Source organism: Streptomyces sp. NPDC050439 (genome assembly GCF_040655335.1).
Classification (GTDB): Bacteria; Actinomycetota; Actinomycetes; order Streptomycetales; family Streptomycetaceae; genus Streptomyces.
The window spans coordinates 1-46,356 of the sequence record NZ_JBFAJT010000018.1; the positions used below are offsets into that span (position 1 = coordinate 1).

The 46,356-nt window shown below is 70.3% G+C and carries 47 protein-coding genes, 1 rRNA gene and 1 riboswitch; of the genes, 32 read left to right on the forward strand and 16 right to left on the reverse strand.

The window, feature by feature from the left end; all coding sequences use genetic code 11:
* From rrf to AB0I66_RS42485, 11 genes are all read left to right on the forward strand, one after another.
* Window positions 1-94 (forward strand): 5S ribosomal RNA (gene rrf / locus AB0I66_RS42435); the annotation flags it as partial.
* Window positions 95-255: 161 nt separating this feature from the next.
* On the forward strand, window positions 256-864 hold the full coding sequence (locus AB0I66_RS42440; protein ID WP_363213459.1) for a CDP-alcohol phosphatidyltransferase family protein: 609 nt from the start codon (window positions 256-258) through the stop codon (window positions 862-864).
* Between the two features lie 113 nt (window positions 865-977).
* Window positions 978-3,473 carry a mannose-1-phosphate guanyltransferase gene (locus AB0I66_RS42445; protein WP_363213460.1) on the forward strand — a complete coding sequence of 832 codons (2,496 nt, stop codon included), beginning with the start codon at window positions 978-980 and terminating at the stop codon, window positions 3,471-3,473.
* Window positions 3,474-3,562: 89 nt separating this feature from the next.
* On the forward strand, window positions 3,563-4,462 hold the full coding sequence (locus tag AB0I66_RS42450; RefSeq protein ID WP_363213461.1) for a DUF881 domain-containing protein: 900 nt from the start codon (window positions 3,563-3,565) through the stop codon (window positions 4,460-4,462).
* Complete coding sequence (locus AB0I66_RS42455; RefSeq protein ID WP_003988855.1) at window positions 4,459-4,791, forward strand: small basic family protein; 333 nt, start codon at window positions 4,459-4,461, stop codon at window positions 4,789-4,791. The genes AB0I66_RS42450 and AB0I66_RS42455 overlap by 4 nt, the downstream gene beginning before the upstream one ends.
* Window positions 4,792-4,796: 5 nt before the next feature.
* A complete protein-coding gene (locus tag AB0I66_RS42460; RefSeq protein WP_363213462.1) occupies window positions 4,797-5,675 on the forward strand; it encodes a DUF881 domain-containing protein in 879 nt (292 codons plus the stop codon).
* Window positions 5,676-5,757: 82 nt separating this feature from the next.
* The gene (locus tag AB0I66_RS42465) at window positions 5,758-6,726 is read left to right on the forward strand and encodes an FHA domain-containing protein (protein ID WP_160510116.1); all 969 of its coding nucleotides are present in this window, start codon (window positions 5,758-5,760) and stop codon (window positions 6,724-6,726) included.
* A 15-nt stretch (window positions 6,727-6,741) separates the two neighbouring features.
* Entirely contained in the window at window positions 6,742-7,485 is a 744-nt protein-coding gene (locus AB0I66_RS42470; RefSeq protein WP_363213463.1) for a MerR family transcriptional regulator, read from the forward strand.
* Window positions 7,486-7,538: 53 nt separating this feature from the next.
* The gene (locus tag AB0I66_RS42475) at window positions 7,539-8,012 is read left to right on the forward strand and encodes a bifunctional nuclease family protein (RefSeq protein WP_006123076.1); all 474 of its coding nucleotides are present in this window, start codon (window positions 7,539-7,541) and stop codon (window positions 8,010-8,012) included.
* 169 nt (window positions 8,013-8,181) lie between these two features.
* The gene (locus tag AB0I66_RS42480; RefSeq protein WP_363213464.1) at window positions 8,182-8,817 is read left to right on the forward strand and encodes a MerR family transcriptional regulator; all 636 of its coding nucleotides are present in this window, start codon (window positions 8,182-8,184) and stop codon (window positions 8,815-8,817) included.
* 37 nt (window positions 8,818-8,854) lie between these two features.
* Window positions 8,855-10,276, forward strand: coding sequence for a DNA polymerase IV (locus AB0I66_RS42485; protein WP_363213465.1), 1,422 nt, complete (start codon window positions 8,855-8,857; stop codon window positions 10,274-10,276).
* Between the two features lie 22 nt (window positions 10,277-10,298).
* Here the strand turns inward: AB0I66_RS42485 and AB0I66_RS42490 are convergent, their stop codons facing one another.
* Window positions 10,299-10,679: a PRC-barrel domain-containing protein gene (locus AB0I66_RS42490; protein WP_363213466.1), complete on the reverse strand. Its 381-nt coding sequence runs from the start codon at window positions 10,677-10,679 to the stop codon at window positions 10,299-10,301.
* A gap of 144 nt (window positions 10,680-10,823) precedes the next feature.
* Window positions 10,824-10,921, forward strand: a riboswitch (glycine riboswitch).
* Window positions 10,922-11,118: 197 nt separating this feature from the next.
* Between AB0I66_RS42490 and gcvP the strand changes: the two genes are divergently transcribed.
* On the forward strand, window positions 11,119-14,004 hold the full coding sequence (gene gcvP, locus AB0I66_RS42495) for an aminomethyl-transferring glycine dehydrogenase (protein ID WP_363213467.1): 2,886 nt from the start codon (window positions 11,119-11,121) through the stop codon (window positions 14,002-14,004).
* Window positions 14,005-14,102: 98 nt separating this feature from the next.
* On the opposite strand, the gene AB0I66_RS42500 is transcribed toward gcvP, so the two are convergent.
* Both AB0I66_RS42500 and AB0I66_RS42505 read right to left on the reverse strand, forming a co-directional pair.
* Window positions 14,103-14,294, reverse strand: a complete 192-nt coding sequence (locus tag AB0I66_RS42500; protein WP_363213468.1) for a DUF5999 family protein — start codon at window positions 14,292-14,294, stop codon at window positions 14,103-14,105.
* 305 nt (window positions 14,295-14,599) lie between these two features.
* Window positions 14,600-15,184 carry a hypothetical protein gene (locus AB0I66_RS42505; RefSeq protein ID WP_363213469.1) on the reverse strand — a complete coding sequence of 195 codons (585 nt, stop codon included), beginning with the start codon at window positions 15,182-15,184 and terminating at the stop codon, window positions 14,600-14,602.
* 483 nt (window positions 15,185-15,667) lie between these two features.
* On the opposite strand from AB0I66_RS42505, the gene AB0I66_RS42510 reads away from it, so the two are divergent.
* Entirely contained in the window at window positions 15,668-17,185 is a 1,518-nt protein-coding gene (locus AB0I66_RS42510) for a glutamate--cysteine ligase (RefSeq protein ID WP_363213470.1), read from the forward strand.
* A 17-nt stretch (window positions 17,186-17,202) separates the two neighbouring features.
* Here AB0I66_RS42510 and AB0I66_RS42515 read toward each other — a convergent pair whose 3' ends face one another.
* On the reverse strand, window positions 17,203-18,975 hold the full coding sequence (locus AB0I66_RS42515) for a substrate-binding and VWA domain-containing protein (RefSeq protein WP_363213471.1): 1,773 nt from the start codon (window positions 18,973-18,975) through the stop codon (window positions 17,203-17,205).
* Between the two features lie 166 nt (window positions 18,976-19,141).
* On the opposite strand from AB0I66_RS42515, the gene AB0I66_RS42520 reads away from it, so the two are divergent.
* Window positions 19,142-19,942 carry a type II CAAX endopeptidase family protein gene (locus AB0I66_RS42520; protein WP_363213472.1) on the forward strand — a complete coding sequence of 267 codons (801 nt, stop codon included), beginning with the start codon at window positions 19,142-19,144 and terminating at the stop codon, window positions 19,940-19,942.
* An 81-nt stretch (window positions 19,943-20,023) separates the two neighbouring features.
* Here the strand turns inward: AB0I66_RS42520 and AB0I66_RS42525 are convergent, their stop codons facing one another.
* Window positions 20,024-20,845 carry a PhzF family phenazine biosynthesis protein gene (locus tag AB0I66_RS42525; protein ID WP_363213473.1) on the reverse strand — a complete coding sequence of 274 codons (822 nt, stop codon included), beginning with the start codon at window positions 20,843-20,845 and terminating at the stop codon, window positions 20,024-20,026.
* Between the two features lie 109 nt (window positions 20,846-20,954).
* Window positions 20,955-21,350 carry a dihydrofolate reductase family protein gene (locus AB0I66_RS42530; RefSeq protein WP_363213474.1) on the reverse strand — a complete coding sequence of 132 codons (396 nt, stop codon included), beginning with the start codon at window positions 21,348-21,350 and terminating at the stop codon, window positions 20,955-20,957.
* Between the two features lie 165 nt (window positions 21,351-21,515).
* On the opposite strand from AB0I66_RS42530, the gene AB0I66_RS42535 reads away from it, so the two are divergent.
* Entirely contained in the window at window positions 21,516-22,136 is a 621-nt protein-coding gene (locus tag AB0I66_RS42535; RefSeq protein WP_363213475.1) for a PadR family transcriptional regulator, read from the forward strand.
* A 109-nt stretch (window positions 22,137-22,245) separates the two neighbouring features.
* Here AB0I66_RS42535 and AB0I66_RS42540 read toward each other — a convergent pair whose 3' ends face one another.
* Window positions 22,246-22,674: an SRPBCC family protein gene (locus AB0I66_RS42540; RefSeq protein ID WP_363213476.1), complete on the reverse strand. Its 429-nt coding sequence runs from the start codon at window positions 22,672-22,674 to the stop codon at window positions 22,246-22,248.
* A gap of 343 nt (window positions 22,675-23,017) precedes the next feature.
* On the opposite strand from AB0I66_RS42540, the gene AB0I66_RS42545 reads away from it, so the two are divergent.
* Entirely contained in the window at window positions 23,018-23,797 is a 780-nt protein-coding gene (locus AB0I66_RS42545) for a putative protein N(5)-glutamine methyltransferase (protein ID WP_363213499.1), read from the forward strand.
* A 32-nt stretch (window positions 23,798-23,829) separates the two neighbouring features.
* Here the strand turns inward: AB0I66_RS42545 and AB0I66_RS42550 are convergent, their stop codons facing one another.
* Entirely contained in the window at window positions 23,830-24,018 is a 189-nt protein-coding gene (locus AB0I66_RS42550) for a hypothetical protein (RefSeq protein WP_363213477.1), read from the reverse strand.
* A 197-nt stretch (window positions 24,019-24,215) separates the two neighbouring features.
* On the opposite strand from AB0I66_RS42550, the gene AB0I66_RS42555 reads away from it, so the two are divergent.
* From AB0I66_RS42555 to AB0I66_RS42565, 3 genes are all read left to right on the forward strand, one after another.
* Complete coding sequence (locus AB0I66_RS42555) at window positions 24,216-24,830, forward strand: Clp protease N-terminal domain-containing protein (RefSeq protein WP_363213478.1); 615 nt, start codon at window positions 24,216-24,218, stop codon at window positions 24,828-24,830.
* A 46-nt stretch (window positions 24,831-24,876) separates the two neighbouring features.
* Window positions 24,877-25,899: an EamA family transporter gene (locus AB0I66_RS42560; protein ID WP_363213479.1), complete on the forward strand. Its 1,023-nt coding sequence runs from the start codon at window positions 24,877-24,879 to the stop codon at window positions 25,897-25,899.
* 162 nt (window positions 25,900-26,061) lie between these two features.
* Window positions 26,062-27,060 (forward strand): DMT family transporter, encoded by a 999-nt coding sequence (locus tag AB0I66_RS42565; protein ID WP_363213500.1) that lies wholly within the window; start codon window positions 26,062-26,064, stop codon window positions 27,058-27,060.
* A 223-nt stretch (window positions 27,061-27,283) separates the two neighbouring features.
* Here the strand turns inward: AB0I66_RS42565 and AB0I66_RS42570 are convergent, their stop codons facing one another.
* Window positions 27,284-28,006: a pyridoxamine 5'-phosphate oxidase family protein gene (locus tag AB0I66_RS42570; RefSeq protein ID WP_363213480.1), complete on the reverse strand. Its 723-nt coding sequence runs from the start codon at window positions 28,004-28,006 to the stop codon at window positions 27,284-27,286.
* A 35-nt stretch (window positions 28,007-28,041) separates the two neighbouring features.
* Here AB0I66_RS42570 and AB0I66_RS42575 point away from each other — a divergent pair, with 35 nt between their 5' ends.
* Window positions 28,042-29,523 carry an aminotransferase class I/II-fold pyridoxal phosphate-dependent enzyme gene (locus AB0I66_RS42575; RefSeq protein WP_363213481.1) on the forward strand — a complete coding sequence of 494 codons (1,482 nt, stop codon included), beginning with the start codon at window positions 28,042-28,044 and terminating at the stop codon, window positions 29,521-29,523.
* Here the strand turns inward: AB0I66_RS42575 and AB0I66_RS42580 are convergent.
* Window positions 29,482-30,480 (reverse strand): DMT family transporter, encoded by a 999-nt coding sequence (locus AB0I66_RS42580; protein ID WP_363213482.1) that lies wholly within the window; start codon window positions 30,478-30,480, stop codon window positions 29,482-29,484. The two genes, AB0I66_RS42575 and AB0I66_RS42580, sit on opposite strands and share 42 nt — an antisense overlap.
* Before the next feature lie 74 nt (window positions 30,481-30,554).
* Between AB0I66_RS42580 and AB0I66_RS42585 the strand changes: the two genes are divergently transcribed.
* Complete coding sequence (locus AB0I66_RS42585; protein ID WP_363213483.1) at window positions 30,555-31,457, forward strand: LysR family transcriptional regulator; 903 nt, start codon at window positions 30,555-30,557, stop codon at window positions 31,455-31,457.
* Window positions 31,458-31,473: 16 nt separating this feature from the next.
* On the opposite strand, the gene AB0I66_RS42590 is transcribed toward AB0I66_RS42585, so the two are convergent.
* Window positions 31,474-31,953, reverse strand: coding sequence for a pyridoxamine 5'-phosphate oxidase family protein (locus tag AB0I66_RS42590; protein WP_363213484.1), 480 nt, complete (start codon window positions 31,951-31,953; stop codon window positions 31,474-31,476).
* 175 nt (window positions 31,954-32,128) lie between these two features.
* Between AB0I66_RS42590 and AB0I66_RS42595 the strand changes: the two genes are divergently transcribed.
* Window positions 32,129-32,770, forward strand: a complete 642-nt coding sequence (locus AB0I66_RS42595) for a cysteine hydrolase (protein ID WP_363213485.1) — start codon at window positions 32,129-32,131, stop codon at window positions 32,768-32,770.
* Here AB0I66_RS42595 and AB0I66_RS42600 read toward each other — a convergent pair.
* Window positions 32,757-33,221: a Rieske (2Fe-2S) protein gene (locus AB0I66_RS42600; RefSeq protein WP_363213486.1), complete on the reverse strand. Its 465-nt coding sequence runs from the start codon at window positions 33,219-33,221 to the stop codon at window positions 32,757-32,759. The genes AB0I66_RS42595 and AB0I66_RS42600 overlap by 14 nt on opposite strands.
* A 90-nt stretch (window positions 33,222-33,311) precedes the next feature.
* Here AB0I66_RS42600 and AB0I66_RS42605 point away from each other — a divergent pair, with 90 nt between their 5' ends.
* The 6 genes from AB0I66_RS42605 (at window position 33,312) to ung (ending at window position 38,756) form a co-directional block, all read left to right on the forward strand.
* Window positions 33,312-34,103 carry a HipA family kinase gene (locus tag AB0I66_RS42605; protein ID WP_363213487.1) on the forward strand — a complete coding sequence of 264 codons (792 nt, stop codon included), beginning with the start codon at window positions 33,312-33,314 and terminating at the stop codon, window positions 34,101-34,103.
* Window positions 34,100-34,489: a DUF3037 domain-containing protein gene (locus tag AB0I66_RS42610; RefSeq protein WP_363213488.1), complete on the forward strand. Its 390-nt coding sequence runs from the start codon at window positions 34,100-34,102 to the stop codon at window positions 34,487-34,489. Before AB0I66_RS42605 ends, AB0I66_RS42610 begins: the two co-directional genes overlap by 4 nt.
* Before the next feature lie 136 nt (window positions 34,490-34,625).
* Window positions 34,626-35,387 carry a 3-oxoacyl-ACP reductase FabG gene (gene fabG / locus AB0I66_RS42615; protein WP_363213489.1) on the forward strand — a complete coding sequence of 254 codons (762 nt, stop codon included), beginning with the start codon at window positions 34,626-34,628 and terminating at the stop codon, window positions 35,385-35,387.
* Window positions 35,388-35,423: 36 nt separating this feature from the next.
* Window positions 35,424-36,179, forward strand: coding sequence for an SDR family oxidoreductase (locus AB0I66_RS42620; protein WP_363213490.1), 756 nt, complete (start codon window positions 35,424-35,426; stop codon window positions 36,177-36,179).
* A 197-nt stretch (window positions 36,180-36,376) separates the two neighbouring features.
* Window positions 36,377-37,954, forward strand: coding sequence for an ABC transporter substrate-binding protein (locus tag AB0I66_RS42625; RefSeq protein ID WP_363213501.1), 1,578 nt, complete (start codon window positions 36,377-36,379; stop codon window positions 37,952-37,954).
* Window positions 37,955-38,087: 133 nt separating this feature from the next.
* Entirely contained in the window at window positions 38,088-38,756 is a 669-nt protein-coding gene (gene ung, locus AB0I66_RS42630) for a uracil-DNA glycosylase (RefSeq protein ID WP_363213502.1), read from the forward strand.
* Window positions 38,757-38,758: 2 nt separating this feature from the next.
* Here ung and AB0I66_RS42635 read toward each other — a convergent pair whose 3' ends face one another.
* A complete protein-coding gene (locus tag AB0I66_RS42635) occupies window positions 38,759-39,220 on the reverse strand; it encodes a DUF3224 domain-containing protein (protein WP_363213491.1) in 462 nt (153 codons plus the stop codon).
* Between the two features lie 61 nt (window positions 39,221-39,281).
* Here AB0I66_RS42635 and AB0I66_RS42640 point away from each other — a divergent pair, with 61 nt between their 5' ends.
* Both AB0I66_RS42640 and AB0I66_RS42645 read left to right on the forward strand, forming a co-directional pair.
* Window positions 39,282-40,244, forward strand: coding sequence for a transcriptional regulator (locus AB0I66_RS42640; RefSeq protein ID WP_363213492.1), 963 nt, complete (start codon window positions 39,282-39,284; stop codon window positions 40,242-40,244).
* Between the two features lie 106 nt (window positions 40,245-40,350).
* Window positions 40,351-40,839, forward strand: coding sequence for a hypothetical protein (locus tag AB0I66_RS42645; protein WP_363213493.1), 489 nt, complete (start codon window positions 40,351-40,353; stop codon window positions 40,837-40,839).
* A gap of 20 nt (window positions 40,840-40,859) precedes the next feature.
* On the opposite strand, the gene AB0I66_RS42650 is transcribed toward AB0I66_RS42645, so the two are convergent.
* Together AB0I66_RS42650 and AB0I66_RS42655 are read right to left on the reverse strand one after the other, a co-directional pair.
* Window positions 40,860-41,318 (reverse strand): hypothetical protein, encoded by a 459-nt coding sequence (locus tag AB0I66_RS42650; protein ID WP_363213494.1) that lies wholly within the window; start codon window positions 41,316-41,318, stop codon window positions 40,860-40,862.
* 250 nt (window positions 41,319-41,568) lie between these two features.
* Window positions 41,569-42,204: a TetR/AcrR family transcriptional regulator gene (locus tag AB0I66_RS42655; protein WP_363213495.1), complete on the reverse strand. Its 636-nt coding sequence runs from the start codon at window positions 42,202-42,204 to the stop codon at window positions 41,569-41,571.
* Between the two features lie 116 nt (window positions 42,205-42,320).
* On the opposite strand from AB0I66_RS42655, the gene AB0I66_RS42660 reads away from it, so the two are divergent.
* Both AB0I66_RS42660 and AB0I66_RS42665 read left to right on the forward strand, forming a co-directional pair.
* Window positions 42,321-43,574, forward strand: coding sequence for an FAD-dependent monooxygenase (locus AB0I66_RS42660; RefSeq protein WP_363213496.1), 1,254 nt, complete (start codon window positions 42,321-42,323; stop codon window positions 43,572-43,574).
* 20 nt (window positions 43,575-43,594) lie between these two features.
* Complete coding sequence (locus tag AB0I66_RS42665) at window positions 43,595-44,500, forward strand: Gfo/Idh/MocA family oxidoreductase (protein ID WP_363213497.1); 906 nt, start codon at window positions 43,595-43,597, stop codon at window positions 44,498-44,500.
* On the opposite strand, the gene lnt is transcribed toward AB0I66_RS42665, so the two are convergent.
* Complete coding sequence (gene lnt, locus AB0I66_RS42670; protein ID WP_363213498.1) at window positions 44,424-46,112, reverse strand: apolipoprotein N-acyltransferase; 1,689 nt, start codon at window positions 46,110-46,112, stop codon at window positions 44,424-44,426. The genes AB0I66_RS42665 and lnt overlap by 77 nt on opposite strands.
* Between the last annotated feature and the right edge of the window lie 244 nt (window positions 46,113-46,356).

A 46,356-nucleotide genomic window follows, 5' to 3' on the forward strand; every position in this document is an offset into this window, starting at 1 on the left:
AACGCCCGGTTACATTCCGAACCCGGAAGCTAAGCCTCACAGCGCCGATGGTACTGCAGGGGGGACCCTGTGGGAGAGTAGGACGCCGCCGAACTCAATTTATAGCCGTGGTCCATGGACTTATTGTCCGGGGGCCACGGCTTTTTGTGTTTCTGGGGCCTTTCCGGCCTCGGGTCACCCCTCTGCACCGCCGGCTGACAACTGACGGTAAGGTCAGGGGGCATCATCGGCTCGTTTCCCACAGGAGGCCCCCGGGTGGAGGTCCAGGAAACTCGCGTCCAGACGGACCGGGTCCTCACCATCCCGAACATCCTCAGCATGGCGCGCCTCGTCGGCGTACCTCTCTTCCTGTGGTTGATCCTCAGGCCGGAGTTCGGCGGTCCCAAGAGTGACCACTGGGCGCTGTTGGTGCTGATGCTGAGCGGGATCAGTGACTATCTCGACGGCAAGCTGGCCCGCCGCTGGAACCAGATCAGCAACCTCGGGCGGTTGCTCGACCCGGCCGCCGACCGGCTCTACATCCTGTCGACATTGGTCGGGCTCACATGGCGGGAGATTCTCCCGCTCTGGCTGACCGCGGCGCTGCTGCTGCGTGAGCTGATGCTGCTGGTGATGGTCTGGATCCTCAGGCGTCACGGCTATCCGCCGCCCCAGGTGAACTTCCTGGGCAAGGCTGCCACCTTCAACCTGATGTACGCCTTTCCACTACTGCTCCTCAGTGATGGAAGTGGCTGGATCAACACTCTCGCTGCTATTTTCGGATGGGCGTTCGCAGGATGGGGTACAAGTCTGTACTGGTGGGCAGGGATCCTCTACGTGGTCCAGGTCCGCCGCCTTGTCCGTGCAGACACCACGGCCGATTGAGCTCGCTGATTTGGCAGCTGTAGAGGCTTGCAGTCCCGTGAGCGGTATTCACGGGTTTATTTCGGCTGGCTAAGTCGGCTAGATCGTCGTCTATTGAGGAGGACGCTTCCGACATGAAGGCCGTCGTAATGGCCGGAGGCGAAGGCACGCGCCTTCGCCCTATGACCTCGAGCATGCCCAAGCCGCTCCTGCCTGTGGCCAACAGGCCCATCATGGAGCATGTGCTGCGGCTGCTCAAGAGGCATGGGCTCACCGAGACCGTAGTGACAGTCCAGTTCCTGGCCTCCCTGGTCAAGAATTACTTCGGCGATGGTGAAGAGCTCGGGATGGAGCTCACCTATGCCAATGAGGAGAAGCCACTCGGCACTGCCGGGAGTGTGAAGAACGCCGAGGAAGCATTGAAGGACGATGCGTTCCTCGTGATCTCCGGGGACGCACTGACCGATTTCGACCTCACCGAGTTGATCAACTTCCACAAGGAGAAGGGCGCGCTTGTCACCGTCTGTCTGACGCGCGTCCCCAATCCGCTGGAATTCGGCATCACCATCGTGGACGAAGAAGGACAGGTCGAGCGCTTCCTGGAGAAGCCGACCTGGGGGCAGGTCTTCTCCGACACCGTGAACACGGGCATCTACGTCATGGAGCCCGAGGTCTTCGACTACGTGGACCCCGATGTGTCGGTGGACTGGTCCGGTGATGTCTTCCCGCAGTTGATGAAGGAAGGCAAGCCCATCTATGGGTACATCGCCGAGGGCTACTGGGAAGATGTCGGCACGCACGAGAGCTATGTGAAGGCTCAGGCCGACGTTCTTGAGCGCAAGGTCGACGTCGAACTCGACGGCTTCGAGATCTCGCCCGGTGTGTGGGTTGCCGAAGGCGCCGAGGTCCATCCCGACGCCACGCTGCGCGGACCGCTCTACATCGGTGACTACGCCAAGGTGGAGGCGGGCGCCGAGATTCGTGAGCACACGGTGGTGGGGTCGAACGTCGTGGTGAAGGCCGGGGCTTTCCTGCACAAGACCGTGGTGCACGACAACGTCTACATCGGCCAGCACAGCAACCTGCGGGGCTGTGTCGTCGGGCGGAACACCGACATCATGCGGGCCTCCCGCATCGAGGACGGTGCCGTCATCGGCGACGAGTGCCTCGTCGGTGAGGAATCGATTATCCAGGGCAATGTCCGGGTGTATCCGTTCAAGACGATCGAGGCCGGCGCGTTCGTCAACACCTCCGTCATCTGGGAGTCCCGGGGCCAGGCCCATCTCTTCGGGGCGCGCGGTGTCTCCGGGATCCTGAACGTGGAGATCACGCCGGAGCTGGCGGTGCGGCTCGCGGGGGCGTACGCCACGACCCTCAAGAAGGGCTCGACCGTCACCACGGCCCGTGACCATTCGCGTGGTGCGCGGGCGCTGAAGCGAGCGGTGATCTCGGCCCTGCAGGCGAGCGCCATCGACGTACGGGACCTGGAGAACGTGCCGCTGCCCGTGGCGCGGCAGCAGACCGCCCGGGGCAGTGCCGGTGGAATCATGATCCGGACGACGCCCGGGGTTCCGGACTCCGTCGACATCATGTTCTTCGACGGGCGCGGGGCCGACCTTTCGCAGGGGAGTCAGCGGAAGCTGGACCGGGTGTACGCGCGCCAGGAGTACCGGCGGGCCTTCCCCGGCGAGATCGGGGATCTGTACTTCCCGTCCAGTGTCTTCGACTCCTACACGGGTTCGTTGCTGCGCAATGTCGACACCACGGGTGTGGCCGAGTCGAATCTGAAGGTCGTCGTCGACGCCTCAAACGGAAGTGCGGGCCTGGTGCTGCCGAGCCTTCTGGGGCGGCTCGGTGTCGACGCGCTGACGATCAACCCGGGGCTCGACGAGTCGCGACCGACCGAGACCAACGAGACCCGCAGGTCGGGTCTGGTGCGGCTGGGCGAGATCGTGGCCTCGTCACGTGCCGACTTCGGTGTGCGCTTCGACCCGGTCGGTGAGCGGCTCTCGCTCGTCGACGAGAAGGGGCGGATCATCGAGGACGACCGGGCGCTTCTCGTGATGCTCGACCTGGTCGCCGCGGAACGCCGCAGTGGCCGGGTCGCGCTGCCGGTCACGACGACGCGCATCGGCGAGCAGGTGGCCGCGTACCACGGGACGCAGGTGGACTGGACGACCACGTCGCCCGACGATCTGACGCGCGTGGGCCGTGACGAGTCGACCATCTTCGGTGGCGACGGCCGGGCCGGGTTCATCATTCCCGAGTTCAGCAGCGTCTTCGACGGTACGGCCGCTTTCGTACGGCTCATCGGCCTGGTGGCGCGTACTCAGCTCACGCTGAGCCAGATCGACGCGCGTATCCCGCGCGCCCATGTGCTGCGGCGTGACCTCGCGACGCCGTGGGCGGTCAAGGGGCTCGTGATGCGGACCGTGGTGGAGGCCGCGGGGGAGCGTTCGGTGGACACCACCGATGGTGTGCGAGTCGTTGAGTCCGACGGGCGGTGGGTGCTTGTGCTGCCCGACCCGGCGGAGGCCGTCACCCATCTGTGGGCCGAGGGTCCCGACGACGCGTCGGCCCAGGCGTTGCTCGACGAGTGGTCCGCCGTGGTGGACAGCGCCGGTCGCTGACCGCCGGCGCCGACCGGACGGCACCCCTCGGGGGTGCCGTCCGGCACACCGGTGGGGCCATTCGGAGGTAGCGCCCGCGACGTGCGACGATGTGCGGCATGCCGCAGCAGCCCCCCGTTCGGAGCACCCCCTCGCGCCCCCGGCGTCCGGACGCCTCCATGTCGCTGCTGAACACGGTCATGGACCACAGTCTGGACGAGGGTTACGCCGAGGCGGCGGCCCGGAAGAAGGCCAGTGGTGCCGGCGGCGTGCCGCGTCCGCTGCGGGCGAAGCTCGGTCTGGCCCTCGGTCTTGTGCTCGCGGCCCTGGTGGTGACGGTGGGTGCCGCGCAGGCGCGGATAGCGGCTCCGGTGGTCGCCAAGGAGCGCGCGGAGCTCATCGACCGGATCGAGTCGGCGACCTCGGACGCCGACGAGCTCGAAGGGGACGTCGAGACGCTCCGCGACGACGTGGGCGAGCGGCAGCGTGAGGCGCTGAAGAAACACGGGGGCAGTCAGGGCGAGTTGGTGTCCCTGCTCTCCGGTGCCACCAAGGTCCACGGGACCGGCGTGAAGCTTGTGGTGGACGACGCCAAGGAAGCCGATCAGGGCGGGGGCGGGCCGCGCGAGAGCGCGGGGTTCTCCGACACCGGACGGGTCCGCGACCGTGACATGCAACGGGTCGTCAACGGCCTGTGGCAGTCCGGCGCGGAGGCGATCGCCATCAACGACCAGCGGCTGACGGCGCTGTCGGCGATCAGGGCCGCGGGGGACGCGATACTGGTCGACAACAAGCCGCTGGTACCGCCGTATACGGTGCTTGCCGTGGGCGACGGACAGCGCTTGAGCACGAGATTCCAGAACAGTCGCGACGGTCAGTATCTGCATGCTCTGCAGGAGAACTTCGGCGTCCGGACCAGCATTTCCGTCCAGGATGACGTCCGACTGCCGGCAGCACCGAGTGTGACCGTACGTACAGCAGAGCCGAAGGCAGGAAAGGGCACATCGTGATCGCCGTACTGGGCCTCGTCGTGGGAGTCGTGGCCGGATTGTTGGTCCGGCCCGAGGTTCCGGCCGTGGTCGAGCCGTACCTTCCGATCGCCGTGGTGGCGGCACTCGACGCGGTGTTCGGAGGCCTGCGCGCGATGCTCGACGGCATCTTCGACGACAAGGTCTTCGTGGTGTCGTTCCTCTCGAACGTGGTCGTGGCAGCCCTGATCGTGTTCCTCGGCGACAAGTTGGGCGTGGGCGCCCAGCTCTCCACCGGTGTCGTGGTGGTGCTCGGCATCCGGATCTTCTCCAATGCCGCCGCCATCCGCCGACACGTCTTCAGGGCGTGACGCGGATGGGTACGGAGGAGACGCCCGGGGGCGACAACCGGAGCAGGGAGCTGCCTCCGGAGGTGCGCGGCGTGCCCGCCGAGCCCGGCGACGGCACGGCGCCCGAGCAGGACGAGCAGCAGGACACGCGGCACGGCGAGCCGCAGGACGGGAAGACCCCGCTCAGCGGCCGGCAGCGGCTGGCCCAAGGGCTGTGGCCGCCTCGCGTCACGCGTCCGCAACTCATCGTGGCCCTGCTGCTGTTCGTGCTGGGGCTCGGTCTTGCCATCCAGGTGCGCTCCAACAACGACAGCAGCGCGCTGCGCGGGGCACGTCAGGAAGATCTCGTACGCATCCTCGATGAACTCGATGACCGTACACAGCGTCTGGAAGGTGAGAAGCAGCGTCTCGAGGACCAGCGCACCGGGCTTGAGAACAGCTCGGACCAGGCCGAGGAGGCTCGCAAGCAGACGGTCGAGAAGGAGCGTCAACTCGGCATTCTGGCGGGCACCGTGGCAGCGCAGGGTCCTGGAATCACGCTGACCATCGATGACAAGAAGGGGTCGGTCGAGGCGGACATGCTGCTTGACGCCATCCAGGAGTTGCGTGCCGCGGGTGCCGAGGCCATCCAGATCAATGATGTACGCGTAGTGGCCAACACCTATCTTTCGGATACGGACAGTGGTGGTGTCCGGGTGGACGGCCGCAAGGTCGGCAAGCCCTACCGGTTCAAGGTGATCGGCAAGCCGCAGGACCTCGAGCCGGCGCTGAACATCCCAGGTGGAGTGGTGCAGACTCTGGAGAAGGAGCAGGCCACCGCCACCGTGACACGAGCGGAGAAGATCGTGGTGGACGCCTTGCGAGCGGCGAAGCGGCCTGACTACGCTCGGTCGTCGTCGCAGTGAGGCGGGGGTGCATGGGGGCCGCCGGTCAAGGGCATGAGGTTGCGGGGGGTCGGCGCACCGTAAGCGTGGTGCGTGGTGGAAACTGTTTGGTGGATACGGACGTTGTGAGGATGTCTGTGCTGCCGATGTACGCCGGTGTGTGCAATCAGGGTTCGTCCTGCCCCACGGGCGGGTCTGTTTCGGTCAAGGGGAATCGCCCGTGAAGTTGTTTGCGAAGTTGTTCGGCAAGAGCGCACGTGAGGACAGTGGCAATCCCGCCACCGCCCGGCACCGTGCCCCGCGCCATGGAGATGCCGAGGAGCAGGGCGCCGAGCGCCCGATGTTCCGTGACCAGGTCGGTGGGCCAGGCGGTGACATTTCGGGCGCGCAGGGCGCGTCGTCTGTTGACCCTGCCGGTCCGGGCCGCATAGGTTTCGGAGAACCGTCAACCTCAAGTACGGGTGGAGGGTTTACCCCCGATCCGTACGCATCGAATGCCCCCGCGGGGCAGCCGCGGCAGGAGGATCCGTCCATGGCCCTGGTGTGTACGAGGTGCGGGAACCGCAACGCCGAGGCGAGCCGGTTCTGCTCCAACTGCGGCGCGCCGCTGCGGGCCGGGGCCGCGCCGGAGCGTCCGTCCGAGACGACCTCCACGATCTCCATCTCGGGCCTGGAGGCCTACGACGCGGAGGTGACGGGGCAGACCGCCTCGCCGGCCCTCTCGCCGGAGGCCCAGGCCGCCGTTGACGCACTGCCGCTCGGTTCCGCGCTCCTCGTGGTGCGCCGTGGGCCGAACTCGGGCAGCCGCTTCCTTCTGGACGGCGAGCTGACCACGGCGGGGCGCCACCCGCAGAGCGACATCTTCCTGGACGACGTGACCGTCTCGCGCCGTCACGTGGAGTTCCGTCGCCTCGGGGACGGTTCCTTCACCGTCGCCGACGTGGGCAGCCTCAACGGCACGTACGTCAACCGGGAGCGCATCGACTCGGTCGCGCTGTCGAACGGCGACGAGGTGCAGATCGGCAAGTACCGGCTGGTCTTCTACGCGAGCCAGCGGGGCATCGGCATCTGACCGTCAGGAAGGTCCATGCTTCAAACACCGAGGGGCGGTGCCGGTAACGGCACCGCCGCCGAGGACCGTCGGATGATGAGCATCGGCGCGGTGTTGAACGCGCTGCGTGACGAGTTTCCCGAGGTCACGATCTCCAAGATCCGGTTCCTGGAGTCGGAGGGGCTCATCGAGCCGGAGCGCACTCCGTCGGGCTATCGCAAGTTCAGCACTCAGGACGTCGAGCGGCTCGGTCACGTCCTGAGGATGCAACGGGACCACTATCTGCCGCTCAAGGTGATCCGGGAGCACCTGGACGCCATGGAGCGCGGGGAGCGGGTCTCTGTGCCCTCCCTGGGGCAGCCTCGCGAGCCCGGTGACGCCTGGGGCGTGAGTGACGCCGTGGAGCCCACTGCGGCCCGTGTGGGCCGTGCGGAGCTCCTTGCCGCCGCCGAGATCGACGCGGAGCAGCTCGCCGACTGGGAGGCGTACGGGCTCATCGCGCCCCTGCCGGACGGTGGTTATGACGCGGAGGCCGTGACGGTCGCCGCGCTCGTCGTGGAACTTGGGCGATTCGGTATCGAACCCAGGCATCTGCGCGCCATGAAATCGGCGGCCGAACGTGAGGCCGGCCTGGTCGACCAGGTCGTCGCGCCGCTGCGTCGGCACCGCAATCCGCAGACCAGGGCCCATGCGGAAGCCCGTACGAAGGAACTCGCCGGGCTGACCGGAAAGCTGCATTCTGCACTGGTGCAGACGGCGCTCGGGGTCCGGTTGCCCTGACTCAGGGGGTGCCCGACTACCCAAACCGGCCGGGCACGTCCTAGGGTTGCTGTGTGAACGAGCTCGACGTCGTAGGTGTCCGGGTGGAAATGCCCTCCAACCAACCGATCGTGCTCCTGCGTGAAGTGGGAGGCGATCGATACCTCCCCATCTGGATCGGACCAGGGGAGGCGACCGCGATCGCCTTCGCACAGCAGGGGATGGCGCCCGCACGGCCGCTGACCCACGACCTGTTCAAGGACGTGCTGGAGGCGGTGGGTCAGGAGCTCACCGAGGTGCGCATCACCGACCTTCGGGAAGGTGTCTTCTACGCGGAGCTGGTCTTCGCCAGTGGAGTCGAGGTGAGCGCCCGGCCGTCCGACGCCATAGCGCTCGCGCTCCGTACGGGAACGCCGATCTACGGCAGCGACGGTGTCCTCGACGACGCGGGCATCGCCATCCCGGACGAGCAGGAGGACGAGGTGGAGAAGTTCCGCGAGTTCCTCGACCAGATCTCTCCCGAGGACTTCGGCACCAACAGCCAGTAGGCCGTCGTTTCCGGGGCCCTGCTGACCATTCGGCTAGCCTTTCCCGGCGGTACGGGACAGCAAACCACTCTTAGGGTGATTATCACTCGGCGTGCCGAGTGTGGCGATCGTTGACGAGCCCCTGGTGACTGCCTACCGTCGTGAAGGCAGGTCAAGGACGGAGGTCGGCGTGAGAAGCAGCGGCGACGGTACGGCGATGGGTGGGCCGTATCCGCTTCACAGCAGCACGGCCGGTCACTCTCCGCAGAGGCCGATGGCGGTTCAGGGGAGCGTTCAGGGGAGCGGGGACGCCACGTCCGGACCGTCCGAACAGGAACAGATCGGTTACCGGGGACCGACCGCGTGCGCGGCCGCCGGGATCACGTACCGACAGCTCGACTACTGGGCCCGTACGGGCCTCGTGGAGCCCAGTGTGCGGTCCGCGGGCGGTTCGGGGACCCAGCGGCTCTACAGCTTCCGGGACGTCGTCGTCCTGAAGATCGTGCGGCGCTTCCTCGACACGGGTGTGTCCCTGCAGAACATCCGGACCACGGTCCAGCATCTGCGTGACCGCGGTTTCCAGGACCTGGAGCGGATGACGCTCATGAGCGACGGCGCGACGGTCTACGAGTGCACGTCGCCCGACGAGGTCCACGACCTGCTCCAGGGCGGCCAGGGCATCTTCGGGATCGCCGTGGGTGTCGTGTGGCGGGACGTGGAGGGGGCTCTCTCCCAGTTGCACGGGGAGCGGATCGACACCGGGGAGACGCTGGTGCGCCAGAACCCCGCCGATGAGCTCGCGAGGCGGCGCAACAGAGCCGTGTGAGGCCGCGTTGTCAGTGGCGTAAGGCAGCATCGGAGATGTGAGAACCGCGCCCACGATCCTGCACCTCGACATGGATGCCTTCTACGCGTCCGCGGAGCAGGCCGCGAAGCCGAGTCTGCGCGGGAAAGCCGTGGTCGTGGGCGGGCTCGGACCGCGGGGCGTGGTGGCCACCGCCTCGTACGAGGCGCGGAAGTTCGGTGTGCACTCGGCGATGCCGATGGGGCAGGCGCGGCGCCTGGCGCCCAATGCCGCCTATCTCGTGCCCCGCTTCGGGCTCTACCGCGAGATCAGCGACCAGGTGATGACGCTGTTGCGGGAGCTGTCGCCGCTGGTGGAGCCGCTCAGTCTGGACGAGGCCTTCGTCGACCTGGAGGCGGGCGGGGTGGCCGACGACCAGGCGTCCGCGCTGGAGGTGGGCGAGCGATTGCGCGCGGACATCAAGGCGGTGACGGGGCTCGCGGGGTCGGTCGGGCTCGCCGCGTCCAAGATGCTGGCGAAGATCGCCTCGGAGGAGGCCAAGCCCGACGGGCTGCGGCTGATAGTGCCGGGCACCGAGCGGGACCTGCTCGCCCCGATGTCGGTGCGGACCCTGCCCGGCGTCGGTCCTGCCACCGGGGACCATCTGCGGCGGGGCGGGATCACGACGGTGGGGGAGATCGCGGAGGCGGGCGAGGACGAGCTCGTACGGCTCCTGGGGAAGTCGCACGGCAGCGCGCTGTACGCGATGGCGCTGGCGCGGGACGAGCGGCCCGTGGTGGCGGAGCGGGAATCGAAGTCGGTCAGTGTCGAGGACACGTACGACGTGGACATCCATGACCGGGTCCGGGTCAGGGGCGAGGTCGCGCGGCTCGCCGAGCGGTGTGTGGAGCGGCTGCGGGCGGCCGGGCACTCGGGGCGGACCATCGTCCTGAAGGTGCGGCGGTTCGACTTCTCGACGCTGACGAGGTCCGAGACGCTGCGTGGGCCCACGGACGACCCCGGGGTGGTGCGTGAGGCCGCCGCGCGGCTTCTGGAGGCCGTGGACACCACCGGAGGGGTGCGGCTCCTCGGGGTGGGCGTCACGGGGCTCGCGGACTACACGCAGGAGGACCTGTTCGCGCAGGCGCAGGCCCAGGCTCAGGCCGAAGCCCGGGCGGAGGCCGCGCAGGCCCTGGAGACGCAGCAGGAGGCCGAGGAGGAGCGGGCCGGGGAGGCCGCGGCACAGGCCGTGGCCGAGACGGTGACGGAGCCGGCCGTTCCCGCCGAGCGGCGGTGGGCCGCCGGGCACGACGTGCGGCACGCCGAGTACGGGCACGGGTGGGTGCAGGGCAGTGGCCTGGGGCGGGTCACGGTTCGCTTCGAGACGCCGGAATCGTCGGTGCCGGGGCGGGTGCGGACGTTCCGTACGGATGACCCGGCGCTCGAGCCCGCCGAGCCGTTGCCCCTGGTGGCGGCCCCCGAGGCGGTGGAGCCTCGGTGACGCCGGGGGTGTCAGGGGGGTGTCAGGTGTTCTCCTGCCCCGCGATGTTGCCGAAGTCCTTGTCCGGCGGTGATGTGGAGGGCGGGGGCGTGATGTCCAGGCCGTAGTGGTGGTAGAGCTGCAGTTCCTGTTCGGGGGAGAGGTGGCGGCCCACACCGAAATCCGGGGCGTCCTTGATCAGTGAGCGCTCGAAGGGGATGTGCAGGGTGCCGTCGTTCCTGAGCTCGCTCGGTTCCAGGGGGACGAAGGTGTCCCGGCTGAACAGGCCCGTGCGTATGGCCGCCCACTCCGGGGCGCCGGTGGCGTCGTCGAGATAGACCTCGTCGATCGTGCCGATCTTGGCCCCGTTCCGGTCGAACGCCTTCCGGCCGATCAAATTGCGCGGATCGATGTCGGTCTGCACGGGCCCTCCAACTGGTCGAGGCTTGTCGAAGTGGGGCTTAACTCATCCTCGTTCGTTCGCAATCACTACGAAAGAGCACTTCGGGGCAGGTGGCCACTCGAGGGAACGGTCACGGTCCTCGCTGGTAGGCTGGCGCTTGGCTGCTGACCCTGTGCGGGAGAGCTCTCCGGTTGACACTCCGGAGGCGCCGAAGGAGCAACTCCTCCCCGGAATCTCTCAGGCCCCTGTACCGCACGGACGAGGTCACTCTGGAAAGTAGGGCGGGCGTCGGGCGGGCACGTCCGGTCCCCTTCCTCACCGACGGTGAAAGCCGGTACGGCGCCTCTCCTGGGGCACGGACCGGTGAAACTCTCAGGTTGAGATGACAGAGGGGGAGGCCGTCCGGGTACCCGCGCCGTGGTGCCCCTCGCAGGTCGCGTCAGACCAGGAGGCCTCCGCAATGACCGCCACACCTCGTATCCCGCTCTCCCAGCTCGAACAGGGCATTCCCTTCGAGCAGCGGCACATCGGTCCCGATGTGGAAGCACGGGCCAAGATGCTCGCGCAGGTCGGGTACGGCTCGCTCGACGAGCTCACCGCGGCCGCCGTGCCGGATGTGATCAAGAACGCCGAGGCGCTGAACCTGCCCGGCGCGCGTTCCGAGGCCGAGGTGCTCGCCGAGCTGCGCTCCCTCGCCGACCGTAACCAGGTCCTCGATTCCATGATCGGACTCGGCTACTACGGGACCTTCACGCCGCCGGTGATCCTGCGGAACGTGATGGAGAACCCCGCGTGGTACACCGCTTACACGCCGTACCAGCCCGAGATCTCCCAGGGGCGTCTTGAGGCGCTGCTCAACTTCCAGACCGTCGTCGCCGAGCTGACGGGGCTGCCCACCTCCGGTGCGTCGCTCCTTGACGAGGGGACCGCGGCGGCCGAGGCCATGGCCCTTTCGCGGCGCATGGGCAAGGTCAAGGACGGCGTCTTCCTCGTCGACGCCGACGCGTTGCCGCAGACCATCGCCGTGATCCGGACCCGCGCCGAGCCGACCGGTGTCGAGGTCGTCGTCGCCGATCTGAGCGAGGGCATCCCGGCCGAGGTCGCCGAGCGCGGTGTCGTCGGCGTGCTGATCCAGTACCCCGGCGCCTCCGGTGCCGTACGTGACATAAAGCCGCTCATCGAGCAGGCGCACGAGCTCGGTGCCGTCGTCTCCGTCGCCGCCGACCTGCTTGCCCTGACGCTGCTCACCTCGCCCGGTGAGCTCGGCGCCGACATCGCCGTCGGCACGACGCAGCGCTTCGGCGTCCCGATGGGCTTCGGCGGTCCGCACGCCGGTTACATGGCGGTGCGCGAGAAGTTCGCGCGCAGCCTGCCGGGGCGGCTCGTCGGTGTCTCCGTGGACGCGGACGGCAACAAGGCCTACCGGCTGGCGCTGCAGACCCGTGAGCAGCACATCCGCCGCGAGAAGGCCACCAGCAACATCTGTACCGCTCAGGTGCTGCTCGCCGTGATGGCCGGAATGTACGCCGTCTATCACGGGCCCGAGGGCCTCAAGGCCATCGCACGGCGTACCCACCGCTACGCGACCGTGCTCGCCGCGGGGCTCACCGCGGGCGGCGTCGAGGTCGTGCACGGCGCGTACTTCGACACGCTGACCGTGCGGGTGCCCGGAAAGGCCGAGGCGCTCGTCGCCGCGGCCCGCGAGGGTGGCGTCAACATCCACCAGGTCGACGCCGACCACGTCTCCCTGGCCTGCGACGAGACCACCACGCGCAAGCAACTGACGGCGATCTGGGGTGCGTTCGGGGTCGAGGGCGACATCGAGGCGCTCGACGCCGAGACCGCTGACTCGCTCCCGGCGGCGCTGCTGCGCGGCGACGAGTACCTCACGCACCCCGTCTTCCACCAGTACCGCTCCGAGACCGCCATGCTGCGTTACCTGCGCAAGCTGGCCGACCGCGACTACGCGCTCGACCGCGGCATGATCCCGCTGGGCTCCTGCACCATGAAGCTCAACGCGACCACCGAGATGGAGCCGGTCACCTGGCCCGAGTTCGGGCAGCTGCACCCCTTCGCGCCTGCCCAGCAGGCGCAGGGCTATCTGACGCTCATCCGTGAGCTGGAGGAGCGGCTCGCCGAGGTCACCGGGTACGACAAGGTCTCGCTGCAGCCCAACGCCGGTTCGCAGGGCGAGCTCGCCGGACTGCTCGCCGTGCGCGGCTACCACCGCGCCAACGGCGACGACCAGCGCACCGTCTGCCTCATCCCGTCCTCCGCGCACGGCACCAACGCCGCGAGCGCCGTCATGGCCGGCATGAAGGTCGTCGTCGTCAAGACCAGCGACGACGGCGAGATCGACATAGACGACCTGCGCGCCAAGATCGAGAAGCACCGCGACGAGCTGTCGGTGCTCATGATCACCTACCCGTCCACGCACGGTGTCTTCGAGGAGCACGTCGCCGACATCTGCGCCCAGGTGCACGAGGCGGGCGGCCAGGTGTACGTCGACGGGGCGAACCTCAACGCCCTGGTGGGTCTCGCCCAGCCCGGCAAGTTCGGCGGCGACGTCTCGCACCTGAACCTGCACAAGACCTTCTGCATCCCGCACGGCGGCGGCGGCCCCGGCGTCGGCCCGGTCGGCGTGCGCGAGCACCTCGCGCCGTACCTGCCCAACCACCCGCTGCAGCCCGCCGCGGGACCCGAGACCGGCGTCGGTCCGATCTCCGCCGCGCCGTGGGGCTCGGCCGGCATCCTGCCGATCTCCTGGGCGTACGTACGCCTCATGGGCGGTGAGGGACTCAAGCGCGCCACGCAGGTCGCCGTGCTCTCCGCGAACTACATCGCCAAGCGTCTGGAGCCGCACTACCCGGTGCTCTACACCGGTCCCGGCGGGCTCGTCGCGCACGAGTGCATCATCGATCTGCGCCCGCTGAGCAAGGCGACCGGTGTCAGCGTCGACGACATCGCCAAGCGGCTCATCGACTACGGCTTCCACGCGCCGACCATGTCGTTCCCGGTCGCGGGAACGCTGATGATCGAGCCGACCGAGAGCGAGGACCTGGTCGAGATCGACCGGTTCTGCGAGGCGATGATCAGCATTCGCGCGGAGATCGAGAAGGTCGGCGGCGACTGGCCCGCCGATGACAACCCGCTGCGCAACGCCCCGCACACCGCGGCGGCGCTCGGCGGTGAGTGGGAGCACGCGTACAGCCGCGAGGAGGCCGTGTTCCCGGCCGGCGTGGTGGCCGCAGACAAGTACTGGCCGCCGGTGCGCCGCATCGACCAGGCGTACGGCGACCGGAATCTGGTCTGCTCCTGCCCGCCGCTGGATGCGTACGAGGACTGATATCGAGTCCCGCACATGCGTGGGGGCCGGTCCGGAGGTTTGTCTCTCCGGGTCGGCCCCTTTGTTTTCCTTGTTGTCCGTGCCGTGCTGCCGTCGCTTCAGGCCGCGGTCACCAGCGGTCGATGCGGGGCGATGATCTGGCCGTCCGGCAGCAGCTCACCGGTGTCCTCGAAGAGGAGGACGCCGTTGCACAGCAGGCTCCAGCCCTGCTCCGGGTGGCTCGCCATGAGGAGCGCGGCTTCCCGGTCTGCGGAGTCGGCTGTCGGGCACGGTGGTTGGTGCTGGCACATGGATGGGTTCTTTCGCTGCGATGTGATGGCTGTGACGTCTGCCTTGCGGCTCGATGCGGTGTTCATGGCCGCCCCCCGTTGAGTCGGTCCGTTCCCAGTGTTGCCCTACGGGCGTCAATCCGCAGGGATTTAGCGGCAGCGCTTCTTACTGCTTAATGACGTATCACCCGCCCGGACGGTTCAGCCCAACTGCACTGTCTCTTCGGGTGGTTCGGGGTGGTCATACCGGGCTAGTCCGTATGGGCACATCACGCGCCGAGCCCCGCGGCCTGGACGGCGGCGGGGCACGGAGACGTACGGCGAGGTCAGGCGGGCGAGCCGAGCAGCGGTGCCGGGGTCATCCGGTGTGTGAGGACCTTCAGGAGTTCCGCGGCGCGGTGCGGGTGGTGCGCCGCGATGCCCGGAGGCGCGGGCGCGAGGGGCACGAGGACGTCCGAGGGCGCGAGATGGCCGCCCGCGCCGTCCGCTGTGCAGTCGCCGTGCAACCAGAGTGTCAGCATGTAAAGCTCGGGTACGGACAACAGTCGTGGTTGGTACGGCATTGGCATCGCTTCGGCATGACGAAGGGCGCGTTCCGTGGACGCTATGTACGGACCTTCGAAGAAGTGCGAGAAGGTCCACCCGTCAGGCGTCAGCATCGTGTCCGCCGCGGCGACGGCCCGTTCGCCCGCGCGGATCATGAAGCGCCACCCCGCGAGCCGGGTGGGCGCGGTGCCCGACGGGGTGATCCGGTCAAGTACGTGGACGGGCAACGGGAGTTCGGGGCTGACGGGTCCCTGCGCGGCACGCAGGGACGGGGTGCGGGCTTCGCGTACGGCGGTGGGTGAACCTAGTGCCGCGAGGACGCTGCGCAGGGCGGGCGCGGGAGCCGGGGGGACTTGCAGCGGCATGATGGGTCGCCTCTCTCATTCGACAGGCACGGTGGAACGAGGACAGGTGCGGACGTCGCTGTCTGCTCCGGGGCCAGAGGGGCGGGGGCTGGGGACCGCGAGCGCCAACTCTCTGCCTCGTTCGCGGAGTTTATACGACACGTGTTCAGGCAGTGTTTCGTCTAACCGCACCCGATATTGCCTGCAAGGCGTTATCCGGTCGCCATTTTGCGGGCTTTAACCCGATTCTGGAAGAGTCCGGACGTTTGACCTCGGACGCCTTCCCCGAAGCGGTCGGCCGATTCTCGTCGGTGTTTTTCACCAGGCGTCGGTGCGAGGATTCCCCGGCGCACCCCATGCCCGGTGAATGTGCCGCCCGGACTTGGCGTCAAGCGTACTGGGCCAGGGGCATGTGCGGGGCGTTATCGATCACATTGCAGGGCATCATCCACCGAGACACAGCGGCCGGATCATTGGCTGCCCATCCGAGGAGGGGACGCTTCGATGGGGGAGAAGGTCGTAGCAGGATCGTTTGATCTGGCCGAGCGGCGCCGGTACAGAAACAAGCTCAAGGAGTGCCTGACGGGACTGCGGAGGCTCCTGGACGAGGAGCGGTTCGACCGGCCCAAGAATCTGATGGGCGTCGAGATCGAACTGAATCTCGCGGGGCCCGACGGCATGCCGAGAATGCTGAATGCCGAAGTTCTCGAACGGATCGCCAGCCGGGACTTCCAGACGGAACTCGGAATGTTCAATCTTGAAGTCAATATCGCGCCGCACCGATTGGGCGGACGTGTTCTCGACCGCCTTGCCGAGGAGTTGCGCACCGGCCTCGCCTATGCGCACCGAAAAGCCAACGAGGTGAACGCCGGGATCGTGATGATCGGCATTTTGCCGACCCTCGCACACCACGACCTGGTCTCGGGAAACCTCTCCGACGTCGACCGCTACGCGCTGCTCAACGACCAGATCGTCGCCGCGCGCGGCGAGGAGTTCGTCCTGGACATCCAGGGCGTGGAGCGGCTCACCTGTACGTCCGCGTCGATCGCGCCCGAAGCGGCGTGCACCTCGGTGCAGCTGCACCTCCAGGTCACCCCGGGCAGGTTCGCCGATGTATGGAACGCGGCCCAGGCCGTGGCCGCCGCGCAGGTCGCCGTCGGCGCCAACGCGCCGTTCCTGTTCGGCCGTGAGCTGTGGCGCGAGTCGCGGCCCCCGCTGTTCCTGCAGTCCACCGACACCCGCCCGCCCGAACTCCAGGCGCAGGGCGTGCGGCCGCGGACCTGGTTCGGCGAGCGCTGGATCAGCGACGCGTACGAGCTCTTCGAGGAGAACCTGCGCTACTTTCCCGCGCTGCTTCCCCTCGTGGACGACGAGGACCCGCTGGCGGTGCTCGACGACGGCCGGGTGCCGCAGCTCGCCGAACTCGTCCTGCACAACGGGACCGTGTACCGCTGGAACCGCCCCGTGTACGGCATCGCGGGCGGCGTCCCGCACCTGCGGGTGGAGAACCGCGTCCTGCCCGCCGGCCCCACCGTCACCGACGTCATCGCCAACGCCGCCTTCTACTACGGCGTCGTACGCGCCCTCGCCGAGGAACCCCGGCCCGTGTGGAACCGGCTGCCCTTCGACGCCGCCGCCCGCAACTTCGACACCGCGTGCCGCGACGGCATCGAGGCCCGCCTTCAGTGGCCGCGGCGGGGCAGGTCGGGCGGGCTCGTGGAGGTGCCCGCGGTCGCCCTCGTACGCGACGAGCTGCTGCCGCTGGCCGCGGCCGGGCTCGACGCGTGGGGCGTGGAGCCCGCCGACCGGGACTTCTACCTCGGGGTCATCGAGGAGCGGTGCAGGCGCCGGGTGAACGGGGCGTCCTGGCAGGCGGCGACCTACCACCAGGCCCTGGAGACCGGGCTCGAACGCGAGGCCGCCCTCGCCGCGACCACCCGGCGCTACGCCGAGCTGATGCACGCGGGCGACCCGGTGCACACCTGGCCGGTGGGGCTGCCGGCGCCGGCGGTCCTGAGCTGAGGAGGACGGGGGCGGGCTCAGCCGTGGCTGCCCGCCTCCATGATGGCCTTGAGGATGACCGCGTGGATCTGCGCCGGGTCGTCGACCTGGTGGCCCGATCCACCGGTCGCCTCCGCGATCTGCACGACCTCCTCCTTGTCCGCGTTCGGACCGACCGCGATGGCGATGAGTGGCACCGGGCGCTTGGGGTCGGAGAGGTCCTCCAGCTGCGCGATGAGGTTGCTGCGCGCGATGGAGCCGGGGTCCTGGTTCGCGCCGTCCGTGAGGACCACGAGCGCGTTGAACTTGCCGCGCGCGTAGGTGGACGTGGCCTCCTTGTACGCCGCGAGCGTGGTGTCGTACAGACCGGTCGCGCCGCCCGGGATGGGGGCCAGGTCGCCGAAGGCCTCGGAGACCTTGTCCCGCTGGGTGCCCTCGCCCTTGCGGTCGCCCAGGCGTTCGGTGGGCACGAGCTTGCGGTAGTCGCGTTCGCCGTCCAGGAGGGTGGCGAACTCCCAGAGGCCGATCTCGTCCTCGTCGGTGAACCCCGCGAGCGCCTGGAGCAGCGAGGACTTGGTGACCTCCATCCGGGTCTGGCCCCGGCCCGGCACGAACTCGCCCATGGAGTCCGAGACATCGACGACCGTGCTGATCCGGGCGCTCTGGACGGTGATCGTCCACATGCCGAGCGTCTCCTGGAGGTCCTTCTCGGAGGGCGGCTCGCTGGCCTCGTCGCCGTACGGCTGGGGAGTGCGCCCGCCGGCCGCCGTGACGAGTCTCTCCGAGGGGGCGTCGGCGCCGGTCCTGAAGCCGTGCTTCTCCAGGATCGCGCGGCCCGCCTCATCGCTGAACAGGGTCATGAAGCGCAGGGCCGCGCGGCTCTGGTCCGTGGACAGCTCGTCCTCCTGGACCAGGGTGTAGGGGTAGTCGAGGCGCGGTGAGCCGTCCTTCGGATAGAACATGTCCAGGCTGTTCTCCTCGCCCGCCGTCGCGTTGTGCTTGAACGCGGCCTGCTCGGAGAGGATCAGCGCGTGGTTGCGGCGCGGATTGCCCTGTTCGGTGCCCGAGGAGTCGCGGGCCAGGGTGTCCAGGAGCTGGCCGTCGCTGTCGGACGTGCGCGCGGACAGTGCCTTGGCCATCGCGGCCGCCTGGGTGTCGCCGTCCTTGCCGCCCGCCTTCTTCGCCGACGCGCTCAGCTTCGTGAGCGCGAGCAGGCCGGTCGCGCTGCGCGCGGGATCGGCGGCGCCGAGCCGCAGCTTGTCGCCCTTCATCGCCGCGCCGGTCAACTCCGGCCAGCTGTACGTCTTCTTGGGCCAGCCCAACGTCTCGGCGGCGGCGGGGACCATGGCCATGCCAACCGGCGATGAGGCTATGTGCCCCGCGGGCGAGACCCTGTCCTGCTTGCCGCCCAGGCCCACGCGCTGCACCCACAGTTCGGAGTCCGGCACCCACACGTCGTACGCCGGAGTGCCTTTGCCCGTCCGCAGTTCGTCGGCGACCTTGTAGGAATCACGGGCGCTCACCCGTACGTCGATGCAGGCCCCGTCCGACGTGATCTCCTTCTCGCGCGCGTCGTCGGCGGCCGCGCGCAGGGCCGGGGCGATGTCGGGGGCGGCCACGACGTCCAGTTCCACCGTGTCCTCGCGGCACGTGCCGCCGAAGCTCAGCAGGTCGCTGCGGACCGCGACCGCCGTGCCCGCCGCGACGGTCAGGACGAGTGCCGTCGCGATGCCCACGGTGCGGCCGCGGGTGCGTGGCCGAGGGTCGGGTGCGTCCGTCCCGTACTCATCGGGCAAGCTGTGACGTCCCATGGCGGTGGTGCCCCTCCTTGAGTGATGAAGCAAGGAAAGAGGGGGTGGCATGACCGCAGTCGGCGTCCGTCCCCCTCGGCCTGTCGCGCACGATCTTCGTAACTTCTTTCGAGACCCTAGCGGGGCGGGGATGGGGATGAGGCGGGATTACTCAACTGGAGGCGGAGTGCAAGCGGAGTCCGGGCCGTTGGCCGGTTCTTTTCGGGGCGAGGGGCCATCGCGACGGATCCTGAGGGACGAGACGCTGCTCGTCCTGGCGCTCTCACTGGGCGCGAGCGGTGTGTCCGCGCTGATCAGCTTTGTCGGATCGGTCACCAGACCGGGTGGTCTGAAGGACCAGGCGGCGACCATGAACGCGTCGGCCGCTCCGGGGCGGCCATGGCTTGATCTCGCGTGGCAGTTGTTCGGGATCTCGACCGCGCTGGTGCCGGTGGCGCTGGTCGCGCACTTCCTGATCCGGGAGGGTGCGGGGCTGCGTTCGATCGGCTTCGACCGGAGCCGGCCGTGGCCGGACCTGGGGCGCGGGGCGGCGATCGCCGCGGTGATCGGCAGTACCGGCATCGCGTTCTATCTGGCGGCGCGCGGGCTCGGGTTCAACCTGACGGTGGTGCCGGAGGATCTGCCCGACGTCTGGTGGAAGTACCCGGTGCTCGTGCTGTCCGCCGTGCAGAACGCGGTCCTCGAGGAAGTGATCGTCGTCGGCTATCTGCTGCGCAGGTTCGGCCAGTTGGGGTGGACGCCGATGGCCGCGCTGGTCGGCAGCTCGGTGCTGCGCGGCTCCTACCACCTCTACCAGGGCATCGGCGGCTTCATCGGGAACATGGCGATGGGTGTGGTCTTCGTGCTCCTGTACCGGCGGTGGGGGCGGGTCGGGCCACTGGTGGTGGCGCATTCTCTGTTGGATATCGGGGCGTTCGTGGGGTACTCGCTGCTTGCGGGGAAGGTGGGGTGGCTGCCGACGCCCTAGGGCGGGCGGTCGGCGGGCAGCACTGTGGGGACGTACGAAGGCTGGGTCGTACGTCCCCACAGTCACGTCAGGACAGTCACGTCAGGCATACAGGTCGCCCTCGATGACGGTGACCGCGCGGCCCGTCAGGAGGGTGCGGTCGCCGCGCAGCTCCGTACGGACGAAGCCGCTGCGGGCCGAGGCCTGCAGGCCGGTGAGTTCCGTGCGGCCCAGGCGCTCCGACCAGAAGGGGGCCAGGGCCGTGTGGGCGCTGCCGGTCACCGGGTCCTCGTCGATGCCGACGCGCGGGAAGAAGCCGCGGGAGACGAAGTCGTAGCCGCGGGCGGGGTCTTCGGCCTGTGCGGTGGCGATGATGCCGCGCTCGGAGTGCCGGATGAGGGCCTTGTGGTCCGGGGTGAGGGCGCGCACCGTCTTCTCGTCGGCGAGCTCCACCAGCAGGTCGCCGAGGTTCGCCCCGGCGTCGAACACCGCGAGCGGCTCGGCGCCGAGTGCCTGCGCCACGCCGTCGGGAACCTCGACCGGGGTGAGCGGGGCTGTCGGGAAGTCCATGGTGACGGTGCCGTCGGCGTGCGCGGTCGTGGTCAGGACGCCGCTGCGGGTGGCGAACCGTACGGGGCCTTCGGCGGTGCCGGTGACCTGCAGTACGTGGGCGGTGGCGAGGGTGGCGTGGCCGCAGAGGTCGACCTCGGTGGCGGGCGTGAACCACCGCAGCGCCCAGTCCGCCTCGCCGCCCGCGGGGAGGCGGTGCGCGAAGGCGGTCTCGGCGTGATTGACCTCGGTGGCCACGTTCTGCAGCCAGGCGTCATCGGGAAAGGCGTCGAGGAGGAGAACGCCCGCGGGGTTGCCCGAGAAGGGCCGATCGGTGAAGGCGTCGACGATGCGGATGCGGTGAGAAGTCGGCATACATATGACGCTAGCGGGCCAATGCGGGGGTGGGACAAGGCCAATCGGGGGTGGGTGGACTCGATTGGCGTCGATGGCTTCACCGGGGTGGTCGACCACCCCGCGCCGGTCAGCGGAGCACGCTGAACCTCAGGTGGGTGGCGTGGGCCGTCTCGATCACCTGCGTGCGCTTCAGCCGGTACCGGCCGCCCAAGTGCTCGAACAGCCGAGTGCCGCCGCCCAGCAGAACCGGGGCCAGGTGGATCTGGATCTCGTCAAGCAGCGCGGCCGCGATGCACTGCTGAACCGCGCTCGCGTCGTGCGCGGCGACCGCCTTGCCGCCTGCGGCCGCCTTCGCCCGGGCCACCGCGCCGTGGATGCCGTCGGTGACGAAGGTGAAGACGGACGGGGCCCGTACCGTCTCCGCGCATCTCCTCCAGCAGGCCGATGTCGCGTGGGTCCGGCTGGTGCAGCCACTGGTGCAGAGGCAGTCCGCCGTCACCCAGCTGCTGCTCGCGGGAGACATGCGGACCGGTGACGAACCCGTCGACAGTGCGGGGCGGGGCGACTGGCCCCCTTCGCAAGGGGGCTTGCCATACGACTGCTCCCGATATATCGTTGAGGCATCGCGACTGATCAACGATGGCGCGATAGATCACCTACGAGATGCACAGGAAGAGAAGTGGTTGTCATGCGTTCCCACGGTCACGAACACGAGCACGGACGCGGAAAGTGCGGCCCCGGTCACGAGGGTCGCGGCGGTTTCGAGGGGCGGCGCGCGGCGTTCGGTCCCTTTGGGCCCGGCTTCGGCGGTCCCGGTGGGCCCGGCGGCCCTTGGGGCGGTCGCGGCGGCAGGGGCGGTCCGCGAGGCAGGGCGAGGCGCGGTGACGTACGCGCGTCGATCCTGGCTCTCCTCAAGGACCGGCCGATGCACGGCTACGAGATGATCCAGGAGATCGCCGAGCGCAGCGGCGGGGCATGGAAGCCCAGCCCCGGTTCGGTCTACCCGACCCTCCAGCTCCTGGAGGACGAGGGCCTGATCAGCAGCGCGAGCGAGGGCGGCAAGAAGCTCTTCTCGCTCACCGAAGCCGGTCGCACCGCGGCCGACGAAGGTCCTGACGCGCCCTGGGAAGAGGCCGGGCGCGGGGTCGACTGGGAGGCGCTGAGCGAGATCCGGCAGGCCGGTTTCGGCCTGATGGAGGCGTTCGGCCAGGTCTGGAAGACCGGCAGCAAGGAGCAGCGCGAGAAGGCTGTCACCGTCATCAACGACGCCCGCAAGAAGCTGTACCTGATCCTCGCCGATGAGGACTGAGGTGGTGGGGGTCGGCGATCCCCATTGCCGCTGAGGCGCCCCGCACTTCACGTGTGGGGCGCCTCTTCGTGTGTCGGAGGGGCAGGCGGGGTGGATGTGCGGGGGCGGCTCAGGTCACCAAGCCCGCCAGTTTCCGCAGCGACTCGTTCAGGGCCGCCGTCGCCGAATCCTTGAGCTTGCCCGCCATCAGGGACACCGCCGCGCCCGTGAACTCGCCGTCGATGCGTACGAGCGTCGCGTTTCCCTCGGGGGTGAGGGAGTAGCGGGTGCCGACCGTGACGCCCATCGGGCCCTTGCCCTTGATCGCCAGCGTGCGCTCGCTCGTCAGCTCCTCGACCGTCCAGTTGACCTCGGCGGGGAAGCCCATCAGCTTCATGTTCTCCTCGAACGTGCCGCCCTCCTCCAGCGTGGTGGGAGCGCCCTTCGGGAAACTCGTGTGCGTGGCGTTCCACTCGCCGTACGAGGAGAAGTCCGTGAGTTGGGCCCAGACCTTCTCGGCGGGCGCCTCGATCCGTGCTTCCGCGCTGACTTCGGCCATGCGACGACCCCTCTTCTTCGGGCGCTGCGGCGGGGCGCAGCTACGGTGTCGCGGAACGTAGCCGCAGGGCCCGGAACATTCAACACTGATGAACCGTCAGATGCGCTGGACGCTCCTGCGATGTCGTCCGCGAGCAGGTCAGGTACTGTGGCCATCCTCGCGACGGACGCGGGAAGACGGACCCAGGAGGTGAGACCCATTACCGCAGCAGCAGGTCGGGTGCTCCCCCTTCGCGACCGCGCGGTTCACCCGGCATAGGTGACCGAGGGAGCCCCACAAGGCGTCCCGAAAGGTTTCTCTTCGCATGTCGGCTTCATCCTTCTCGTCTTCCGCGTCATCGCCCATGACCGCCCTCATCCCTTCCGCCGTCGTCACCCGGCTGCGCGCCGCCGGGTGCGTCTTCGCCGAGGACGAGGCGGAGTTGCTCGTCGACACCGCGCGCGACCCCGCCGAACTCGCCGCCATGGTGGAGCGGCGCGTCATCGGTCATCCCCTCGAACACGTCCTTGGCTGGGCGGAGTTCCGCGGTCTGCGGATCGCCGTGGATGCGGGGGTCTTCGTGCCGCGCAGGCGCACCGAGTTCCTCGTGCGGCAGGCCACCGCCCTTGCCGCGCCCGGCGCCGTCGCCGTCGACCTGTGCTGCGGCTCGGGGGCGCTCGGGGCCGCGCTCGGCGCCGCGGTCGACGGGATAGAACTGCACGCCGCCGACATCGACCCCGCCGCCGTTCGCTGCGCACGCCGCAACGTCGCCGACGTGGGGGGACGGGTCTACGAGGGCGATCTCTACGAGCCGTTGCCGGACGCCCTCCGTGGCCGTGTCGGCGTACTGCTGGCGAACGTCCCCTACGTTCCCACCGAAGAGGTCGGTCTGCTGCCGCCGGAAGCCCGTGTCCACGAGGCGCGGGTGGCGCTCGACGGCGGGGCGGACGGTCTCGACGTGCTGCGGCGGGTGACGGCCGACGCGGCCCACTGGCTGGCTCCCGGCGGCAGCCTGCTGTTCGAGACGAGCGAGCGACAGGTGCCGTACGCGATGGAGGCGGTCGCCGAGGGAGGCCTTGTGCCGCGGTCGGTGAGCGACGAGGAGATGTACGCGACGGTCGTCATCGGGACGCGGCCCGCGTAGGGCGCGGGCGGCGCCGGTCACGCAGGCCGGCGTCAGCCCACCCTGCTTATCACCGCCGCGTCGAAGAGATCGCACGCCCTGGGGAACGGGCCCTCGTCGTGGCAGTGCCAGGCGTCCCAGAAAAGGTCGGCGGGCAGCGCGTTTTCGGGTGCGTACACCCGGTACACGTACTGTCTGCCGTCGATCGCCGGCAGCGCGACCATCCAGCACCTGCGCTCCATGCCCGAAAGACGAGTGACCGGTGCGCCGTGGTTGCGTGTCCGGCGCGAATCAAGGCGGCGCGCGCCCCTCGGGGTAGAACAGCCAGATCTCATCCGTAAGGAGGAGAAGCCGCTCATGCGTACCCAACCTGTGTCGGACGCGAAGATGCTTCCCGCCGCCGATGACGCCGCACTCGGGGGCTGATGGGGTGGAAGATGTGCAAAGCCGTACCCCGCAGGGCGCCGAGCCCGGCCCGATCAGAGCAGAGACCGACTCCCGACTGAGCGCCGCACTGACGTCCGTGGTGGCCGGCGCGCGCCGGCGTGCGGTGCGTGACGGGGACCGCCAGATCGACACCGCGCATCTGCTGCACTCCCTCCTGGAGACCGACCCGGAGGTGCGGGCCGCCTTCGACCAGGGGGCGCAGGTGGCCCGGCTGCTCGGCTATCTCGTCCAGCGCAGCATCGGGTACGGCCTGCAGTGGCAGGGGACGGTCGAGGACTCCGGAACGGTGCCGGTGGTGCGGGAGAGCAACTCGGGCCCCGTGAAGGAGACGGGCTGGTCGCCGTCCGCGAGCGCCGCCATGGAAGCGGCCATCGAGCGGGCCGACCGCCGCGGCGAACCGCAGGCCCTCGGTGTGGACCTCCTCGCGGCGCTCGTCGCCGATCCGGACTGCCGCGCCGTCGAGGTGCTTGGGCGGGCCGGGGCCGACGCGCAGCGGATACTCCGGCGGATCGAGGGCGACCCGCGCACCGGGACGCCGGCCGACGCGTTCGCCGATCGATATGCGGAGACGTCCGCTGATCCGTACGCGGAGACGTCCGCCGATTGAGACAGGGCCTATCGGGGGTGACGCTCATGACACCTCCTGTCATGATGTGCCCGTGCAAGCGTCTCAGGGGAATCAGACCGGCTCGGGGCTGAGCCGGGGGAGAGGTGTCGGCCTGGGGCTCGCCCTCGTGTCGGCGGTCGCCTTCGGTGGCTCGGGAGTGGCGGCCAAGCCGCTGATCGAGGCGGGCCTCGACCCGCTTCACGTGGTGTGGCTGCGGGTGGCGGGCGCCGCCCTCGTCATGCTGCCGGTCGCCTGGCGGCACCGCGGGCTGCTGCTTCGCAGGCCCGCGCTCCTCCTCGGCTTCGGCCTGCTCGCCGTGGCCGGTGTCCAGGCCTTCTACTTCGCGTCGATATCCCGTATCCCCGTCGGGGTCGCGCTCCTTGTCGAATACCTCGCGCCCGCCCTTGTCCTCGGCTGGGTGCGCTTCGTGCAGCGGCGGCCCGTGACGCGCGCGGCCGCGGTGGGCGTGGTGCTCGCGGTCGGCGGGCTCGCCTGCGTCGTCGAGGTGTGGGCGGGGCTGAGCTTCGACGCCGTGGGGCTGCTGCTCGCGCTGGGCGCCGCGTGCTGCCAGGTCGGCTACTTCGTCCTGTCCGACCAGGGCAGCGACGCGGGCGACGACGCTCCCGACCCGCTCGGCGTCATCGCGTACGGACTGCTGATCGGCGCCGTGGTGCTGACCGTCGTGGCGCGGCCCTGGGGCATGGACTGGTCGGTGCTCGCGGGCAGTGCGGACATGGACGGCTCGGCCGTTCCCGCGTGGGCGCTCCTCGCCTGGATCGTGCTCCTCGCGACCGTCGTGGCGTACGTCACCGGGGTGCTCTCGGTGCGTCGGCTCTCGCCGCAGGTGGCGGGCGTCGTGGCGTGTCTGGAAGCGGTCATCGCCACCGTGCTCGCCTGGGTCCTGCTGGGCGAACACCTGTCGGCGCCGCAGATCATCGGGGGTGCCGTGGTGCTCGCGGGGGCGTTCATCGCCCAGTCGTCCGCGCCCACCAAGCCCCCGGAGGGGCCCACCGCGGGTGGTCGGCCGGGGGCGGAAGAGCGGTTGTCGTCGACCGGTACCGCTGTCTAAGGTGTTGATCATGCATTCACGCGCGCTCGTTCTTCCGCCCCCGGCCGCTTAGGCGCGGGCACTTCCCGGATCACACCCGGCGGTTGCCGGGTGGAACGACGCTGCCCGCAGACGGAGCCAGGGACCTTCTTTTTCTTTCTGCGGAGAACTCACGTGTCGAATGTGTCGAGTACGTCGACTGCTGTCTCCGGCCTGTCCGTCGGACGAGGCCTCTTCTATCTGATCGTCGCCGGTACGGCCTGGGGCACCGCCGGTGCCGCCGCCGCGCTGGTCTTCGACGCCAGTGACATGGGACCGGCCAGCCTGTCCTTCTGGCGCTGCGCGGGCGGCTTCGTGCTGCTCTTCGCCGTCCGTGTGCTGCGTGCGCGCCGACGGTCCGCCGGTGCCGGTGCCGGTGCCGGTGCCGGTGCCGCCTCGGGCGCGGGCGCGCCGTTGCGGCGCAGGCTGCCGCGGATCGTGGCGACCGGCGTGGCCCTCGCCGTGTTCCAGACCGCTTACTTCGCGGCCGTCGAGTCGACCGGACTCGCGGTCGGCACGGTGGTCACGATGGGGGCGGGGCCCGTGCTCATCGCGCTCGGGGCGCGGTTCACCATGGGGGAGCGGCTCGGGCTCGGCGGTGTCGTCGCGGTGGCCGGTGCGCTTGCCGGGCTCGTGGTGCTCGTCCTCGGCGGCGGTGGCGCGAGCGTCCGTCCGGTGGGCGTCGGGTGGGGGCTGCTCTCGGCGGCCGCGTACGCCACGATGACGCTGCTCACGCGGTGGTGGGGGCGGGACGGCGGCGCGGACGCGTCCGACACGACGGTCTGGTCGTTCGCCGTGGTGTCCGTCTGCCTGCTGCCGCTCGCCGCGGTGGAGGGGCTCGTCCCGCACACCGCGGAGGCGGCGCGGATGGGTCTGTACCTGCTGTACATCGTGGTGATCCCGACGGCGGTCGCCTACGCCCTGTACTTCGCGGGCGCCGCGGTCATCCGGTCCGCGACCGTCTCGGTGATCACGCTCCTCGAACCGCTGAGCGCGGCGGTCATCGCGGTGGTGCTGCTCGGCGAGGAACTGACCTTGTCGACGGTGCTCGGCACTCTGCTGATGCTTGCGGCGGTGACGGGGCTTGCGGTGGCGGAGACGGTTGCTGCGCGGGTGCGGGAGCCGCAGCTGGAACCGGTGTAGCGGGGCTCTCGGGGGCTTTGCCGGGGGCCGGTTCCTGAGCTGCGTGCTGCGTCTGCCGGCCCGTGGGGGTTGTTCGCGCAGTTCCCCGCGCCCCTTGACGACCCTTCCCTGCGGGCCCGGTGGGGGTTGGCCGCGCAGTTCCCCGCGCCCCTTAGGGGCGCTTCCCTGCGCGCCGTTCCCCGCGCCCCCTGCGGGGCACCCCCCCCGCAGGGGTGGGGTGGCGTCACAGTTCGATCAAGTAGTCGGGTGCCTCGATGTCGGGTGCCAGGTCGGGGGACGGGATGAGTGGGGCGTGGGACTTCTGCAGCGGGACTACTCCGGCCCAGTGCGGGAGGCCGATGTCCTCGGGGTCGTCGTTCGGGCCGCCGGTGCGCACCTTGGCGGAGACCGCGGCGAGGTCGAGGCTCAGTACGGCGGTCGCCGCGAGCTCCTTCGCGTTCGCGGGGCGGGAGTCGGCGGAGCGGCCCGGCACGACGTGGTCGACGAGCGCGTCGAGGGCGGCCCGCTTCTCCTCGGGGTCGATGACCTGGTGGGCGGTGCCGTGGATCACCACGGAGCGGTAGTTGATCGAGTGGTGGAAGGCCGACCGGGCGAGGACCAGGCCGTCGACGTGCGTGACGGTCAGGCAGACCGCGAGACCGGGGTCCTGTTCCTGGCGCCGGGCGTCGGCCGCCATCCGCAGCGGCCGGGAACCCGTCGAGCCGTGCACGTAGAGGCGCTCGCCCACCCGGCCGTACAGCGTCGGCAGGACGACCGGAGCGCCGTCACGCACGAACCCCAGGTGGCAGACGTACGCCTCGTCGAGTATCGCGTGCACCAGTTCCTGGTCGTACGCGGCGCGGTCACGGCCGCGGGTGGGGACGGTGAGGTCGGTCGGCGCGTACGAGGCGGTGTCGGCGCTGGTGCCGGTGACGGGCCCGATGCCGGACTCGGATGCGACGCTCATTGCATTCTCCATTGCACTAGTGCATAATCTCGTTTGTGCTAGGAGAGTATCGGATCGAAGGCCGGCGCGCAGCCGAGATCGCTGCCAGCGTGGAGCGCGCGGTGGGCGGCGGTGACCTGGAGCCGGGTCAACTCCTGCCGCCGATGCGCGAGTTGGCGGAACGGCTCGGGGTGAATCCCAATACGGTGGCCGCCGCCTACCGGACGCTGCGCGAACGCGGCGTCATCGAGACGGCGGGGCGGCGCGGCAGCCGCATCCGCCCCAAGCCCGCGACGACGGTGCGTGAGCTGATCCGGGTGGATGTGCCTGCCGGTGTGCGTGACGTGTCGAACGGCAACCCGGACACGGCTCTGCTGCCGTCGCTCGCCCAGGTGTTCGCGGCGGCGGCCGCGGAGGGCGACCGGCGTCCCGTGCTGTACGGCGAGGAGGCCGTGGACCCCGAAATGGCCCGCCACGCGCGCGTGGCCCTCGACGAGGACGGCGTGCCGGACGGTCCCGTGGCCGTCACGTCCGGTTCCCTCGATGCCATCGAGCGGGTCCTTGCCGCCCATCTCAAGCCCGGTGACGCGGTGGCGGTCGAGGACCCCGGCTGGGGCAGTCTGCTCGATCTGATGCCGGTGCTCGGTCTGCGGACGGTCCCGGTGGGTGTCGACGACGAGGGGCCGCTGCCCGCCGACACCGAGAACGCGTTGCGCGGTGGTGTCCGGGCGCTCATCGTCACCGACCGTGCGCAGAACCCGACGGGCGCCGCGATCAGTGCCCCACGCGCGCGTGCGCTGCGCAAGGTCCTCTCCGCGCACAAGGACGTGCTGCTCGTCGAGGACGACCACGGCCACGCCATCGTCGATCTGCCGCTGCACCCGCTGGCGGGCGTGACCCGCAGCTGGGCGTTCATCCGCTCCACGGCCAAGGCCTACGGCCCCGACCTGCGCCTGGCCCTGCTGACCGGTGACGCCGTCACCGTCGATCGCGTCCAGGGGCGCCAACGGCTCGGCCCCGGGTGGGTCAGTCACATCTCGCAGCGCGCCGTCGTGCGGCTGTGGACGGAGGGGGCGGTGAACACGGGTGCGGTGGCCGCCTCGTACGGAAGGCGGCGCGATGCCCTGATCGCCGCGCTGGCCCGGCGGGGCGTCACGGCGCACGGGCGCAGCGGCATGAACGTGTGGATTCCCGTGCCGGACGAGACCGGGGCGGTCGCCAGGCTGCTGCACGCGGGGTGGGCCGTCGCTCCCGGCGCCCGCTTCCGGATGGGTGCGCGGCCCGGGGTGCGGATCACGGTGTCGACGCTCGGGGACGAGGACATCGAAGTGGTGGGGGGGGGGGGGGCGGGGGGCCCCCCGCGGCCGCCCCCCCCCCGCGCGCCCGGGGGGGGGGGGCGGGCGGCGCCCTCTGCGGGCGCGCGGGGGGGGCCTCCCATATGGAGGGGGGGCCGCCCCCCCCCCCCCCCCCCCCCCCGGGCCCGCTCCCGCGCGGCGCTACGAGTGAGCGGGCTTCCGCGAGCGATCGCGCGGCCTTGACTGGGTGAGCGCCGCGCCCGCCAGGACGATCAGTGCGCCGACCGGCGTCGACCAGCTCAGGGACTCGCCGAGCAGGGCGACGCCCGCCGCGGTGGCGATGACCGGCACGAAGTACGTGACCATCTGCGCCGTCGTCGGACCGACCTCGGCGACAAGGCCGTACTGGATCAGGAAGGCGAGGCCGGTCCCGACGGCACCCAGTGCCACGATCGCGAGGAGAGGCACGACGGGGAAGTGCGTGGGCAGGGACGTGAACAGCGGAGTGACGACGGCCAGTTCGACGGTCGCGACAAGGAGCTGGGCGCCGGTCAGCGACAGGTTCGAGTGGCCGGAACCGGCCAGGGTGCGGCGTACGTAGATCCAGCCGATCGGGTAGCTCAGCGAGGCGAGCAGCGCCAGCGACGTGCCGCGCAGGTCGAGGCCGCTGAAGCCCTGCCAGGCACCGAGCACCGTGAGCACGCCGAGGAACCCGATGCCGAGCCCCGCGACCCTGCGCCGCGTCGGCCGGTCCTCGGAGAGGGCGACCATCGAGAGCGCCATGCCCCACAGGGGCGAGGTCGCGTTGCAGATGCCGGCGAGCGTGGAGGGGATCGTCAGCTCCGCGTACGCGAAGAGCGAGAACGGCAGGGCGTTGAGCAGCAGCGCGGAGACGGTGAGGTGTGCCCAGGTCCGTGCCCCGCGCGGGAGCCGCTCGCGCTTCGTGACGAGGACGGCCGCGACGACCGCTGTGCCGAACAGGAGGCGCCCCAGGGTGACTTGGAAGGGGGCGTACCCCTCCGTGCCGACCTTGATCAGCAGGAAGCTGAAGCCCCAGATCAGCGAGAGGATGCCGAAGCGGAGCCGCCAGCCGAGGGCGGGGCGGCGCTTCGGTTCGGCGATGCCGGAAGCGGTGGGGGATGTGGCGGCGGGGGGCTCGGGAGGAATGGTGGAGCCGGGAGGGGGGGTGGTGACGCGCATGTACGTCACATTGAAGCCTGCGACCTCGTAGAACAAGCGAAATTAGCTGCCCAGTATCGCGTAGCATCGCTTACATGTTGAACCTGGAGCGCCTGCGCACGCTCGACGCACTGGCCCGGCACGGATCGGTCAGCGGCGCCGCGGCCGGGCTGCACGTCACGACGTCGGCCGTCTCGCAGCAGATGACCAAACTGGAGCGCGAGGTGGGTCAGCAGCTTCTGGCCAAGAACGGCCGCGGAGTGCGCCTCACCGATGCCGGACGGCTGCTCGCCGAGCACGCCGCGCGCATCCTCTCGCAGGTGGAACTCGCCCAGTCCGACCTGGAGGAGCAGCGCGGCAAGGCCGTCGGCGAGCTGCGGATCTCCGCGTTCCCCACGGCGATGCGAGGCCTGCTGCCCGCCACGCTCACCGCCCTGCGGGCCGGACACCCCGGCCTGCGCGTCCGCTCCCAGGAGATGGAGCCGCAGAACGGCGTGGCCGCCGTGGTGCGCGGCGACATCGACCTCGCGGTCGTCCTCGACTGGTACAACAAGCCGCTGCCGATGCCCGGAGGTCTGGTCAAGGCGCCCCTCCTGGACGACCCCGCCGATGTCGCCATGCCCGCGGCGCACCCCCTCGCCGACCGTGCGGAGGTGGACCTGGAGGAGTTCGCGGACGACGAGTGGATCGCGTGGGCGGAGGGGGAGTTCTGCCATGAGTGGCTGATGTTCACGCTGCGCGCCAAGGGCATCGAGCCGCGGATCGCGCACCGCGCGGAGGAGCACCACACCCAGCTCGCGATGGTGGCCGCGGGTCTCGGTGTGTGCGTGGCGCCCCAGTTGGGGCGCGATCCGATGCCGGCCGGGGTCAGGACCGTTCCGGTGCGCCACCGGGTGCGCCGGCATGTGTACGTGGTGTGGCGCGCGGACGCCGACCGCCGCCCCTCGATCAGGGCGGCGGTGGAGGCGCTCCAGGTGGCGGGGGCCGGGCTGCGCTAGGGCCGGACCGACAGGATCAAGGGCGGGCCGGCAGATCAGTCAGCTTCCGGAAGTCCCAGGACGTGATCGCCTCGGGGGTGAGCCGGATCCAGGCGTGCTTCCCGTCGTGCGGCATCGAGTCCATCCCGAAGTACTTCTGGGCGAACAGCCGCTCAGGGGCGTCGAGTTCGGGGCAGGGCTCGCCCATGCGCGGCGACTCGGCGACGAAGACCGCCGACCCGGACAGCTCCACGCCCCGCAGCTCCCCGTACTCCACGCCGGAGTCGATCACCACGGCGATCCGCTGATCGCCCCGCAGGTCGGCCCAGCGCTTGCTGCGGGTGATCGAGAACAGCCACAGGGACGTGCCGTCCCAGGCGAACCAGAGCGCGCTGACGTGCGGGGCGCCGTCGCCGGACACGGTCGCGACCCGGCAGGTGCGTTCCGCGCCGAGGTAGGCGTCGAGCTCGTCCGGCGACATCATGATCCTGCGGCCCCGGCGCTGTGTGACGGCCATCGGTCCTCCCGCGCGTGTGGAAAAGGTGGGCACACGAAGGGAACTGACTGAGCGTCAGTTTCTCGCGTCAGGAAAGCATGCGGTCTCTTCCGCCGTGACGCAATGGCGGCTAACCTCCGCGCATCCCGGGCGCAGCCCGCCTCGACCGGCCCGGGCGACCCGGACAGGGGGAGCGATGCCGTCGTACGAACAGCTCAGGGAACTCCTCGATCCCGCCACCACCGTACTGATGACCGTCGAGTGCCAGCAGGGGGTGGTGGGGACGGAGAGCGCGCTGCCCGAACTCGCCGACGAGGCGCGCTCGTCGGGCTGCCTCGCCAATGTCGCGCGGCTCGTCTCCGCCGCCCACCTGGCCGGGGTGCAGGTGATGCATGCCGTCGCCGAACGCCGTCCCGACGGTCGCGGGGCCAACCGCAACGCCCGCCTCTTCCGTGCCGCCGGGCGGCTGCCCGTGCAGCAGCTCTCCGGGACCAGGGCCGTGCGGATCGCGCCGCCCGTCGAGGTGGCCGACGAGGACCTCGTCGTGCGGCGGCTGCACGGCCTTTCGCCCCTCGCCGGCACGGACGCCGACCCGTTGCTGCGCAACCTGGGCTGTCGCACCCTCCTGGTGACCGGTGTGTCGGCGAACGTGGCGATACCGAACGCCGTCTTCGACGCCGTGAACCTCGGCTACACCGCCGTCGTGCCGTCGGACGCCATCGCGGGAGTCCCCTCCGACTATGCACCCGCGATGATCCGCAACACGCTCTCCCTGGTGGCCACCATCGCCACCACCGAGGAGATCCTCTCCACCTGGAAGCGCCCTAGGCCAGCGTGATCGTGTCCCCGTCCACCTTGATCTCGGCGGCGGGCAGCGGTTTCGGTGCCGGGGCGGCCTTCACGCTCCCGTCGGCGATGGAGAACTTGCTGCCGTGACAAGGGCAGTTGATGGTGCCGCCCTCGACACTCGTCACCGGACACTGCTTATGGGTGCAGCGGTTCGAGAAGGCCTTGAAATCACCTTCCGTCGGCTGGGTCACCACCACACCCTGGTCCTTGAAGATCTTGCCGCCGCCCACCGGGATCTCCGACGTCTTGGCGAGCGCGGCCCCGGCGGCTCCCGCCGGGGCATCGGCCTCGGCGGGCGTCTGCTCGTCCACCTGGTCGGAGCCGTAACCGTCGTCGCTCTCACCGCAGGCCGCGAGGGCCGCGGCCAGGCTGACGACACCCGCGGCGGCGACGACCGAACGGCGGGAGGGCGGGCCCATGGATTCCTTCGAAATGGTCATGCCCGGTGGTACGAGACCACGGGCCGCCGTGTTCAAGCGCTCAAGCACTTCTTGCGCGAACCGAGTTCGGACCGGCATTAACCTGGGGCAATGCTCACCGAAGTAACCGCGGTCCGCTACGCGACGCCCCTGCGGGAGGGCGGATCGCTCCCCGGCCTCGTCGAGGCCGTCGACGACGGGGGAACGTACGCGCAGTACGTCATGAAGTTCACCGGGGCCGGACAGGGCCGCAAGACCCTCGTCGCCGAAGTGATCTGCGGCCAGTTGGCGCGCGGCCTCGGCTTCCGGGTGCCGAGCCTGGCGCAGGTCCGGCTCGACCCCGTGCTCGGCCTGGGCGAGCCCGACCAGCAGGTGCAGGAGCTGCTCAAGGCGAGCGGCGGTCTGAACCTGGGGATGGAGTTCCTCTCGGGCGCGCTCGGCTTCGACTCGCTCGCCTTCGACGTCGGCCCCGCCGAGGCCGGCCGTGTCGTGTGGTTCGACGCGCTCATCAACAACGTCGACCGCTCCTGGCGCAATCCGAACATGCTCATGACCGGCGGCGAGCTGTGGCTCATCGACCACGGCGCGAGCATGATCTGGCACCACAACTGGCGTACCGCCGAGACGGCGGCCGCCAAGCCGTACGACGCCTCCGACCACGCCCTCGCGCCCTTCGGCCCCGACGTCGCGTCCGCCGCCGCCGAGCTCGCCCCCCTCGTCACCGAGGAACTGCTCGCCGCCGTCGCGGCCGACGTGCCCGACGCGTGGCTGGTGGACGAGCCGGGCTTCGAGGACCCCGACGCCGTACGCCGCGCCTATGTGACGGCATTGCTGCCGCGCGCCAAGACCATCCACGAGCGGATCCAGCTGCCCCGGCCGCAGCGGAAGGGTGCCACCCAGTGACAGCGACCGAGCGGGACGTCTTCGAGTACGCCCTGGTGCGCGTGGTGCCGCGCGTGGAGCGCGGCGAGCAGTTCAACGCGGGCGTCGTCGTCTACTGCCGGGCGAAGTCCTTCGTGGCCGCCCGCACGCACCTTGACGAGGGCAAGCTGCGGGCGCTGGACCCCGAAGCCGACCTCGACGGCATCCGGGCGGCGCTCGGCGCCGTCGAGCGGATCTGCGCCGGGGGCGAGGCGGCGGGTCAGGCCGAGCGGGACGACGCCGGACGGCGCTTTCGTTGGCTGATCGCCCCGCGCTCGACCGTCGTGCAGCCGGGGCCGGTGCACACGGGCCTGACCGCGGATCCTGCCGCAGAGGTGGACCGACTCCTCGGCCTACTGGTGAGGTAAAGAATCACAGGCCTCGGTGTGCCGTTGACACCGGGTGCCAGGGCTTCTAGCGTCTCGTTCAGCTGAAGGTACTAAGCGGTCGCTCACCATCGGGGCGTACCGTAGAGCCGCATCCCACAGGGCGAGGAGAACCAGCATGTCCACCACTGAGCAGCGCGTCGCGGTCGTGACCGGAGCAGCGCGAGGCATCGGCGCGGCGACCGCCGTGCGTCTGGCCGCCGAAGGCCGCGCCGTCGCGGTGATCGACCTCGACGAGGCCGCCTGCAAGGACACCGTCACGCAGATCACCGCTGCCGGTGGCAAGGCGATCGCCGTCGGCTGCGACGTGTCCGACGAGGCTCAGGTCGAGGCGGCCATCGCCCGGATCGCCGACGAGCTCGGCGCGCCCACGATCCTCGTGAACAACGCCGGTGTGCTCCGCGACAACCTCCTCTTCAAGATGAGCGCGAGCGACTGGGACACGGTCATGAACGTGCACCTGCGCGGCGCCTTCCTGATGTCGAAGGCCTGCCAGAAGCACATGGTGGACGCCAAGTTCGGCCGGATCGTGAACCTCTCCTCGTCCTCCGCGCTCGGCAACCGCGGCCAGGTCAACTACGCCGCGGCCAAGGCGGGCCTGCAGGGCTTCACCAAGACCCTCGCCAAGGAGCTCGGCAAGTTCGGCGTCACCGCCAACTCCGTGGCCCCCGGCTTCATCGTCACCGAGATGACCAAGGCCACCGCCGACCGCGTCGGCATGGGCTTCGAGGACTTCCAGGCCGCGGCCGCCACCCAGATCCCGGTGCAGCGCGTCGGCCGCCCCGACGACATCGCCAACGCCATCGCCTTCTTCACGGGCGACGCGGCGGGCTTCGTCTCGGGTCAGGTCATGTACGTGGCCGGCGGCCCGCTCAACTAGTTCGGTTCCGGTGGTCCGGTTCGGAGGGATGCGGAGATGACAGTGCAGGACAGCGGAAAGGCCGCGCTCATCACGGGCGCCAGCCGCGGGATCGGCTACGGCATCGCGGAGGCGCTCGTCGCCCGCGGTGACCGTGTGTGCATCACGGGACGCAACGAGGACGCGCTCAAGGAGGCCGTCGAGAAGCTCGGCGCCGACCGCGTCATCGGCGTCGCGGGCAAGGCCCACGACGAGGCCCACCAGGCGGTCGCCGTGGAGCGCGCCATGGAGGCCTTCGGGCGGGTCGACTTCTTGATCAACAACGCCGGCACGAACCCGGTGTTCGGGCCGATGGCGGAGCTCGACCTCAATGTGGCACGGAAGGTCTTCGAGACCAACGTGATCTCGGCGCTCGGCTTCGCCCAGCAGACCTGGAAGGCCTGGCAGAGCGAGAACGGCGGCGCGATCGTGAACATCGCCTCCGTCGCGGGCGTCGCCCCCTCGCCGTTCATCGGCGCGTACGGCATGAGCAAGGCCGCCATGGTCAACCTCACCCTGCAGCTCGCGCACGAGTTCGCGCCGAAGGTGCGGGTCAACTCGATCGCGCCCGCCGTGGTCAAGACCAAGTTCGCCCAGGCGCTCTACGAGGGCCGCGAGGCGGAGGCCGCAGCCGCGTACCCCTTGGGGCGGCTGGGTGTGCCGGAGGACATCGGGGGCGCGGCCGCGTTCCTCACGTCCGGTCAGTCGGACTGGATCACGGGACAGACACTCGTGGTCGATGGCGGCATCTTCCTCAATGCGGGCGTCAGCTGACGAAGCCCCGGCAATCGCCAGGTACGCCATCCAAAAGGGACGTACACCCGCATCAAGTGCCCCGTCGGCGCCGCAAGTTGGCCCGGCGGGGCATTGCGATATTGTCTCCCGACCCATGGCATGGCCGATCGAGGAGCGTGCGCGTGTTCAGTGAAGTTCGCCTGGTGGCGGCGGCGGGTCTCCGTGGCCTGGCCGGGCTGCCCCACCGGGGCCTGCGGCCGGCCGCGGCGCTGGTGTCCCTGTCCCTCCTCTCGGGATGCGGAATCTTCTCGTCGGACGAGTCCGACGAGGAACAGAAGATCACCGTCGGCACCATGAGTGCTCCCAGCACCCTCGATCCGGCCGCTGCCTGGGACAGTTCCTGGGAGCTGTACCGCAACGTCTTCCAGACGCTCCTCAGCTTCCCCAGCGGGGCGGCCGAGCCCGAGCCCGACGCGGCCGAGTCCTGCAAGTTCGCCGACGCGACGAACACCGTCTTCACCTGCGAACTGCGCGAGGACCTCAAGTTCTCCGACGGCCACGCGCTCGACGCCAAGGCGGTCAAGTACACCTTCGACCGTATGCGGCGCATCGACGTGAAGGGCGGGCCGGCAGGTCTGCTCGGGTCGCTCGACTCGGTCGAGACGAAGGGTGACCGCACGGTCACGTTCCGGCTCAAGAAGCCGGACGCCACCTTCCCGTTCGTGCTCTCCACGCCCGCCATGTCGATCGTCGACCCGCGCGAGTACCCGGCGGACAAGCTCCGCGAGGGCTCGTCCATCGCGGGCTCGGGACCGTACGCCCTGGAGTCGTACAAGGCAGGTGAGCGGGCGGAGCTGGTCAAGAACACGAACTACAAGGGCGCGGCCGACCGCAAGAACGACGCCGTCACGATCCGTTACTTCAAGAAGTCGGCCACCATGGTCGAGGCCCTGAAGAACAAGCAGATCGACGTCACCTTCCGCGGACTCGCGGCCACGGACATCGTCGACATGCAGGCCAACAAGCACGCGCGTGAGGGAATCCAGCTCGTGGAGGGCTCGGGCACCGAGATCCGCTACCTGGTGTTCAACCCCGACGACCCGTGGGCCAAGAAGAAGCCGGTCCGCCAGGCCTTCGCCCAGGTCATCGACCGTCCGGCCATCGCCCACAAGATCTACCAGGACACCGTCGAGCCGCTGTACTCGATGGTTCCCCAGGGGCTCACCGGGCACGGCACGGGCTTCTTCGACGACTACGGGAACCCCAGCGACAGCAAGGCCGCCAACATCCTCAAGGGTGCGGGCATCAACGAACCCGTGCCGCTCACGCTCTGGTACACCACCGACCGCTACGGCTCGGCGACCGCCGGGGAGTTCGAGGAGATCAAGCGGCAGCTGGAGGACTCGGGACTCTTCAAGATCACGCTCAAGAGCCGTCCCTGGACCGAGTTCGACGCCGGCACCAAGAAGCGCGAGTACCCGGTCTTCGGCCGTGGCTGGTTCCCCGACTTCCCCGACGCGGAGAACTTCATCGCGCCGTTCATCGGCGAGAAGAACGTGCTCAACACGCCCTACCCGGCACCGGAGATCACCGACGAGGTGCTGCCGCGCTCGCGCCGCGAGGCCGACCGGGGCGCGGTGGCCGACGACTTCGAGAGGGCCCAGAAGCTCCTCGTCGACGACGCGCGGCTGCTGCCGCTGTGGCAGGGCAAGCAGTACATCATGGCGAGCGAGGAGATCGCGGGCGGCGAGCGCGCCCTGGACCCCTCGGCGATCATGATGATGTGGGAGCTGGAGCGCAAGACCAGCTGGTAGCCGGTCGCGGGAGTGCGCAGCGCGCTCGGGCAGCGGGCAGCGAAGTGATTGTCAGTGGTCGCCGGTAGGTTCTGTGGTGAGAAGTGACCGCACACCGGAGGTTGTTGACGTGACGGACCCCTTGAACGCAGCCATGCTGCCCGCGTCCTGGCGCGGAGTCCTCGGCGAGGAGCTGCAGAAGCCCTACTTCAAGGAGCTCACCGAGTTCGTCGAGCAACAGCGGGAGCAGGGCCCCGTCTACCCTCCGCGTGACGAGGTGTTCGCCGCGCTCGACGCGACGCCGTACGACCAGGTCAAGGTGCTTGTCCTCGGCCAGGACCCGTACCACGGGGAGGGGCAGGGGCACGGCCTCTGCTTCTCCGTGCGGCCCGGCGTGAAGACTCCGCCCTCGCTGCGGAACATCTACAAGGAGATGAAGGAGGAGCTCGGCCACCCCGTGCCGGACAACGGCTATCTGATGCCGTGGGCCCAGCAGGGCGTCCTGCTGTTGAACGCGGTGCTCACGGTCCGCGCCGGAGAGGCCAACTCCCACAAGGGCAAGGGCTGGGAGAAGTTCACCGACGCGGTGATCCGCGCGGTCGCCGACCGCCCGGACCCCGCTGTCTTCGTCCTGTGGGGCAACTACGCCCAGAAGAAGCTGCCCCTCATCGACGAGGAGCGGCACGTGGTCGTGAAGGGCGCGCACCCCTCGCCGCTCTCCGCGAAGAAGTTCTTCGGCTCGCGCCCCTTCACGCAGATCGACGAGGCGGTGGCGGCGCAGGGACACGAGCCGATCGACTGGCGGATTCCGAACCTGGGCTGAGTTCAGTTGATCTCGTAGGTGAGGGTGTACGGGACGGTGGTCTCGCCATGTCGTGCGGTGAACGCGCCGGTGCCGGTGAGGCCCGTCAACTCCCCTGATCCCGAGCCGGGTTGCACGGTCAGGGTGCAGGTGATGGTGCCGTCGGCGCCGAACGAGCCGCGCTGCTCCAGGACGAAGGAGCCCGCGCGGCCGTCGACGGTTCCTTCGATGAACTCGTAGCCCACGAAGGCGCCGGTGGTCTCGTCGGTGTACACGAGCGTGTACTCGCACGAGGTGCCGGTGGCCTCGATGGCGCCGGTGAAGTCATTGGTCACGGCGGCGTGCGCGATGCGGGCGCCGCCTTCGGCTCCGGCGACCGGCTTCTCGTCCCAGTGCGAGAAGGTGAAGGTGCCAGTGGCTGTTGTCGTGGTGGTGGCTGAGGTTGCGGGTGTGGCGGTGGCTGCGGTCGATGTGTTCGTCGTCATGTGAGAAGCCTGTCACCGGTACCTGACACCTTCTGTCAGGTACCGGTGCAGACTTGATTCCATGCGCGCCGACCGTCTTCTCGCCCTGCTTCTGCTGCTCCAGAACCGGGGGCGCATGACCGCGCCCGAGCTCGCCGGGGAGCTAGAGGTCTCGGTGCGGACCGTCTACCGGGATGTAGAGGCTCTCGCCGCATCCGGTGTGCCCGTCTATGCCGAGCGGGGTCCGGCGGGCGGCTTCCGGCTGATGGACGGCTACCGCACCCGGCTGACCGGCCTCACCGACGACGAGGCCGACTCCCTCGCCCTCGCCGGGATGCCGGCCGCCGCCGCTGATCTGGGCCTCGGGGCCGAACTGGTCACCGCGCAGCTCAAGTTGGGGGCGGCGCTTCCGGCCGGGCTCGGGGAGCGGTCGCGCCGGATCCAGGAGCGTTTCCACCTGGACGCGGAGGGCTGGTTCCGCGCGGCCGATCCGGCGCCGCTGCTGTCCGTGGTCGCCGACGCCGTGTGGCGGCAACGTGTGCTGCGGGCGCACTACCGGCGGTGGGGCGGCGAAGTGCGGCGCGCACTGCACCCCTTGGGGCTCGTGCTCAAGGCGGGCAACTGGTATCTGGTGGCGGCCGCCGACGGCACCGTACGCACCTACCGGGTCTCACGGTTCCTGGAGGTGACGGCGACGGACGAGGACTCCGAGCGGCCCGCCGGGTTCGATCTGGCCGCCTACTGGGAGAGCGCGTCACGCGACCTGCAGGCGCGTGTGCTGCAGGGGACGGCGCGGGTGCGGGTGACGCCGGCGGGGCTTCGGCTGCTGCCCGCGATGTTCGGGGCGGCGGGGACACGGGCCGTGGAGGCGGCGGGCGAGCCGGACGCGGCGGGCCGGAGGGTGGTCGATCTGGAGGTCGAGACACTGCCCGTCGCCGTGAGTGACCTGATCAGGCTCGGCCTGGAGGCGGAGGTGCTCGGCCCGCCCGAACTGCGCGCCGAGGTGGCGAGGACCGTCACCGGGCTGGCCCAGCGGTATGCGTGAGCGCCTCGCGGCCGATCGCGCCTGACCGTGATTGTCAGTGGGGGCGGCTAGCGTCGAGAGCGGTGGGCACGATGGGCACGATGGGCGTACGAGTGTGGAGGACCCGGTGGCGGAGCAGCAGGAGCAGGCGGCGGAAGACGCCATGATGACCCGGATCGGGCAGGCGGTCATGCTGCACCACGGGGGTGACCGTGAGGAGGCGCAGGACCGCTTCCTCGGTCTGTGGTCGGAGATCGGCGAGGAGGGCGACCCGCTGCACCGCTGCACGCTGGCGCACTACATGGCGGACACGCAGGAGGACCCCTCGGACGAACTGGCCTGGGACTTGCGGGCGTTGTCGGCGGCGGACGAGCTCACGGACGAGCGCCTGCACGAGCACCACGACTCCATCGCGGTCCGCGGTTTCTACCCCTCGCTGCACCTGAACCTGGCGGCGGACTACGCGAAGCTGGGGCGCCCCGAGGCGGCGCGCAACCACATCCGGCGGGCGCGCGGGGCGGTCGGCGCCCTGGGGGACGACGGGTACGGGGACGGGGTCAGGGCGGCCATCGGGAGGCTGGAGCTGCAGTTGGGGGAGGGCAGCGAGGTCGAGTGAGTGCTCCGGGTGTGTGAGGGTCAACGCCCGTAAGCGTTCTGGCAGATGACGGCTTCGGGGCTGTCCGGCTGCCAGTCGCCGTACTGCTTGCCGAGGGCGCAGAGGTCCGCGACCGTGGACGCGGCGGCGGTGGGCAGGGCGGCCGGTTCGGCGGCCTTGGGCCGCGGGGCGCGGCGCTGCGGGGGCAGGTCCGAGGGGCGCGCGCGATCGGCCGTACGGGGCTGTGCGGCGGGGACGGTCGGTGCGGTGCCGGTGGCGCGGGGCGCCGGGGCGCGCGGGGTCTCGATGAGCTCCAGTGCTTCACGGGCGGGGGCTTCCACGACGCGCGGGCGGGAGTTGCCGTCGGCGCGGGGTGCCGGGGGCGGGGCGCTCGCGGCGGACGGTCCGGGCACGGGGTGCCGCTCGACGCTCACACAGCCCGAGACGGCGGTGACCGCCACGGAGGCCAGGAGTGTGGCGGTGGTCGTGGTTCGGTGCATTCGCGCAACTCTGAGGGGTGGGGGGTGCTTTCGGCGAGGGAACGAGGGGAAGTTGGCCCGCATGGGTGAGTGCGCGCGTCTCCGGCCGGCGGGGGAGCAGGGCGCGGGGCTCTGGGCCGTGGGCCGGGCATGGATGAGACGGTGGGCCTGCGCCGGCTTCTTCTCGACCGCCCACCCGATGGCCGACGGGTTCTGGCGCGCTCTGTGGGAAGCGGGGTTCAGTGAGGCCACGGTGGCGGGTGGCCCGGTTTCATGCCTTCGGGAACATTCCCCGCAGTAGCTCCGTGAGGCCTGTCCGCAGGGTCTGCTCGCTCGGGGGCGATGTGCGGTACGAGCCTGCCGCGTGGGCGAACAGCAGACCTTCGCTCCACGCCACCAGCGACAGCGCGTGTCGCTCCGGGGCCGGTGAGTCCAGGGTGCGCATCAGGGTGACCAAGGGCTCCGTGAAGCGTGACCCTGTGGCGTCGTAGAAAGCGCGTAGCTCTGGCCGGCGGGTGGCTTCCAGGGCCAGTTCATAGCGGGCGATCAAGAGGTCGCGGTGGTCGTCCGTCAGGTAGCGGTGCAGCGCCTGGGCGAGGGTCACGATCACGGACTCGAGGCTTCCGTGGCCCTCCGGCCCCGAATGCGCCGGGTCCGGCAGGCCCAGCACCTCGGCCTCCCGGTCCGCCAGCCTCCGTACCGCCGCCTCCAGAAGCGCGAGCCGCGTGCGCGCGTGGTTCGAGGTCGATCCCTGCGGGAGCCCAGCGGCCTCGTCCACCGCCCGGTGCGTCAGCCCTCGCATGCCTCGCTCGGAGAGCAGGGCGAGTGCCGTGTCAGCGAGCAGTTCGGTGCGGGGGGTGAGGGGGATGCGCGCGGTGGGCGTCGTGCGTGTGGTGGGTGCGGGCATACGGCCACCCTAGCCGCCTTCACTACAGGTGTAGTACCTTCGGTGTGTCATCCACTACAGCTGTAGTTGCGCGGTATGTGAGCGCGTTCGTGAGCGCGAGTACGAGGAGCAGAGTCATGGCACAGCCCCAGCAGCCTCAGCAGCCCAGGCGGCCCCGTCAGCCCTCCCGCCGCCCCAAGCCCCACGCCGTCGTCATCGGCGGAGGCATCGGTGGCCTCACCTCTGCCATCGCCCTGCACCTGTCGGGCTGGCGGGTCACCGTCCTGGAGAAGGCCGCCACCCTGGAGCCCGTCGGCTCCGGAATCGGGCTCGCGCCCAACTCCCAGCGCGCCCTGGACGTCCTCGGGCTCGGTGACCGGGTCCGCGCCCTCGCCGCCTGGGAGGGCGGCGGCGGCATGCGCGCGCAGGACGGGCGCTGGCTCGTGCGGACATCCGCGGCGGCGACCGCCGCGGAGTTCGGCGGCGCGCTGGTCCTCGTCCATCGCGCCACCCTCGTCGACCTGCTCGTCACCGCGCTGCCCGCGGACGCGCTGCGCACCGGGGTGCGGGCCGAGCTCGCCGATCCGGGGGCGGCGGACCGCAGGGCCGTCGTCCGTACCGACGGCGGAGACATCGAGGCGGACCTCGTGGTCGGCGCCGACGGCATCAACTCGGCCGTGCGCACGGCCCTGTTCCCGGCTCACGCGCAGCCGACGTACGCCGGGTTCACCGCCTGGCGCCTGGTGGTCCCCGCGCCCGGCCGCCCCTTCGAGCCGCACGAGACCTGGGGTCACGGCGGTGTCTGGGGCACCCATCCGCTCAAGGACGGCAGGATCTACGCGTACGCCACCGCCACCGTCCCCGAGGGCGGCCACAGCCCCGACGGCGAGCAGGCCGGATTGGCGCGCCGCTTCGCCGACTGGCACGACCCGATCCCCGAGATCATCGCCGGCGCGCGCCCCGAGGACATCCTGCGCAACGACGTGCGCCACATGACCACGCCCCTCGCCCACCACCACCGCGGCAGGGTCGTCCTCATCGGCGACGCCGCGCACGCCATGGCGCCCACGCTGGCCCAGGGCGGCAACCAGGCCATCGAGGACGCGGTCGTCCTGGCCCACCACGCGGAACCGGGAGGCGACCTGGCCGCCGGGCTTGCCCGGCACAGCGCGGCACGGGTGCCGCGCACCACGGCGATCGTCCGGCAGGCGGCGCGTGCGGCCCGCATGAACCACCTGACGAGCGCCCCGCTCATCGCCGTACGCAACGAGGTCATCGCCGCCGCCGGGCGCCTCGGCCCGAACCTGATCCTGCGGAGCTTCGCCTCCATCGCCGACTGGCGGCCGCCGCAGCAGCCGTATGCTGCGGGAGCGGAACTCGCACAGCGTTAGCGAAGACAAAGGGGACAGTGGTGAAGGTCGGCTGTATCGGACTTGGTGACATCGCACAGAAGGCGTACCTGCCTGTGCTCACCACCCTGCCGGGGGTCGAGCTGCACCTGCAGACGCGCACGCCCGCGACCCTGGCCCGCGTCGCGGGCACCCACCACATCCCCGAGGCGCGCTGCCACACCGACCTGGACGCGCTGCTCGCCCAGGGCCTCGACGCCGCCTTCGTGCACGCCTCGACCGCCGCTCACCCGGAGATCGTGACGCGGCTGCTCGAAGCGGGCGTGGCCACCTATGTCGACAAGCCCCTGGCGTACGAACTCGCCGACTCGCAGCGGCTCGTGCGCCTGGCCGAGGAGCGCGGGGTCAGTCTCGCCGTCGGCTTCAACCGCCGCTTCGCGCCCGGTTACGCGCAGTGCGTCGAGCACCCGCGCGAGCTGATCCTGATGCAGAAGAACCGCGTCGGTCTGCCCGAGGACGTGCGCACGCTCGTCCTGGACGACTTCATCCACGTCGTGGACACCCTGCGCTTCCTGGCGCCGGGGCCGATCGACCACGTCGGCGTGCGCGCCCGCATCCAGGACGGGCTCATGGAGCATGTCGTGCTGCAGCTCGCGGGGGACGGGTTCACCGCGCTCGGCGTGATGAACCGGCTGAGCGGCTCCACCGAGGAGATCCTCGAGGTGTCCGGTCAGGACACCAAGCGCCAGGTGATCAACCTCGCCGAGGTCGTCGACCACAAGGGCCAGCCCAGCGTGCGGCGGCGCGGTGACTGGGTGCCAGTGGCCCGGCAGCGCGGCATCGAGCAGGTGGTGCTCGCCTTCCTCGACGCCGTGCGGGCGGGGAAGGTGCTCAGCGCCCGGGATGCGCTGGCGACCCATGAGCTGTGCGAGCGTGTGGTCCGTGCGGCTCAGGAGCAGGCCGCCTGAGGCGACCCTTCGCGGGCCTTCGCAGGGCCCGCACGCCCTCGGCCGCGCACAGCACCGCGAGCACGGCCAGGGCCGTGTGCACGGGCCAGTCGCCCAGCCTGACGTACGGCGTGACGCCCTCGGCCAGCGGAATGTCGTACGTCGACGTGGCGCTCGCCGAGGTGCCGAGCGGTGCTCCGACCCGCTCGCCGCCCGCGCCGTACACCGCGGAGACGCCGGTGAGCGTGGCGTGCACCATGGGGCGGCCGGTCTCGGCGGCCCGCACCGCCGCGAGCGACGCGTGCTGCTCGGGCGCCCAACTGGACTGGAACGTCGAGGTGGACGACTGCGCAAGCAGCAACTGGGCGCCCTCACGCGTCAGATGACGGCTCATGTCGGGGAACGCCGACTCGAAGCACACCAGCGGGCCGACCTTCAGGCCGCCTCCCACGTCCATCACCACCGGACGCTCGCCGCGCCTGCGGTCCTCGCCCGCCGCCTTGCCCACGGATGTCGCCCAGCCGAGGAGCGAACGGGCGGGGACGTACTCGCCGAAGGGGACGAGCCGCATCTTGTCGTAGCGGTCGCCGGTCGGGCCCTCGGGGCCCACCAGGACGGAGCTCTTGAAGATGCCGGGCCGGTCGGAGCGGCGCGCGTCCACGTTCACCAGGATGTCCGCGCCGACCTCCCGGGACAGCGCGGCTATCCGCCGAGCGACGTCGGGGCGCTCCGCGAGGTCGTACCCGACGCTGCTCTCGCCCCAAACGACGAGGTCCAGGTCCTGCCCCGCCAGGCCGCGGGTCAGCTCCTCCTCGCGCGCGAGGCGCTTGTCGGGGCCTCCCACCCCGTCGATGACGCCCGGCTGGACGACGGCCACGCGCATCCCGCCCGCGGCTTCGGGGCGCGGCGCCCACGCCCAGGCGGAGGTGGTCACGGCGGCCACCGCCACGAGGCCGGCGGTGGCGGGGATGACCCTGGCGACGGAGGTGCGGGCCGTCCCCGGCGAGCGGACGGCGTGGACCGGGCCGAGCGCCACGACGAGCGCCGCGACGGCGGTGTTCATGGCCACGAGCAGGGCGCTGACCAGCCACACCCCGCCCACCGACATCAGCCGCAGGGCGGGTTCGACCTGCCACTGACTGGAGCCGAGCAGCCCCCACGGGCCGCCGAGTCCCTCCCACGACCTGACCAGTTCCACCATCAGCCAGCCGGACGGCAGGACGACCAGCGCGGCCGCGGTCCGCCCCGGTGTGAGAACCCCGCCGAGCAGGCGCCGCACGAGCCAGCCCCACGGCGCCCACAACAGGCCGAGGAGCGCGGCGATGACGAGGGTGAACACGTGGAGGCTCGGCAGCAGCCAGTGATGCACCGCCACCATGAACCCGAGGCCGCCGAGCCATCCGTCGATCGCCGCCCTGCGACCCGTGCCCGCCGAGCGCGCCAGCACGATCCAGGGCACGAGCGCGACGTAGGCGAACCACCACAACGAGGGTGCGGGGAACGCGAGGGCCGGAAGCGCGCCGGCGGCGACGGCGATGACGCCACGCCAGCGGGCCGACGCCGGCAGCCCCGCCGCCGAAGCGGCCGTGAGGCGTGGCTGCCGTGGGTTCCGCTCGTCGCGTGGTGGTTCCATGCAGCGCCTCCCTCGGTCCCCGACGCCCGGTCGTCCCTCCAGTGTGCGCGCCCCGGACGATCTAGGACAGTGCGCCTGCCACGCGTTTTCCGGGCTGTTCCCCCGGCCGCTTCCCGGTTCGTCCCCTAGGGCCCTTCTGACGGATCTCCGTGGCGTCGCGACGCCCGGCACGCACTCTCGCCGCACGGCGCAAAGGGACAGGTGGCTCCGCCACATGACCCTTCACACCGCGCGCCGAGCGCAC

Coding starts and splice junctions, on each gene's coding strand:
- AB0I66_RS42640 (WP_363213492.1), top strand. CDS start 39,282: ATGCGCGCCGACCGTCTTCTCGCCCTGCTTCTGCTGCTCCAGAACCGG.
- lnt (WP_363213498.1), bottom strand. CDS start 46,112: ATGGAACCACCACGCGACGAGCGGAACCCACGGCAGCCACGCCTCACG.
- AB0I66_RS42445 (WP_363213460.1), top strand. CDS start 978: ATGAAGGCCGTCGTAATGGCCGGAGGCGAAGGCACGCGCCTTCGCCCT.
- AB0I66_RS42585 (WP_363213483.1), top strand. CDS start 30,555: ATGTTGAACCTGGAGCGCCTGCGCACGCTCGACGCACTGGCCCGGCAC.
- AB0I66_RS42570 (WP_363213480.1), bottom strand. CDS start 28,006: ATGAGCGTCGCATCCGAGTCCGGCATCGGGCCCGTCACCGGCACCAGC.
- AB0I66_RS42450 (WP_363213461.1), top strand. CDS start 3,563: ATGTGCGGCATGCCGCAGCAGCCCCCCGTTCGGAGCACCCCCTCGCGC.
- AB0I66_RS42660 (WP_363213496.1), top strand. CDS start 42,321: ATGGCACAGCCCCAGCAGCCTCAGCAGCCCAGGCGGCCCCGTCAGCCC.
- AB0I66_RS42595 (WP_363213485.1), top strand. CDS start 32,129: ATGCCGTCGTACGAACAGCTCAGGGAACTCCTCGATCCCGCCACCACC.
- AB0I66_RS42600 (WP_363213486.1), bottom strand. CDS start 33,221: ATGACCATTTCGAAGGAATCCATGGGCCCGCCCTCCCGCCGTTCGGTC.
- fabG (WP_363213489.1), top strand. CDS start 34,626: ATGTCCACCACTGAGCAGCGCGTCGCGGTCGTGACCGGAGCAGCGCGA.
- AB0I66_RS42545 (WP_363213499.1), top strand. CDS start 23,018: ATGACCGCCCTCATCCCTTCCGCCGTCGTCACCCGGCTGCGCGCCGCC.
- AB0I66_RS42540 (WP_363213476.1), bottom strand. CDS start 22,674: ATGGCCGAAGTCAGCGCGGAAGCACGGATCGAGGCGCCCGCCGAGAAG.
- AB0I66_RS42515 (WP_363213471.1), bottom strand. CDS start 18,975: ATGGGACGTCACAGCTTGCCCGATGAGTACGGGACGGACGCACCCGAC.
- AB0I66_RS42460 (WP_363213462.1), top strand. CDS start 4,797: ATGGGTACGGAGGAGACGCCCGGGGGCGACAACCGGAGCAGGGAGCTG.
- AB0I66_RS42510 (WP_363213470.1), top strand. CDS start 15,668: ATGGGGGAGAAGGTCGTAGCAGGATCGTTTGATCTGGCCGAGCGGCGC.
- AB0I66_RS42605 (WP_363213487.1), top strand. CDS start 33,312: ATGCTCACCGAAGTAACCGCGGTCCGCTACGCGACGCCCCTGCGGGAG.
- AB0I66_RS42550 (WP_363213477.1), bottom strand. CDS start 24,018: ATGGAGCGCAGGTGCTGGATGGTCGCGCTGCCGGCGATCGACGGCAGA.
- AB0I66_RS42525 (WP_363213473.1), bottom strand. CDS start 20,845: ATGCCGACTTCTCACCGCATCCGCATCGTCGACGCCTTCACCGATCGG.
- AB0I66_RS42470 (WP_363213463.1), top strand. CDS start 6,742: ATGCTTCAAACACCGAGGGGCGGTGCCGGTAACGGCACCGCCGCCGAG.
- AB0I66_RS42580 (WP_363213482.1), bottom strand. CDS start 30,480: ATGCGCGTCACCACCCCCCCTCCCGGCTCCACCATTCCTCCCGAGCCC.
- AB0I66_RS42590 (WP_363213484.1), bottom strand. CDS start 31,953: ATGGCCGTCACACAGCGCCGGGGCCGCAGGATCATGATGTCGCCGGAC.
- AB0I66_RS42620 (WP_363213490.1), top strand. CDS start 35,424: ATGACAGTGCAGGACAGCGGAAAGGCCGCGCTCATCACGGGCGCCAGC.
- ung (WP_363213502.1), top strand. CDS start 38,088: ATGCTGCCCGCGTCCTGGCGCGGAGTCCTCGGCGAGGAGCTGCAGAAG.
- AB0I66_RS42655 (WP_363213495.1), bottom strand. CDS start 42,204: ATGCCCGCACCCACCACACGCACGACGCCCACCGCGCGCATCCCCCTC.
- AB0I66_RS42505 (WP_363213469.1), bottom strand. CDS start 15,184: ATGCCGCTGCAAGTCCCCCCGGCTCCCGCGCCCGCCCTGCGCAGCGTC.
- AB0I66_RS42635 (WP_363213491.1), bottom strand. CDS start 39,220: ATGACGACGAACACATCGACCGCAGCCACCGCCACACCCGCAACCTCA.
- AB0I66_RS42530 (WP_363213474.1), bottom strand. CDS start 21,350: ATGTCTCCCGCGAGCAGCAGCTGGGTGACGGCGGACTGCCTCTGCACC.
- gcvP (WP_363213467.1), top strand. CDS start 11,119: ATGACCGCCACACCTCGTATCCCGCTCTCCCAGCTCGAACAGGGCATT.
- AB0I66_RS42650 (WP_363213494.1), bottom strand. CDS start 41,318: ATGCACCGAACCACGACCACCGCCACACTCCTGGCCTCCGTGGCGGTC.
- AB0I66_RS42500 (WP_363213468.1), bottom strand. CDS start 14,294: ATGTGCCAGCACCAACCACCGTGCCCGACAGCCGACTCCGCAGACCGG.
- AB0I66_RS42535 (WP_363213475.1), top strand. CDS start 21,516: ATGCGTTCCCACGGTCACGAACACGAGCACGGACGCGGAAAGTGCGGC.